Origin of the sequence: Streptomyces hokutonensis, assembly GCF_000376565.1 — a bacterium.
Lineage (GTDB): Bacteria > Actinomycetota > Actinomycetes > Streptomycetales > Streptomycetaceae > Streptomyces > Streptomyces hokutonensis.
Map to the genome: position 1 here is coordinate 56,253 of NZ_BARG01000002.1, position 51,654 is coordinate 107,906.

General features: G+C 71.0%; 44 protein-coding genes and 1 tRNA gene. 24 read left to right on the forward strand and 21 right to left on the reverse strand.

The genetic code is table 11. The features are described 5' to 3' along the window. The first annotated feature begins 109 nt into the window (after positions 1-109). The 14 genes from SSP08S_RS00660 to SSP08S_RS00725 all read left to right on the forward strand — a co-directional run bounded on the left by SSP08S_RS00660 (position 110) and on the right by SSP08S_RS00725 (position 19,366). Positions 110-943, forward strand: a complete 834-nt coding sequence (locus SSP08S_RS00660) for a hypothetical protein (protein ID WP_019065638.1) — start codon at positions 110-112, stop codon at positions 941-943. 189 nt (positions 944-1,132) lie between these two features. Further along, the gene (locus SSP08S_RS00665) at positions 1,133-2,359 is read left to right on the forward strand and encodes an ROK family transcriptional regulator (RefSeq protein WP_019065639.1); all 1,227 of its coding nucleotides are present in this window, start codon (positions 1,133-1,135) and stop codon (positions 2,357-2,359) included. 129 nt (positions 2,360-2,488) lie between these two features. Then, on the forward strand, positions 2,489-3,826 hold the full coding sequence (locus tag SSP08S_RS00670) for an ABC transporter substrate-binding protein (protein ID WP_019065640.1): 1,338 nt from the start codon (positions 2,489-2,491) through the stop codon (positions 3,824-3,826). Positions 3,827-3,833: 7 nt separating this feature from the next. Beyond that, a complete protein-coding gene (locus SSP08S_RS00675; RefSeq protein WP_019065641.1) occupies positions 3,834-4,775 on the forward strand; it encodes a carbohydrate ABC transporter permease in 942 nt (313 codons plus the stop codon). A gap of 2 nt (positions 4,776-4,777) precedes the next feature. Then, positions 4,778-5,671, forward strand: a complete 894-nt coding sequence (locus tag SSP08S_RS00680; RefSeq protein WP_019065642.1) for a carbohydrate ABC transporter permease — start codon at positions 4,778-4,780, stop codon at positions 5,669-5,671. Between the two features lie 6 nt (positions 5,672-5,677). After that, the gene (locus tag SSP08S_RS00685) at positions 5,678-6,943 is read left to right on the forward strand and encodes a 6-phospho-beta-glucosidase (RefSeq protein ID WP_019065643.1); all 1,266 of its coding nucleotides are present in this window, start codon (positions 5,678-5,680) and stop codon (positions 6,941-6,943) included. Further along, complete coding sequence (locus SSP08S_RS00690; protein ID WP_019065644.1) at positions 6,934-7,905, forward strand: N-acetylglucosamine kinase; 972 nt, start codon at positions 6,934-6,936, stop codon at positions 7,903-7,905. The genes SSP08S_RS00685 and SSP08S_RS00690 overlap by 10 nt, the downstream gene beginning before the upstream one ends. 185 nt (positions 7,906-8,090) lie before the next feature. Continuing rightward, positions 8,091-9,536 (forward strand): GlnX family signal transduction membrane protein, encoded by a 1,446-nt coding sequence (locus SSP08S_RS00695; RefSeq protein WP_102133266.1) that lies wholly within the window; start codon positions 8,091-8,093, stop codon positions 9,534-9,536. 14 nt (positions 9,537-9,550) lie between these two features. Then, positions 9,551-10,609 (forward strand): glutamate ABC transporter substrate-binding protein, encoded by a 1,059-nt coding sequence (locus SSP08S_RS00700; protein ID WP_051105832.1) that lies wholly within the window; start codon positions 9,551-9,553, stop codon positions 10,607-10,609. Between the two features lie 69 nt (positions 10,610-10,678). Beyond that, on the forward strand, positions 10,679-12,010 hold the full coding sequence (locus SSP08S_RS00705) for a hypothetical protein (protein ID WP_026178064.1): 1,332 nt from the start codon (positions 10,679-10,681) through the stop codon (positions 12,008-12,010). Positions 12,011-12,036: 26 nt separating this feature from the next. Beyond that, positions 12,037-14,607 (forward strand): serine/threonine-protein kinase, encoded by a 2,571-nt coding sequence (locus tag SSP08S_RS00710; protein ID WP_026178065.1) that lies wholly within the window; start codon positions 12,037-12,039, stop codon positions 14,605-14,607. After that, positions 14,608-15,951, forward strand: a complete 1,344-nt coding sequence (locus SSP08S_RS00715) for a PP2C family protein-serine/threonine phosphatase (protein WP_019065650.1) — start codon at positions 14,608-14,610, stop codon at positions 15,949-15,951. Positions 15,952-16,056: 105 nt separating this feature from the next. Continuing rightward, a complete protein-coding gene (locus tag SSP08S_RS00720; RefSeq protein ID WP_019065651.1) occupies positions 16,057-17,403 on the forward strand; it encodes a vWA domain-containing protein in 1,347 nt (448 codons plus the stop codon). Between the two features lie 61 nt (positions 17,404-17,464). Further along, positions 17,465-19,366 carry an FHA domain-containing protein gene (locus SSP08S_RS00725; RefSeq protein ID WP_019065652.1) on the forward strand — a complete coding sequence of 634 codons (1,902 nt, stop codon included), beginning with the start codon at positions 17,465-17,467 and terminating at the stop codon, positions 19,364-19,366. Between the two features lie 6 nt (positions 19,367-19,372). Here SSP08S_RS00725 and SSP08S_RS00730 read toward each other — a convergent pair whose 3' ends face one another. Further along, positions 19,373-20,338, reverse strand: coding sequence for a methyltransferase domain-containing protein (locus SSP08S_RS00730; RefSeq protein WP_019065653.1), 966 nt, complete (start codon positions 20,336-20,338; stop codon positions 19,373-19,375). 117 nt (positions 20,339-20,455) lie between these two features. Here SSP08S_RS00730 and SSP08S_RS00735 point away from each other — a divergent pair, with 117 nt between their 5' ends. Then, positions 20,456-20,860, forward strand: coding sequence for a globin (locus SSP08S_RS00735; protein WP_019065654.1), 405 nt, complete (start codon positions 20,456-20,458; stop codon positions 20,858-20,860). Between the two features lie 35 nt (positions 20,861-20,895). Here the strand turns inward: SSP08S_RS00735 and SSP08S_RS00740 are convergent, their stop codons facing one another. From SSP08S_RS00740 to SSP08S_RS00770, 7 genes are all read right to left on the reverse strand, one after another. Further along, positions 20,896-21,564: a DUF8185 domain-containing protein gene (locus SSP08S_RS00740; RefSeq protein ID WP_019065655.1), complete on the reverse strand. Its 669-nt coding sequence runs from the start codon at positions 21,562-21,564 to the stop codon at positions 20,896-20,898. Then, a complete protein-coding gene (locus SSP08S_RS00745) occupies positions 21,561-21,974 on the reverse strand; it encodes an acyl-CoA thioesterase (RefSeq protein ID WP_019065656.1) in 414 nt (137 codons plus the stop codon). The genes SSP08S_RS00740 and SSP08S_RS00745 overlap by 4 nt, the downstream gene beginning before the upstream one ends. A gap of 5 nt (positions 21,975-21,979) precedes the next feature. Beyond that, complete coding sequence (ettA, locus tag SSP08S_RS00750; RefSeq protein WP_019065657.1) at positions 21,980-23,644, reverse strand: energy-dependent translational throttle protein EttA; 1,665 nt, start codon at positions 23,642-23,644, stop codon at positions 21,980-21,982. Between the two features lie 130 nt (positions 23,645-23,774). Beyond that, positions 23,775-25,193 (reverse strand): Cys-Gln thioester bond-forming surface protein, encoded by a 1,419-nt coding sequence (locus SSP08S_RS00755; protein WP_245607810.1) that lies wholly within the window; start codon positions 25,191-25,193, stop codon positions 23,775-23,777. A gap of 288 nt (positions 25,194-25,481) precedes the next feature. Continuing rightward, the gene (locus SSP08S_RS00760) at positions 25,482-25,964 is read right to left on the reverse strand and encodes a single-stranded DNA-binding protein (RefSeq protein ID WP_019065659.1); all 483 of its coding nucleotides are present in this window, start codon (positions 25,962-25,964) and stop codon (positions 25,482-25,484) included. Between the two features lie 175 nt (positions 25,965-26,139). After that, on the reverse strand, positions 26,140-28,095 hold the full coding sequence (locus tag SSP08S_RS00765) for a YfjP family GTPase (protein ID WP_019065660.1): 1,956 nt from the start codon (positions 28,093-28,095) through the stop codon (positions 26,140-26,142). Positions 28,096-28,098: 3 nt separating this feature from the next. Next, a complete protein-coding gene (locus SSP08S_RS00770) occupies positions 28,099-29,706 on the reverse strand; it encodes a dynamin family protein (RefSeq protein WP_026178067.1) in 1,608 nt (535 codons plus the stop codon). 323 nt (positions 29,707-30,029) lie between these two features. Between SSP08S_RS00770 and SSP08S_RS00775 the strand changes: the two genes are divergently transcribed. Beyond that, positions 30,030-30,102: transfer RNA gene (locus SSP08S_RS00775), tRNA-Arg, on the forward strand. 527 nt (positions 30,103-30,629) lie between these two features. Here the strand turns inward: SSP08S_RS00775 and SSP08S_RS00785 are convergent. From SSP08S_RS00785 to SSP08S_RS00800, 4 genes are read right to left on the reverse strand one after another with little or no spacing between them, the layout of a single operon-like run. Further along, positions 30,630-33,746 (reverse strand): ATP-binding protein, encoded by a 3,117-nt coding sequence (locus tag SSP08S_RS00785; protein ID WP_019065663.1) that lies wholly within the window; start codon positions 33,744-33,746, stop codon positions 30,630-30,632. Further along, a complete protein-coding gene (locus tag SSP08S_RS00790) occupies positions 33,743-34,354 on the reverse strand; it encodes a hypothetical protein (RefSeq protein ID WP_019065664.1) in 612 nt (203 codons plus the stop codon). Before SSP08S_RS00790 ends, SSP08S_RS00785 begins: the two co-directional genes overlap by 4 nt. Positions 34,355-34,384: 30 nt before the next feature. Continuing rightward, entirely contained in the window at positions 34,385-35,470 is a 1,086-nt protein-coding gene (locus SSP08S_RS00795) for a hypothetical protein (protein WP_019065665.1), read from the reverse strand. Between the two features lie 8 nt (positions 35,471-35,478). Continuing rightward, positions 35,479-35,982, reverse strand: a complete 504-nt coding sequence (locus SSP08S_RS00800; protein WP_019065666.1) for a DUF4365 domain-containing protein — start codon at positions 35,980-35,982, stop codon at positions 35,479-35,481. 784 nt (positions 35,983-36,766) lie between these two features. Here SSP08S_RS00800 and SSP08S_RS64740 point away from each other — a divergent pair. Beyond that, positions 36,767-36,886: a DUF6924 domain-containing protein gene (locus tag SSP08S_RS64740; RefSeq protein ID WP_019065667.1), complete on the forward strand. Its 120-nt coding sequence runs from the start codon at positions 36,767-36,769 to the stop codon at positions 36,884-36,886. A gap of 48 nt (positions 36,887-36,934) precedes the next feature. On the opposite strand, the gene SSP08S_RS00810 is transcribed toward SSP08S_RS64740, so the two are convergent. Continuing rightward, positions 36,935-37,792 (reverse strand): inositol monophosphatase family protein, encoded by an 858-nt coding sequence (locus tag SSP08S_RS00810; protein ID WP_019065668.1) that lies wholly within the window; start codon positions 37,790-37,792, stop codon positions 36,935-36,937. A 233-nt stretch (positions 37,793-38,025) separates the two neighbouring features. Between SSP08S_RS00810 and SSP08S_RS00815 the strand changes: the two genes are divergently transcribed. Further along, a complete protein-coding gene (locus tag SSP08S_RS00815) occupies positions 38,026-39,522 on the forward strand; it encodes an APC family permease (RefSeq protein WP_019065669.1) in 1,497 nt (498 codons plus the stop codon). 9 nt (positions 39,523-39,531) lie between these two features. Then, positions 39,532-40,491 carry a D-2-hydroxyacid dehydrogenase family protein gene (locus SSP08S_RS00820; RefSeq protein WP_019065670.1) on the forward strand — a complete coding sequence of 320 codons (960 nt, stop codon included), beginning with the start codon at positions 39,532-39,534 and terminating at the stop codon, positions 40,489-40,491. A 61-nt stretch (positions 40,492-40,552) separates the two neighbouring features. Here the strand turns inward: SSP08S_RS00820 and SSP08S_RS00825 are convergent, their stop codons facing one another. Beyond that, positions 40,553-41,092: a DUF2087 domain-containing protein gene (locus SSP08S_RS00825; RefSeq protein WP_019065671.1), complete on the reverse strand. Its 540-nt coding sequence runs from the start codon at positions 41,090-41,092 to the stop codon at positions 40,553-40,555. A 198-nt stretch (positions 41,093-41,290) separates the two neighbouring features. On the opposite strand from SSP08S_RS00825, the gene SSP08S_RS00830 reads away from it, so the two are divergent. Further along, entirely contained in the window at positions 41,291-41,593 is a 303-nt protein-coding gene (locus SSP08S_RS00830; RefSeq protein WP_019065672.1) for a chaplin, read from the forward strand. An 81-nt stretch (positions 41,594-41,674) separates the two neighbouring features. On the opposite strand, the gene SSP08S_RS00835 is transcribed toward SSP08S_RS00830, so the two are convergent. From SSP08S_RS00835 to chpG, 7 genes are all read right to left on the reverse strand, one after another. Beyond that, on the reverse strand, positions 41,675-42,541 hold the full coding sequence (locus SSP08S_RS00835) for a tyrosinase family protein (protein ID WP_019065673.1): 867 nt from the start codon (positions 42,539-42,541) through the stop codon (positions 41,675-41,677). Then, positions 42,525-42,968, reverse strand: coding sequence for a tyrosinase family oxidase copper chaperone (locus SSP08S_RS00840; protein ID WP_019065674.1), 444 nt, complete (start codon positions 42,966-42,968; stop codon positions 42,525-42,527). Before SSP08S_RS00840 ends, SSP08S_RS00835 begins: the two co-directional genes overlap by 17 nt. Before the next feature lie 180 nt (positions 42,969-43,148). Then, positions 43,149-43,667 carry a hypothetical protein gene (locus tag SSP08S_RS00845; RefSeq protein WP_019065675.1) on the reverse strand — a complete coding sequence of 173 codons (519 nt, stop codon included), beginning with the start codon at positions 43,665-43,667 and terminating at the stop codon, positions 43,149-43,151. Positions 43,668-43,855: 188 nt separating this feature from the next. Then, entirely contained in the window at positions 43,856-44,353 is a 498-nt protein-coding gene (locus SSP08S_RS00850; protein ID WP_019065676.1) for a DUF5949 family protein, read from the reverse strand. A 126-nt stretch (positions 44,354-44,479) separates the two neighbouring features. Next, a complete protein-coding gene (locus tag SSP08S_RS00855) occupies positions 44,480-44,770 on the reverse strand; it encodes a hypothetical protein (RefSeq protein ID WP_019065677.1) in 291 nt (96 codons plus the stop codon). A 215-nt stretch (positions 44,771-44,985) separates the two neighbouring features. Then, the gene (locus SSP08S_RS63010; RefSeq protein WP_026178069.1) at positions 44,986-45,762 is read right to left on the reverse strand and encodes a hypothetical protein; all 777 of its coding nucleotides are present in this window, start codon (positions 45,760-45,762) and stop codon (positions 44,986-44,988) included. A gap of 271 nt (positions 45,763-46,033) precedes the next feature. Then, positions 46,034-46,273, reverse strand: a complete 240-nt coding sequence (gene chpG / locus SSP08S_RS00865) for a chaplin ChpG (protein WP_019065678.1) — start codon at positions 46,271-46,273, stop codon at positions 46,034-46,036. 254 nt (positions 46,274-46,527) lie between these two features. Here chpG and SSP08S_RS00870 point away from each other — a divergent pair, with 254 nt between their 5' ends. From SSP08S_RS00870 to SSP08S_RS00885, 4 genes are read left to right on the forward strand one after another with little or no spacing between them, the layout of a single operon-like run. Beyond that, complete coding sequence (locus tag SSP08S_RS00870) at positions 46,528-47,607, forward strand: hypothetical protein (protein WP_019065679.1); 1,080 nt, start codon at positions 46,528-46,530, stop codon at positions 47,605-47,607. 54 nt (positions 47,608-47,661) lie between these two features. Continuing rightward, the gene (locus SSP08S_RS00875) at positions 47,662-48,834 is read left to right on the forward strand and encodes a glycosyltransferase (protein ID WP_019065680.1); all 1,173 of its coding nucleotides are present in this window, start codon (positions 47,662-47,664) and stop codon (positions 48,832-48,834) included. After that, positions 48,831-50,252, forward strand: coding sequence for an exopolysaccharide biosynthesis polyprenyl glycosylphosphotransferase (locus SSP08S_RS00880; protein ID WP_019065681.1), 1,422 nt, complete (start codon positions 48,831-48,833; stop codon positions 50,250-50,252). Before SSP08S_RS00875 ends, SSP08S_RS00880 begins: the two co-directional genes overlap by 4 nt. 3 nt (positions 50,253-50,255) lie before the next feature. Further along, positions 50,256-51,614, forward strand: a complete 1,359-nt coding sequence (locus tag SSP08S_RS00885; protein ID WP_019065682.1) for an O-antigen ligase family protein — start codon at positions 50,256-50,258, stop codon at positions 51,612-51,614. The last annotated feature ends 40 nt before the right edge of the window (positions 51,615-51,654 follow it).

The following is a 51,654-nucleotide window of genomic DNA, read 5'->3' on the forward strand; positions in this document are numbered from 1 at the left end:
AGGTTGATCTCATTTCCCTCGCAGGCCCCTCATGCCTAAGGTCGCCCCACGACGGGCCCTTGTTCTGGAGCGCAACGCCCAGGGGTCCGTTTCGAATGTGGGGACAGAAATGAGAAAGCTCGCCATAGGTGTCGCCCTGAGCGGTGCCCTGGCCCTGACCGGTCTGGCCGCGCCGCTCGCGCAGGCCGCGACGCCGGATCTGGTCTTCTCGGGTGTGACGGTCAACAAGGGGAAGGCGATCGTCGTCGGCACCACCGCCGCGGTGAAGGTGCCCGTGACGTACACGCTGACGCGGCCGTCGGACGTGGTCATCGACAGCAAGACGACGTTCGCGGGGATCATGCTCTACCGCGGCCGGCTCGCCGACATGGACAACGACATCGAGAGCACCCTCGCGCCGACCTGCACGACGACGGCGACAACGGACACCACCGTCACCGAGTCCTGCTCCGACACGATCACGATCGACCCGGAGGAGAGCCTGTACGAGGCGGCCGACGCGACCACCTGGAACGTCGGCGGTTTCTACGGCCACATCGACGTCGACGCGGACGACTCCGACGACAAGATCAGCACGTCGACCGACTTCGCGGCCTGGGGCGGCAAGGGCAAGGTCAAGGTGCAGCGGGCGGCGAAGCTCACCGCCAACGCCGCCCCCGAGCCGGTGAAGAAGGGCAGGACCATCACCGTCACCGGCAAGCTGACCCGCGCCGACTGGGAGAACGAGGTCTACACCGGTTACGTGTCCCAGCCCGCCAAGTTGCAGTTCCGGGCGAAGGGTTCGAGCACCTACACCACCGTGAAGACCGTCACCTCCACCACCGGTGGCGCGCTGAAGACGACCGTGAAGGCGACCAAGGACGGTTACTTCCGCTACGTCTTCGCCGGCACCTCCACCACCGGCGCGGCCACCGCCGCCGGTGACTACATCGACGTTCAGTAGGACAAGAAGTAACACCAGCTCCTCTCCCACCGCCCCCGCAGGTAACGAGTCTGTTGCCTCGGGGGCGGTGTCTATTGACGCCCCCTTCGTCCCGGGCTTACGTTCCTCCCACCCAATAGGAAACTTTCCTAACAGTGACCACATGACACGCTGGGTGGTTCGAGAGTTCGAGAGGCAGGTGGCGTCGACATGGCAGGAACCTCCGGTACCCCCGGCACAGGTACCCCGGGCACCCCCCGCGTCCTGCGCGCCATGAACGACCGCGCCGCCCTGGACCTCCTCCTGGAGCACGGCCCGCTCTCCCGCACCCGGATCGGCAAGCTCACCGGACTCTCCAAGCCGACCGCCTCCCAGCTGCTCGCCCGGCTCGAAGCGGCGGGACTCGTGCTCGCCACGGGCACCAGCGAGGGGCGCCCGGGCCCCAACGCCCAGCTGTACGTGGTCAATCCGGGCGCCGCGTACGCCGCCGGGCTCGACGTCACGCCGGAGCGCATCCGCGCCGCCGTCGCCGATGTCACCGGCCGCACGGTGGGCGAGTTCGAGCTCGCCACCCCCGGCCGGCGGCCCGCCCAGCCCGTCGTACGGCAGGTCACCGACGCCCTCGACGGGGCAGTCAAGGCGGCCGGGCTGGCCCGCGGTGACGTGCACCGCCTGGTCATCGGCACCCCCGGCGCCTTCGACCCGAACACCGGCAGGCTGCGTTACGCCTCGCACCTGCCGGGCTGGCACTCCCCGGCCCTGCTCGACGAACTCGCCGCCGCGCTGCCGATGCCGGTGGAGTACGAGAACGACGTCAACCTCGTCGCCATAGCCGAGCAGCGGCTCGGCGCGGCCCGCGGGCACGGCGACTTCGTGCTGCTGTGGAACGAGGGCGGCCTCGGCGCCGCCCTGGTCCTCGGCGGCCGGCTGCACCGCGGCTGGACCGGCGGCGCGGGCGAGGTCGGCTTCCTGCCGGTGCCCGGCGCGCCCCTGGTCCGCCAGGTGACCAAGGCCAACAGCGGTGGTTACCAGGCACTGGCGGGCTCCCAGGCCCTGCCCCAACTCGCCCGCGAACTCGGCATCACCGAGATTCCGACGGGTCCCTACGCCGAGGTCGCCGCCGCCCTCGTCGCCACCGCCGCCGACCACACCACCGGCCCCCGGCGGCGGCTCCTGGAGATCTACGCGACCCACCTCGCGACCGGTCTCGCCTCGCTCGTCTCCGTGCTCGACCCCGAACTCGTCGTCCTCAGCGGTGCGTCGCTCACCGCCGGCGGCGAGCCCCTACGCGCCCTCGTCCAGGCCGAGTTGGAGGAGCTGGCGGCGTCCCGGCCCCGGCTCGTCGTCGGCGACGTCCATGAACAGCCCGTGCTGCGCGGCGCGTTGGAAAGCGCGCTGGCAACGACCCGCGACGAGGTCTTCGACACCTCGCGCTGACCCCACCGGCCGGCTCCGGTTCCCCCAGACCCCCGTCGGCCCACCTCTACCCACCCCCCTCGGCTTCCCCAACCACCTCGCCCCGCCCCGCCCTTGGGAGACCTCGCCATGCCCGGAACACCCCGGAAGATGTCCGTAACATCCCGGAAAGCGGCTGTCGCAGTCGCCGCCTCCGCCTCCATCGCCCTGCTCGCCACCGCCTGTACCGGCCAGTCCTCGTCCGGTGCCTCCGACGACGCGTCGAAGGACGTCACGATCAACTTCTGGCACGCCTGGAGCGCCGCCTCCGAGCTGAGCGCCGTGAAGTCGCTGGTCGCCGGGTTCGAGAAGGCGCACCCCAACATCCATGTGAACGTCGTCGGCAACATGACGGACGACAAGATCAACCAGGCGCTGCGCACCGGCGGCGACAAGTCCCCGGACGTGATCTCGTCGTTCACCACCAACAACGTGGGCAAGTTCTGTTCCTCGGGCGCCCTCGTCGATCTCAACCCCTTCTTCAAGAAGGACGGCATCGACCCGGAGACGACGTTCCCGAAGGCGATGAACGAGTACACCCAGTTCGACGGAAACCGCTGCACCGCACCGCTGCTGGGCGACGCGTACGGGCTGTACTACAACAAGACGGAGTTCAAGAAGGCCGGCATCACCAGCCCGCCCAAGACGTGGTCCGAATTCGAGGCGGACGCCAAGAAGTTGACGATCACCAAGGGCGACACGTACTCGCAGCTCGGGTTCATGCCGGACTACCACGGCTGGGAGACCACGACCGAGCACATCTTCGCGCAGTTCTCGCCGACGTACTTCGACAAGAGCGGCAAGTCGGCGCTCGCCACGGACCCCGCGTTCAAGGCCGGATTCACCCTCCAGAAGAAGCTCGTCGACGAACTCGGCGGCTTCAAGAAGCTGGAGAGCTACCGCTCCACGCTCGGCGACGAGTGGGGCGACAAGCACCCCTTCCACACCGGCCAGGTCGCGATGCAGCTGGACGGCGAGTGGCGGCTGGGGATGGCCACGGCGGCGAATCCCAAGCTGGACATAGGAGTTGCCCCGCTGCCCGTCCCGGACGACCAGGTCGCCCAGTACGGCAAGGGCTACATCACCGGCACGATCGCCGGCATCGCCGCCAACAGCAAGAAGCAGAACGCGGCTTGGGAGTTCGTCAAGTACATCACCACGGACACGGACGCGGTGGTCGGCTTCTCCAACGCCATCCACAACGTGCCCTCCACCCTCGCCGCCCTCAAGTCCCCGAAGCTGAAGTACGACCCGCGCTTCAAGACGTTCCTGGACATCGCGTCGAACCAGTACTCGACGACAAGTCCCGCCTCGATCAACGGCGGTGTGTACCTGACGACGATCCAGAACCTCGGCTACGACTACGAGAGCGGCAAGGTGAAGGATCTCGACTCGGCCCTGAAGAGCACGGCCAAGCAGATCGACACGGACATCGCGCAGGCGAAGTAGCGGCGCGATGAGCACAATCACCCTGGCGTCGAAGCGCCGCAGGTCGGCGCTTCGCACACTCGCCTTCATGTCGCCCTGGCTGATCGGCTTCGCGGTCTTCTTCGCGTATCCGCTGATCTCGACGGTCTATTTCTCGTTCATGCACTACGACGGCTTCAAGCCGCCGACGTGGGTGGGGACGAAGAACTGGACGTACGTCTTCAAGAACTATCCGTACTTCTGGCCCGCGATGCGCAACACCCTGTGGCTCGTCGTGGTGATGGTGAGTCTCCGGGTCGTGTTCGGCCTGGGCGTCGGCCTGTTGATCACCAAGATCAAGACGGCGACGGGCGTCTTCCGGACGCTCTTCTACCTGCCGTACCTCGCCCCGCCGGTCGCGGCCACGATGGCGTTCGCGTTCCTCCTCAACCCCGGTACCGGGCCGGTGAATTCGATCCTGGAGAAGGTCGGCATCCCGGCCCCGGGCTGGTTCAACGACCCCACCTGGTCCAAGCCGGCGCTCACTCTGCTCGCCCTCTGGGGCATCGGCGACCTCATGGTCATCTTCATGGCCGCGCTGCTCGACGTGCCTCAAGAGCAGTACGAGGCGGCCGAGCTGGACGGCGCGTCGGCCTGGCAGCGGTTCCGCTACGTGACCCTCCCGAACATCTCGCCCATCGTCATGTTCGCCGTCGTCACCGGCGTGATCCAGACCATGCAGTACTACACACAGCCACTCATCGCCGGGAAGGTCGCGTCCGGCGTCATCCAGGGCGCCGGCACGCAGTTCGAGCCCGGCTACCCGGAGAAGTCCACGCTCACCCTTCCCCAGCTCGTCTACAACCTCGGCTTCCAGCGCTTCGACTACGGCTCTGCCTGCGTGGTGGCACTCGTCCTGTTCGCCCTGTCGATGGTGTTCACCGCGTTCCTGATGCGGCGCCGGGGCGGCCTCAACCTGGCAGGTGACTGACCATGGCCCAAGTACTGGACAAACCGGTGGAGTTGCGGGCGCCGGTGACCCCCGCCGAGCGCACCGCCCGCCGCAAGGCGCTCATGGAGTGGATCGCGGTCCACTCGCTCGGTGTCGCCGCCGCGCTCTTCTTCACGCTCCCGTTCGTGTTCGTGTTCCTGACCTCGCTGATGAGCGACAGCCAGGCCCTGAGCCGGGATCTGATCCCGCACACCTGGGAGTGGGGCAACTACCGCAAGGTCTTCGACACCCCGGGCTTCCTCACCTGGTGGAAGAACACGCTGATCTACGCCGGTCTCGGCACCGTCCTGACCGTCGTGTCGTCGATCCCGGTGGCGTACGCGCTCGCCAAGTTCCGCTTCCGGGGCCGGAATCTGTCGCTGATGCTGGTCATCTCGATGATGATGCTGCCGCCGCAGGTCGTGATCATCCCGATGTACCTGTTCTGGGCCAAGCAGTTGGACCTGTCGGGCACGCTGTGGCCGCTGATCATCCCGATGGCGTTCGGGGACGCGTTCTCGATCTTCCTTCTCCGCCAGTTCCTGATGACCATCCCGAACGAGTACCTGGACGCGGCGAAGGTCGACGGCTGCGGTGAGTTCAAGACGCTCGTGCGGGTCGTGCTGCCGATGGCCAAGCCGGGTATCGCGGCCGTCGCGCTCTTCCAGTTCTTCTACGCCTGGAACGACTACTTCGGACCGCAGATCTACGCGTCCGAGAACCCCGGTGCCTGGACGCTGAGTTACGGCCTGGAGTCGTTCAAGGGCGCGCACCACACCGACTGGAATCTCACCATGGCCGCGACCGTGCTGGTCATGGCCCCCGTGATCCTCGTGTTCTTCTTCGCGCAGAAGGCGTTCGTCGAGGGTGTCACGCTCACCGGAGTGAAGGGTTAACCACGTATGAAACTCACCGTGGTCGGCGGAGGCTCGACCTACACACCCGAACTCATCGACGGTTTCGCCCGGTTGAGGGACACCCTGCCCGTCGAGGAACTGGTCCTCGTCGACCCGGCGCCCGAACGCCTGGAGCTGGTGGGCGGGTTGGCCCGCCGGATCTTCGCCAAGCAGGGGCATCCGGGGAAGATCGTGACGACGTCCGACCTGGACGCCGGTGTCGAGGGCGCCGACGCGGTGCTGCTCCAGCTCCGCGTCGGCGGCCAGGCGGCCCGCGAGCAGGACGAGACCTGGCCGCTGGAGTGCGGCTGCGTCGGCCAGGAGACGACCGGCGCGGGCGGCCTCGCCAAGGCGCTGCGGACCGTACCGGTGGTGCTCGACATCGCGGAACGGGTCCGCCGTACGAACCCGGACGCCTGGATCATCGACTTCACCAACCCGGTGGGGATCGTGACCCGCGCCCTGCTCCAGGCCGGCCACAAGGCGGTCGGGCTGTGCAACGTGGCGATCGGCTTCCAGCGGAAGTTCGCCGGACTCCTCGGCGTCTCCCCCAGTGATGTGCACCTCGACCATGTGGGCCTCAACCACCTCACCTGGGAGACCGGTGTGCGGCTCGGCGGTCCCGAGGGCGAGAACGTCCTGCCCAAGCTGCTCGGCGAGTTCGGCGACGACATCGCCGCCGACCTGAGCCTGCCCCGGGTGCTGCTCGACCGGCTCGGCGTCGTCCCGTCGTACTACCTGCGGTACTTCTACGCGCACGACGAGGTCGTGCGGGAACTCCGTACGAAGCCGTCGCGGGCCTCCCAAGTGGCCGAGATGGAACGTGAGTTGCTGAAGATGTACGCCGATCCCGCGCTCGACGAGAAGCCCGCGCTGCTCGCCAAGCGCGGCGGGGCCTACTACTCGGAGGCCGCCGTGGATCTGGCCGCCGCGCTGCTCGGCGGGGGCGGGAGTCCCTACCAGGTGGTGAACACGTACAACAAGGGCACGCTGCCGTTCCTGCCGGACGACGCCGTCATCGAGGTGCAGGCGGCCGTCGGCGCGAAGGGCCCGACGCCGCTCGAGGTGGCCGAGGTCGACCCGCTGTACGCGGGGTTGACGGCGAACGTGACCGCGTACGAGGACCTCGCCCTGGAGGCCGCGCTGCGCGGTGGCCGGGACCGGGTGTTCCGGGCGCTGCTCTCGCATCCCCTGATCGGCCAGTACGAGTACGCCGAAGCCCTGACCGACCAGCTGATCGCGCACAACCGGGAGCACCTCGCGTGGGCCTGACCGCAAGTGTCCTCGCCGTCGACGCGGGCAACAGCAAGACCGACGTCGCGGTCGTGGCGGCCGACGGAGAGATCCTCGCCACGGCCCGCGGCGGCGGGTTCCGGCCTCCGGTCGTGGGCATCGGGACGGCCGTGGACAACGTCGCCGAGGCCGTCACCCGCGCCTTCGCGGACGCGGGGGTGAGCGCGGTCCAGCACGTGTCGGCCTGTCTCGCCAACGCCGACTTCCCCGTGGAGGAGGAGCAGTTGGCCGCCGCGCTGCACGCGCGCGGGTGGGGCGCGAGCGTGGAGGTGCGCAACGACACGTTCGCGGTGCTGCGGGCGGGCATCCCCGAGCCGCGCGGGGTCGCCGTCGTGTGCGGGGCGGGCATCAACTGCGTCGGCATGCGGCCCGACGGCCGTACCGCCCGCTTCCCGGCGATCGGCCGTATCTCCGGTGACTGGGGCGGCGGTTGGGGCCTGGCGGAGGAGGCCCTGTGGCACGCGGCCCGCGCCGAGGACGGCCGCGGCGGTCCTACGGCCCTGGCGCGCACCCTCCCGGCGTACTTCGGCCTGGACTCCATGTACGGCCTGATCCAGGCGCTGCATCTCGAACAGGTCACGCACGAGCGGCGGCACGAGTTGACACCGGTGCTGTTCGCGACGGCGGCGGACGGCGACCCGGTGGCCCGTTCGATCGTGGACCGGATGGCGGAGGAGGTGGTGGCGATGGCGACGGTCGCGCTGACCCGCCTGGATCTGCTCGACGAGGAGGCGCCGGTGCTGCTCGGCGGGAGCGTCCTCGCCGCCCGGCATCCCCAACTGGACGACCGTATAAGGGAGTTGCTTGCGGTTCGGGCACCCAAGGCGGTGGCGACGGTGGTCACCGCGCGGCCGGTCCTCGGGTCGGTGCTGCTGGGGCTGGACCACGTGGGTGTTCCGGCCGAGGCGCATGTGCGGGCGCGGGGGTTCTACGAGCACTGACACCCGGGAACCGAACAGATTCCCACGGCGTATTCATGGACAAGGGGGCGGTGGGGGGCGTTGTGTGGTGCCGGAAATCCGGTCATCACGCTGCGATCCGATCAAGATCCAGTGAAGGCCCGTGCGGAATGTCAGTCCTGGCGGCGATACTTGCGGCGACGGGATGACCCTGGGGGAGGTCAGCGGTGACACAACCGCCGAAGAGCAGTACGGCGCCACCGGGCTCCGGTGTGCCCACGATGCCCGCGCTGCCGCCGCAGTCGGGCCGGTCGGGGGCGCCCGCGCCCCGGCGTGCGCCGGACACGGCACCCGCGCGCCGTACGGCCCTCGCCGAGGGCGTCGACCAGTTGCGCGCGGCCGCCACCACCGAGCCGGGGCGGCTGCGGGCCATCGGCGCGCTGCTGGCCCTGCTGGTGGTCGCGTTCGGTGCGGTCACCGCCTGGCAGACCGACAGCCGGGCCTCGGCGGCCGACGACGTGCTGCACCACAGCCAGCCGCTCAGTTCGGACGCGGCGGACATCTACCGCTCGCTCGCGGACGCCAACACGATGGCGGCCACCGGTTATCTGGCGGGTCTGCAGGAGACGCAGGACACCCGCAAGCAGTACGAGGACGACATCAAGACGGCCGCCGCGAAGCTCGTCACGGCCGCCGCCAACACCGACCCGGGCACGTCGTCCGCGGCCATCATCACGGATCTCAACGAACTCCTGCCGCAGTACAAGGGTTTGGTCGAGTCGGCCCGCGCCAACAACCGGCAGGGTTTCCCGGTGGGCGGCGCCTATCTGCGCGCCGCGAACGACACCATGCAGAACCAGATGCTCCCGAAGGCCCAGGACCTCTACAAGAACGAGAACGCGCGGCTGAGCACCGACTACGGGAACGCGAAGCCGTACCCGTGGTTCGCGATCGCCCTCGGGCTCGTCGCGCTCGGCGGTCTCGCCTGGGCCCAGCGGCGCAACTACCAGCGCACCAACCGGGTGCTGAACCACGGCCTGGTCGCCGCCTCGGCCACCACCGCGGTCGTCCTGCTGTGGGTGGTCGTCGGCCACACCGTCGCCCGCGCGGGCCTCGACGACTCCTACGACCACGGGGTCAAGTCGCTCAACGTGCTGCACGACGCCCGCATCGCCTCCCTGAAGGCCCGCAGCGACGAGAACCTGACACTGGTCAGCCGTGGCGCGGAGACCCACGAACTCGCGGACGGCACGGTCATGGACGCCTACGACTGGGGCTACGACCAGCAGATCGCCGCGCTGGGCAAGGGCCTGAAACTGGCCGACTCGCTCGCCGACGACTCCGCGGGCCGCAAGCCCGTCGCGGTCGCCAACAGCTCCATGACGGTGTGGATCTCCCGCCACAAGCAGGTCAGCGAGCACAACAACGCGGGCGACTACCAGGCGGCCCGCGACGGTGTCATCGGCAAGGACGGTGCGACGGCCGAGTGCTTCCAGGCCGTGGACGCCTCGCTGGACACGGCGCTGAAGCACGAGACCAAGGAGTTCCAGCGGTCCGCGGGTGACGGTCTGGACGCCATGACCGGTCTCACCGTCGGCGCCGCGGTGCTCGCCGTGCTCGGTGCGGCCGGCGCCGTGCTGGGCATCGGGCGCAGGCTGTCGGAGTACCGGTGAAAGGGGGCGTGACCATGCGAGCACGCGATGACTTTCTTCGCCGCCTGAGGGCTGTACGACGCCTGCGGATCAGCCTGAAGGGCTGGGGCGGGGTGGGTGCGATGGCGGCCGTCTGCGTCCTCGCGGTCGCCTTCGTCCTGCTGCTGCCGCTCACCCAGTCGCGCGGCGAGGCCGGCGCGGACCTCGGCGGGCAGCGCACCACCCAGGGCGTCCAGGCCAGGGCCCCCAAGTGCGACGAGAGCACCGTCCAGAACCAGAGCCCGGCCCCGTCGGACGCCGGGGGCACCACGATCGACGCCATCAAGGCCCGCGGCGTCCTGAAGGTGGGCGTCGACCAGAACAGCTACCGCTGGGGCTACCGCGACCCGAACAGCGCCAAGGGCGACCTGGCGGGCTTCGACATCGACCTCGTCACGGCCATCGCCAAGAACATCTTCGGCAGCGCGTACACCGACAAGAGCATCCAGTTCCTGGCCATCCCGACCAACGAGCGCATCCCGGCGATCCAGAAGAACCGCGTCGACATGGTCGTCCGCACCATGACGATCACCTGCAAGCGCGCCGGGCAAGTCGCCTTCTCCGCCCCGTACTTCGTCACCGGCCAGCAGGTCCTCGCCCCGAAGGTGTCGTCGATCACGGGCTACAACGACACCCTCGCGAACAAGCGGGTCTGCTCGGCGAAGACCTCCACGGCGAACGACAGTCTGAACGCGGACAAGGGCAAAAAGATCCCCGCCAGCGTCACGATCATGGACCCCGTGCCCAACCAGCTGGACTGTCTGGTGAAGCTCCAACTCGGCGAGGCCGACGCGGTGGTGACCGACGGCGCGCTCGCCGCCAGCCAGGCCGCGCAGGACCCGACGGTGGAGCTGAAGGGCAGCCCCTTCACCACCGAGTACTACGGCGTGGCGATGAACCTGAAGGCCACCGATCTGGTACGCCGGGTCAACCGAATACTGGAGACCTACCGCACCAGCCCCGACGGCTGGCGGGCGTCGTACACGAAATGGCTGCTGCCCACCCTGCGCGCGGACTCGAAGTCGGCCAACCCGCCCGTACCGCAGTACAAGTGACGGACCGTCGACCACCGAACGGCACAGACACGGACCACCGGCAGAACACAACGCAGCGAGAGGTGATCGATGGGCGTCACGGGACCCCCCGGGCCGGTAATGGACCGGGACGAGGTGGACCGTGCGCTGGCGCGGCTCGGCGCGGAGCACGAGGCCATCGAGACCTCGCTCCTCGCCCTGCAGGACCACGCGGGCCGCAGACTCCTCGAAGGCGCCGAGCTCACCGGCACCACCAAGGAGCGCTGGGCGACCACCGAGTCGTCGATCACGCTGCTGTGGGCGTACTTCGACGCGTACACGGACGCGTTCCACGCCGCCCAGAGCATCCGTTCCCGGCGCCGCTGGTCCAGCCGTGAGGACCTGGTCGAGCTGACCGAGCTGCTGCGCGGCGAGTCCGTCACGGTCGCCGGATCCACCACGGCGACGGCCAACGCCCCGACGCTGACGGGCGGTTCGAGCAAGCTGAGCCACCAGTTCTCGCTGAGCGCGCTGGTGGACGAGATGAACGAGCTGTACGCGACCTCTCTCGACATGGTTGTCACGTCCGACGCGGTGTGGTCCGCGCTGCCCGCCCGGATCGATTTACTGGCCGCGGAGCTGCAGCGCACCCGGCAGCTGGCCCACTCGGTCGGCGTCCGCCCGGGAGAGCACCCGGCGGGCGACGACCTGGAGCGCATCACCACCACCCTGACCGAGCTGCGCGAGCGGGTCATCTCCGACCCGCTGGCCTTCTGGGTGCGCGCGCAGGGCAGTTCGGCCCCCGGCGGCGGCCGGCCCGACACCACGGTCTACGACCGGGAGGCGCGCGCGCTGGAGGAGGTGCGCCGGGAGATCGACGCGGTGCTGACCGTCCGGCAGGACGCGGAGGCCCGCCTGGTGAAGCTGCGGGACGTGCTCTCGCGCGCGGACCGCACGCTCGCCGAGGCGCGGACCGCGCGCGGTGAGGTCCTCGCGAAGATCGCCGCGACGGAGGTGCCGGTCGTCAGCGGACCGCCGACCGTGCTCCAGGAGCAGCTGTCGACGGCCGCGGAGTACCGCAGACACGCCCAGTGGCACCGCCTTTCGCCGCTCCTGGAGTCCCTGGAGCAGAAGGCGGAGGACGAACTGCTGCGCGCCCGCGAGTCGTTGACGGCGGTCACCCAGCCGCTGGCGGTCCGCGCGGAGCTGCGCGGCCGCCTCGACGCGTACAAGGCGAAGGTCGCCCGGCACGGCCTCGCGGAGGACCCGTTCCTCATCGAGCGGTACGACGCGGCGCGCCGCATGCTGTGGAGCGCGCCCTGCGACCTGCGCGTCGCGGAACAGGCGGTGCTGCGCTACCAGCACGCCGCCGCCGAGCAGTTGAGCGCTTCCCGGACCCGGCCGCAGGGCGGTCCCGAGGACTCGAGGGGGCCGGGCGCGTGAGTGACGAGGGAGAAGCGGGGTCGGTCATGAGTGAGGCACAGCGGAAGTGTCAGCGGCCCGGCTGCGAGGGGTCGTACGAGGACGTGGGCGGCGGCGAGCTGTACTGCGACACCTGCGGTCTGGCGCCGGTGGTGTCGGCCGACGGGGCGCTCGGTTCACCGCCCACCGGGATGACCGGCGGCGGCAAGGGCTCGCGGGGTTCGGGCAGCAGTTCCCGTTCCAGCAGCCGCAGTTCGCGTACGTCGTCGCAGTCGTCGAAGTCGCGGCGCTCGGTGTCGGGCCGGCTCTCGCGCTCGGTGTCGGGGCAGTCGTCGGGCCGTTCGGTGTCGGTGCGCAGCTCCGGTTCGTCGTCGGCGTCCTCGTCCCGCGGCCGGCTCGGGGTCGGCCTGGTGCAGGTGCCGGACGTGCCGCGGCCCGACCCGCGCGCGATGGTGCTGGAGAACCCGGAGGTGCCCGAGCGCAAGCGGTTCTGCTCGCGCTCCGACTGCGGTGCGCCGGTGGGGCGGGCGCGCGGCGACAGCCCGGGGCGCACGGAGGGGTTCTGCACCAAGTGCGGCAACCCGTACTCGTTCACGCCCAAGCTGACCGGCGGGGACGTCGTGCACGGCCAGTACGAGGTCGTGGGCTGTCTGGCGCACGGCGGCCTGGGCTGGGTCTATCTCGCGGTGGACCGCGCGGTCTCCGACCGCTGGGTGGTGCTCAAGGGTCTCCTCGACACCGGCGACGAGGACGCGATGGCCGCCGCGATCTCCGAGCGGCGCTTCCTCGCCGAGATCGAGCACTCGAACATCGTGCGGATCTACAACTTCGTGGAGCACCTGGACCAGCGGACGGGTTCGCTGGACGGGTACATCGTCATGGAGTACGTCGGCGGCAAGTCCCTGAAGGAGATCGCCAACGACCGCCGTACGGAGACCGGGAAGCGCGATCCGCTGCCGGTGGAGCAGGCCTGCGCGTACGGCATCGAGGCCCTCGAGGCGCTCGGCCATCTGCACAGCCGCAATCTGCTGTACTGCGACTTCAAGGTCGACAACGCGATCCAGACCGAGGACCAGCTCAAGCTGATCGACATGGGCGCGGTGCGCAGAATGGACGACGAGGAGTCGGCCATCTACGGCACGGTCGGCTACCAGGCGCCGGAGGTCGCGGAGGTCGGCCCTTCGGTGGCGTCCGACATCTACACCGTCGGCCGCACCCTCGCCGTCCTGACCTTCGACTTCCAGGGCTACACGAACGTCTTCGTGGACTCGCTGCCCGACCCGGACAACATCGAGGTGTTCCGCCGCTACGAGTCGTTCTACCGGCTCCTGGTGCGCGCCACCGACCCGGACCCGGCCCGCCGGTTCGCCTCCGCGCAGGAGATGGCCGAGCAGCTGACGGGGGTGCTGCGGGAGGTCGTCTCGCTGCAGACCGGCCGCGCCCGTCCGTCCCTGTCCACCCTGTTCGGTCCCGAACTGAAGGTCACGGACACGGAGTTGTTCCCGAAGCTGGACGGGGACGTGTCGCTGCTGGGGGCGCGGGTGGTGCGGCCCCGGAAGAAGGCGGGCACCCGCGTCGACGCCGCGCTGCCCGCCGCCGCACCGCATCCCGCCGTCACCGCCGCGGCCAACGGGGCGGCCAATGGGTCGGCCAACGGCTCGGCGGGTGCCACCCCGGACCTCGTCAAGCAGGTCGACTCCCCCGCCGTGGCGCTCGCCCTGCCCGTGCCGCACGTCGACCCGACCGACCCCAACGCGGGCTTCCTGGCCGGGCTGATGACGACCGCGGCGACCGAACTGCTCGGCGCCCTCGCGTCCGCGCCCTCGCCGTCCGTGGAGACCCGGCTGCGGCAGATCCGGGCCTGGCTGGAGAACGGCGACTCGTACACCGCGCTGGAGGCCCTGGCCAAGCTGGAGGACGAGCGGCCCGACGACTGGCGGGTGGTCTGGTACCGGGGCGTGGCCGCGCTGGCGACCCGCGACTTCGAGGCCGCCGCGCTCTCCTTCGACGCGATCTACGACGCCTTCCCGGGCGAGCCCGCGCCGAAGCTCGCGCTCGGCCTCTGCGCCGAGGTGCTGGGCCAGCTGGACAACGCGGCCGAGTACTACCACCTGGTGTGGTCGACCGACCCGAGCTATGTGAGCGCGGCCTTCGGCCTGGCCCGCGTCCAGCTCGCGACCGGCGACCGCGCCGGTTCCGTACGGACGCTGGAGTCGGTGTCGGAGGCCTCGATCCACTACACGGCCGCGCGCGTGGCCGCCGTACGGGCGCGGCTTCGGCGGCGGACCGCGACGGCGGGCGACACGCCGTTCCTGGACGATCTGACCGCGTCCGCCGGACAGGTGGAGGCGCTGGAGGGATACGGTCTGGACGCGGTGCGGCGCGAGCAGTTGTCGGCCGAGGTCCTCGGCTGCGCCCTCGACTGGATACTCTCCGGAGGCCAGGGTTCCGTCCCGCCGACGCGGCCGGAACTGCTCGGCAACGAGCTGGACGAGCGGGGACTCCGCTTCGGCCTGGAGCGTTCGTACCGCACGCTGGCCCGGCTGGCGCGGGGCGGCGAGGAGAGGATCGACCTGGTGGAACGTGCCAACCGTTACCGCCCCCGGACGTGGGTGTAGTTGATGTCCCAGATGCCCCAGCTGTCCGCCTGCCCGAGCTGCGAGGAGCCGCTCGAATCGGGTGACCGCTTCTGCGGTGCGTGCGGGTACGACCTCTCGGCCGTGCCCGCGCCGCCGGACGACCACCCGACGCTGACCATGAACGGCGCGGGTTCGCTCCCGCCCGAGGAGGCCACGGACGTGAACTGGCCCGTGGTCCCCCAGCCGGAGGGCGCCGAGACCGCGCCGACGGTCCATCTGCCCACCGACCTGCCCGGCACCGACTCGGGCGGCACTCCGCTGCCCTCCAACTCCCCGCTGCCGCCCACCGGTTCACCGGTCTCCCCGGCCACCGGCGTACGGTTCGACCGGCCGCCGGAGCCCGACGAGTACCCGCTCCAGGCGCCGGACCCGCGGGTCGCCGCCGAGCTGCCGACCCCGGCCGAGGGCACCAAGGTGTGCGTGGCCTGCCGGTCCGGACGGGTCGATCCCGACGGCTACTGCGAGAACTGCGGGCACGCCCAGCCCCGCGAACGCGACCACATGGAACAGGAGTCGGGCCCGCTCGCGGCGGTCAGCGACCGCGGGCTGCGCCACCACCGCAACGAGGACGCCTTCGCCGTAGGACAGTGCGCGCTGCCCGACGGGGCGCCCGCGCTCGTGGCCGTCGTGTGCGACGGGGTGTCCTCGGCGACGCGGCCCGACGCGGCCTCGCTGGCCGCTTCGCGGAAGGCCGGCGAGTCGCTGCTGGCCGCGCTGCCGCAGGGCACGCATCCGCAGCAGGCGATGCACGAGGCGATCATCGCGGCCTCGCACGCGGTCAACTCCCTCGCGGAGGAGCCCGCGACGGCCCGCGAGCACGCCCCGCACCAGAACGCGCCTGCCTGCACCCTGGTCGCCTCCGTCGTCACCCCGGCGCTGCTCGTGGTCGGCTGGGTCGGCGACAGCCGCGCCTACTGGATCCCGGTGGACCGCAGTTCACCGCCGGCCCGGCTCACCGAGGACGACTCGTGGGCGGCGCAGATGGTCGCCGCGGGTCTGATGAGCGAGGCGGAGGCCTACGCCGACGAGCGCGCCCACGCGATCACGGGCTGGCTCGGCGCGGACGCGTACGAACTGGAGCCGCACACGGCTTCCTTCAAACCGGACCGGCCGGGTGTAGTGGTGGTGTGCACGGACGGCCTGTGGAACTACGCGGAGTCGGCCGAGGAGATGGCCGAGGTCGTGCCCCCCGATGCCATGGTCCGCCCGCTGCACAGCGCCCAGGTCCTGGTCGGTCACGCGCTGGACGGCGGGGGCCACGACAACGTAACAGTGGCCGTCGTGCCGTTCCCGGCCCCGCCGCAAGGGGCAGTAATCGGCTGAGGCCGCGGAACCGCAAGAAGGATGCGGTCTCGGACCGGAGGGGACCGGTCCGCTCATAGTCATCGCCCCATTCAGGTGGGGTAGTTGAGGGGGATCAGAGTAGGTATGGCCAATTTCTCGAAGTCGAACGTGCCGCAGTTCTCGGTGGACGTGTACCAGAACGAGTACCTGCCCGAGGGCGGCCGGGAGGTCAACGCGATCGTCACCGTGACCTCGACCGGCGGCGGCACCGTGGGGAGCGCGGTCGCGGCACCCCATCTGTACTCGCCGGGGCAGGGCCCGGACGCGGCCGTGGCGATCATGGTCGACTGTTCGGGGTCGATGGACTACCCGCCGACCAAGATGCGCAACGCCCGGGACGCCACCGCCGCCGCCATCGACACCCTGCGCGACGGGGTGCACTTCGCGGTGATCGGCGGCACGCACATCGCCAAGGAGGTGTATCCGGGCGGCGGCGCGCTCGCGGTCGCCGACTCCCGGACCCGCGACCAGGCCAAGCAGGCGCTGCGCAAGCTGAGCGCGGGCGGCGGCACCGCGATCGGCACCTGGCTGCGCCTCGCCGACCGGCTGCTGTCCTCGGCGGACGTCTCCATACGCCACGGCATCGTGCTCACCGACGGCCGCAACGAGCACGAGGCGCCGGAGGATCTGAAGGCCGCCCTCGACTCCTGCGCCGGACGCTTCACCTGTGACGCCCGCGGTGTCGGCACCGACTGGGAAGTGAAAGAAGTCACAGGGATCGCCTCCGCGCTGCTCGGCACGGCCGACATCGTCGCCGACCCGGCGAACCTCGCCGCCGACTTCACGAAGATGATGGAGACGGCGATGGGCAAGGAGGTCGCGGACGTCGCGCTGCGGCTGTGGACGCCGGTGGGCACGGCCATCAAGTTCGTCAAGCAGGTCGCGCCCCGGGTCGAGGAGTTGACCGACCGCCGCACCGAGGCGGGCCCGCGCGCCGGGGACTACCCCACCGGGTCCTGGGGAGACGAGTCCCGTGACTACCACGTCTGCGTCGAGGTCCCGACCGCCAACGTCGGCCAGGAGATGCTCGCCGCCCGGGTCTCGCTGGTCGTTCCGCAGCCCGACGGCAGCACCCAAAACCTGGGCGCCCAGGGACTGGTGAAGGCCGTATGGACCGACGACATGGTGGCCTCCACCTCCATCAACCCCCAGGTCGCGCACTACACCGGCCAGGCCGAACTGGCAGAAGTCATCCAACAAGGTCTCGATCTCCGCAAATCGGGTGATGTCGATGGAGCAACGGCCAAACTGGGACGGGCCGTTCAGCTCGCCAGCGTCTCCGGAAACGCGGATACTGCGAAACTGCTTGCGAAGGTGGTGGACGTGGTCGATGCCGCGGCGGGTACTGTGCGACTGAAGGCGAAGGTCGCGGAGGCCGACGAGATGACTCTCGAGACCCGGTCCACAAAGACTGTTCGTGTAAAGAAGTGACCTAGCCCGTACGACCTGGTTCGACCAAGCCTGACCCTGTGAGAAAGGGGGACGCGCCGACATGCCGACCTGCCCGAACGGACACCAGTCGGGTTCCGACGACTGGTGCGAGGTCTGCGGTCACCGCATGGCCGGTGCCGTACCCCCGCCCCCTCCACCGCCCCCCGGCGGCGGCTACGGCTTCCCGCCGCCCGCACGCCCGAGCGCGGAGGCGGAACTCTGCCCGCAGTGCCGCACGCCCCGTGAGGGCGGCGCGCCCTTCTGCGAGGAGTGCCGGTGGAACTTCCTCACCAACACGGCGACCTCCTACACCCCGGCGGCCCCGCGCCCGTCGAACCCCGGCCCGAGCCCGGCGGCCCGCTTCCAGCAGCCGCCGCCCGGTCCGACGTACGGCGGTGACTCCTTCGACTACCAGGGCTCGCGCCCCTCGCAGATGAACCGCCCGGCGGAGCCGATACCCCCGTTCGGCAGCGAGCCGACCAACCGGTCGGCGAGGCCGGGGGGTGCGGGTGGGCCCGGCGGCGCTGGTGGACCCGGCGGCCCTGGAGGACCTGGGGGACCGAACGGTCCCGGTGGCTTCGGTGGGGAGCAGCAGCAGGGTGGGCCCGGCGGCTCGCAGGGCTTCGGCGGCGAGCGGCAGGGCGGTCCCGGTGGGCCCGGTGCGCCTGGTGGTCCCGGCGGCCAGGGTTCGCAGGGCTTCGGCAATGAGCGGCAGGGTGGGCCCGGCGGCCCCGGCGGCTCCCAAGGTTTCGGTGGCGAGCGGCAGGGTGGCCCCGGCGGTCCGTCGGGCTTCGGCGGGGAACGCCAAGGCGGCCCGGGCGGCTCTTCAGGTTTCGGCGGGGAACGTCAGGGCGGTGGCCCCGGCGGCTCCTCCGGCTTCGGCGGTGAGCGCCAGGGCGGCGGTCCCGCGCCCTTCGGTGGCAACGACCCGTCCGGTCCGCCCCGGCCGTTCGGCAACGAGCCCTCCGGCCCGCCTCCGCCGCCGCCCTTCGGCAACGAGGCGTCCGGTCGGCGGCCGTTCGGCAATGAGCAACCCCCGGGCCCCGGCGGCCAGTTCGGCAACGAGCGCCCCGGCCAGGGCGACTTCGGCGGTGGCCGTCCCGGCGCCTTCGGCGGCGAGCGGCAGGGCGGTGGTCCCGGCGGCCCCGGCGGCGCGCAGGGCTTCGGCGGCGACCCGTCCGGTCCCCCGCGGCCGTTCGGCAACGAGCCCTCGAACCCGCAGGGTCCCCCCAACTTCGGCCCCGACCCCTCGCGGCCGGTCCCGCCGCCGCCCGGACCCACGCCCCCCGCGGGCCCGGGTCAGACGAGCGGCGCCCCGCAGGCGTTCCAGCAGTCCGCCCCGCCGGCCCCGCCCGGGTTCCCGCAGGAGACGAGCCGTCCGCCGCAGGGCGGCCCGTCCTTCGGCGGCGGTGACGACGACTGGGTGATCTCCCCGCCGACCCCCGGCTCCCCGGGCGGTCCCGGCGGTCCCGGACAGGGCGGTGGCGGCTACGGCTACCCGCAGCCCGGTTCCACCCAGGCCCCGCCCCCGCCCCGGCCGGCGTACCAGCAGCAGCCGACGACGTGGCTGGCGACGATCGGCCCGGACCGCGAGTACTTCATGGCGATGATGCAGCGCTCGGGCCCGGAGGCCGCGGGTCTCAACCTGCCCGCGTACTCCCCCGAGCAGCAGCGCCAGCTCACCGGCAACCAGATCACCATCGGCCGCCGCCGGCACTCCACCGGCGAGTCCCCCGACATCGACCTGTCGGTGCCGCCGGAGGACCCGGGCGTCTCGCACCAGCACGCGGTACTGGTCCAGCAGCCCGACGGCAGCTGGGCGGTCGTCGACCAGAACTCGACGAACGGTACGACGGTCAACGGCGGCGAGGAGCCCATCCAGCCCTTCGTCCCGGTGCCGTTGCAGGACGGGGACCGGGTGCACGTCGGCGCGTGGACGACGATCACGGTCCGCAGGGGCTGAGACCGGTCAGCGGAGGGGCCAGCTGTACGGCCCCTCCGGATCGTCCAGCCACGCCCGCACCCGGCCGCCCTCGACCGTGACGCCGTAGCGCTCGCGCCCCGGTCTCCCTTCGCGCTCCCACAACTCGCGGGCCTCCTGCGGGTCGAGGGTGCCGTGGGTGAGGGTGAGCAGGAAGCGGAAGAGCTCGTGGTCGCCGGACCGGTGCGGGATCTCGTCCGCCGGGTCGGGACCGGTGCCGCGCAGGGGCACGAAGTACGCGGCCGTGTCGAGGAAGGTGCCTTCGGCGTGCTCGGCGTCCCGCACGGTGAGCGCGATCAGCCCGGTGGCGAGCGGGGCCAGGATCCGGGCGCCGGGACCGCACTGGGCGAGCCAGGCGGGCGGCACCGACGGCAGGGCGCAGGTCGCGATGATCCGGTCGTAGGGAGCGTGTTCCGGGACTCCCCGGGCGCCATCGCCGGTGACGACGGTCGGGCGGTACCCGGCGGCGGCGAGATGGGCGCGCGCCGACTCGGTGATCTCCGGTTCCAGGTCGACGGTGGTCACCAGGCCGTCGCCGAGCCGGTGGGCGAGCAGCGCCGCGTTGTAGCCGGTGCCCGCGCCGATCTCCAGCACCCGGCTGCCGTCCGTCACCCCCAGCTCGACGAGCATCCTGGCCATCAGCGAGGGCTGGCTGCTGGACGACACCAGTTCCCCGTCGCGCAGCCGGGTGGCCAGCGGGGCGTCGGCGTACACCCCGCGCAGCCAGCGCTCCCGGACGCGCGGGTCGGGGCTGCCGCCCCACAGCCGCTCGTAGCCGCCGGCGGCGCCGACGTAGTAGTACGGCACGAAGAGATGCCGCGGCACCGCCTCGAACACCGCCCGCCACCCCGGGTCCGCGTCCCACGCCCCGCTCAGCCCGATCCGCCGCACCAGCTCCGCCCGCGCGGGGCCGGCCACGGCGTCCAGTTCCCTGCCGAGAGCGTGCGTGCCCATACGTCCACTGTCCTGCGGTACGGCCGGGGAGGCGAGCGGTCCCCCGGACCGAGCGGTCCCCTCGGTCAAGGTCCTAAGTCCGAAGTCCTCCGCCACGGCGTCTGAGACCATGGGAGCGTGAAAGAGATTCGGCGCGGCACGCTTCAGGAGCAGACCTTCTACGAGCAGGTCGGCGGGGAGGAGACCTTCCGTCGGCTCGTTCACCGTTTCTACGAGGGTGTCGCCGGCGACCCGCTGCTGAAGCCCATGTATCCGGAGGAGGACCTGGGCCCGGCCGAGGAGCGCCTGACTCTCTTCCTGATCCAGTACTGGGGCGGCCCCACGACGTACAGCGACAACCGCGGCCACCCGCGCCTGCGCATGCGCCACGCCCCGTTCCAGGTCGACCGGGCCGCGCACGACGCCTGGCTGCAGCACATGCGGGTCGCCGTCGACGAACTCGGCCTGTCCGAGGAACACGAGCACACGCTGTGGAACTACCTGACGTACGCGGCCGCTTCGATGGTGAACACGGAGGGCTGAAGGCCCTTTGGCTCTCAGGGAGTTGAACGGCGCGCTCAGCGCACGCTGACGCCGAGTGCGCCGACTCCCGCCCTGCGTACGGCGATCGAGCCGTACGGCGTGCGCAGCCGCAGCCACGCGCCGGACGAGAAGAGGCCCGGCTCCCCGCCGGGGCGCAGGAATCCGAGCGACTGGGCGGCGTGCACGGCGCGCACCGGCAGCGAGGTGTCCCCCACCGTCCGGGACCAGATCTCCCGCCCTATGCGGTCGAGTTCGCTGCGCGTACGGCCCTCCGGCGCCAACTCCTGCGTACGGGACCGGAATTCGGCGACCCCGGCGGCGATCATCCCGCGCAGCGCCTGCGGTTCCGGCAGCCCGGACTCGGGGGCCCAGCCGCCGCGCGGTGGCAGCACTCCGGCCCACGGCGGGCCGGTCACCGCGGCCGGCACCCGGGCCGTGGCCGCCGACTCGTCGAGGGATTCCAGGAGTTCACCGGCGGAGACGGTCACGTCGAGCGTGGCGTCGAGGCCGTTCTCGTACGGCTTGGCGAGGCGCACCGCGCGGATGGCGAGCACCTCGAAGGACGGCGGACGCCCGAAGACGGCGAGGGCCGTGCCGGCCGCCTGGAGGCGGACGGCGGCGCCGCGGTCGTAGTGGAGCAGCCGGGAGAGGAAGGCCGCGAGATCCGCCGCCTCCCCTTCGTCGGCGAGGTGGAGAACCGTCATGCCGCGACGGCCTCCTCCTCGTCGTCGTCCCGGTATTCCTCCAGGAACTCGCGTTCCTCGGCGGTGATCCGGCGCGGTCGTTGTGCCTCGAAGTCGAACGGCACTATGACCGTGGAGGCACGGACGTAGACCTGGTCGCCGTCCTTCACCTCGTACGTGATGGTGAAGGACGCCGCCCGGATCTCGGTGACCCACAGCTCGATGTCCACGGGCGCGTGCCGGTGGACGAGCTGGCGTTTGTAGTCGATCTCGTGGCGCGCCACGACCGAGCCCTGCTTGAAGTCCTTGTCCGGGCGGAACAGGAAGTCGATACGGGCTTCCTCCAGGTAGCGGAGGAAGACCACGTTGTTGACGTGGCCGTATGCGTCCATGTCCGCCCAGCGCAGCGGGCAGCGGTAGATGTGGCGCAAGAAGATCAGCCCCGGGTCAGCTTCTTGTAGGTGGCGCGGTGCGGACGCGCGGCGTCCGGGCCGAGCCGCTCGACCTTGTTCTTCTCGTACGACTCGAAGTTGCCCTCGAACCAGAACCACTTGGACTCACCCTCGTAGGCGAGGATGTGCGTGGCGACCCGGTCCAGGAACCACCGGTCGTGGGAGACGACCACGGCCGCACCCGGGAACTCCAGCAGCGCGTTCTCCAGCGATCCCAGGGTCTCGACGTCGAGGTCGTTGGTGGGCTCGTCGAGGAGCAGCAGGTTGCCGCCCTGCTTGAGGGTGAGCGCGAGGTTGAGGCGGTTGCGCTCACCGCCGGACAGGACGCCGGCCGGCTTCTGCTGGTCGGGGCCCTTGAAGCCGAACGCGGAGACATAGGCGCGGGAGGGCATCTCGACCTGGCCGACGTTGATGTAGTCCAGCTCGTCCGAGACGACGGCCCACAGCGACTTCTTGGGGTCGATGTTCTCGCGGCTCTGGTCGACGTAGGAGATCTTGACGGTCTCGCCGACCTTGATCGAACCGGAGTCCGGGGTCTCCAGGCCCTGGATCATCTTGAAGAGGGTCGTCTTGCCGGCGCCGTTCGGGCCGATGACGCCCACGATGCCGTTGCGCGGCAGCGTGAAGGAGAGGTCGTCGATGAGGACCTTGTCGCCGAAGGCCTTGGAGAGGTTGCTGACCTCGACGACGATCGAGCCCAGACGCGGGCCCGGCGGGATCTGGATCTCCTCGAAGTCCAGCTTCCGCATCTTGTCCGCCTCGGCGGCCATCTCCTCGTAGCGCGACAGTCGCGCCTTGGACTTGGCCTGCCGCCCCTTGGCGTTCGACCGCACCCAGTCCAGCTCTTCCTTCAGCCGCTTGGCGCGCTTGGCGTCCTTCTGGCCCTCGACCTTGAGGCGGGAGGCCTTCTTGTCGAGGTAGGTGGAGTAGTTGCCCTCGTAGGGGTGGGCGCGGCCGCGGTCGAGCTCGAGGATCCACTCGGCGACGTTGTCCAGGAAGTACCGGTCGTGGGTGACGGCTACGACGGTGCCGGGGTACTTCGCGAGGTGCTGCTCCAGCCACTGGACGGACTCGGCGTCCAGGTGGTTGGTGGGCTCGTCGAGGAGCAGCAGGTCGGGCGCCTCGAGGAGCAGCTTGCAGAGCGCGACGCGGCGGCGCTCACCACCGGAGAGGTTGGTGACGGGCCAGTCGCCGGGCGGGCAGCCCAGGGCGTCCATGGCCTGCTCCAGCTGGGTGTCCAGGTCCCACGCGTTGGCGTGGTCCAGGTCCTCCTGGAGCTTGCCCATCTCGTCGAGCAGGGCGTCGGAGTAGTCGGTCGCCATCAGCTCGGCGACCTCGTTGAAGCGCTTGAGCTTGCCCATGATCTCGGCGGCGCCGTCCTGCACGTTCTCCAGGACCGTCTTCGACTCGTCGAGCGGGGGCTCCTGGAGCAGCATGCCGACGCTGTAGCCCGGCGACAGGAAGGCGTCGCCGTTGGAGGGCTGCTCGAGGCCCGCCATGATCTTGAGAACGGTGGACTTACCGGCACCGTTAGGTCCGACCACACCGATCTTCGCGCCGGGCAGGAAGCTCAGCGTCACATCGTCAAGGATGACCTTGTCGCCGTGCGCCTTGCGCGTCTTGCGCATGGTGTAGATGTACTCAGCCAAGAGAAACCGTCCGGCAGCTTGAAATCTGGAGTGGGCAGATGTAGTCCATCTTGCCTGACCCCTGCCCCTCCGGGGAAACGCGTATGGACACAGGGGCTGTGAGCTGGGGCTCGGCCGTGTGCCGTGCCGCTCAGCCCTGTTGTCCGGGCTTGCGGTCCCGCAGCAGGATCAGGGCCGTGGCTCCGATGCCGACCAGGCCGAGGGCGACGACCGTGATCATCGGGGTGATGGCGGAGCCACCCGTCTCGGCGAGGTTGGTGTCGGCGGCGGTGCCGCCCACCGTGGCGGGGCTGGGCTCGCTGAGCGTCTGGGTCACGACGCCGCCCGCGTCGCTCTGTGTCCGGCAGTCGAGGACTCCGGCGAACCGCTTCTCGTAGCCGTGCGGCGCCGTGATCGTGAAGTCGTACGCCTGGTCCTCCTGGAGCGGGATCGTCACCGTCTGGGAGTCCCCGGCGTCGATGCCGTGCTCGACGCCCATGAGCGCGAAGGTGAACGTCTCGTCGCCCTCGTTGGCGGCCGTGATGTCCACGCCGCCCGCGACGCAGTTCTTCCGCGCCGACAGTGCCGGTATGGCGCCCGTCTTCGCCCAGTCCGCGTCGGCGGCGGCGGAGACCGTCGACTCGCTGGACCCGGCGAGGATCTGTGTCTGGCTCCTGCTCTCGGAGGTGAAGGCCCGGCCGACGGGCACGGTGGTGGAGGCCTGCACGGTCAGCTCGGCCGAGCCGTCCGCCGCGTCCTCGGGGACGTCGAAGAAGACCTGGCTCCCGTCCGCCGCGGACGTGACGGCCTTGCCGTCCTTGTCGACGATCCGCACCCCGGTCGTGGCGGCGTCCGCGGGCGGTGTCAGCGTCACCCCGTTCGCGTTGGTGTGCACGGTGACCGGGCCGAGCCGCTCGCGGGGGTGGCCGGAGACCGCGGGCGGGTCGAGGGTCAGCGAGGCCTGCGGCTCCGCGACGTCACGCGCGCTCTTCTGCAGATAGTCCGCGAGCTTCTCGGCCTGCGGGTCGACCGCGTCGACGTCGGCGCCGTCCGAGTAGCGCCAGATGGCCACCTGGGTGCCGGCCGCCGCGTCGCTCTCGGTCAGGCCCTTGGTGCCGGCCTTCGCGGAGAGCGCCGCGAGGTCGTTCACCTGCGGGTAGGAGTGCTGAAGGATCCAACGGATCCTGCCCGCGCTCTTGTTGGTGCCCAGCGACGTACCGCTCCACGCGGTCTCGTGGTACTTGGCGTCGCGCTGGGTGGGGTTCCGGAGATCGACGCAGTACGTCTGCAGGGTGCCGCCGCCGTCCACGGACATCTCGAACAGGCCCGCGGAGACCTGCACTTCGCTGCCGCCTGCGTCGTGGATCACGGCGTCGCCGTACGTCTTGAGCCCGCCTATCGTGGCCGTCGCCCCGCCCTGGGTCTGCGGTGTCTCGTCGGCGACGGCCGGGCCCGCGCCGGCCAGCACACCGGCGGCGACGAGTCCGCACGCCCAGCTCGCGGCGACGAAGCGCACGGTGCCCCGGCCACGTAGTGACAGCGCGGAGAAGACAGACAACGCAGAAGACACGGAATTCCCCTTCGAGCAGGACCCATGGGCGTGGGGGGCGTGGCGTGGTCCCACCAGCAGAATCTGTAGCGCCGAGAGCTGTGCCCGAGCTATGTCCGGCATCCTAAGGACGCGGGCGCACCACGTTCTCCAGTCGGGTGATCGCATAACCGTTCCGAATCGGAATCGTTATCGCCAAGATCACCTGCGAGCATGGCTTATCGACAAATCCACCGAGCCATTCGGAACGCATTCATCGATAAGCCGTGGAAAAGCCGTAGTTCGATCAGCTCGGGGCATTCACTGACATCACGTCACCGCGACGGGCTCGGCCTGTCGCTGCCGCTCCTGTTGCCCGGTGGCGTCGGCGGAATCCCCGGCCGGGGTCTCCCAGTCGGGCTCGGGCCGGGGCGGAGAGGCCGCCGTGTCCGGCCTGCTGGCCCGCCGGAAGGCCGAGGTGCCGCGCGCCAGGTCGTGGCCGATCGCCACGGCGTCGAGGTCCGTCCAGGACCGGTTCGGCTGCCCCTCACGAGCCTCCTCGCGCACCTTCAACCGGCCCTGGACGACGACCGGGTCACCGACCGTCAGCGACGCCGCCACGTTCGTGGCCAGCTGCCGATTGGCCCACACCGTGAAGAAGTTGGTGTGGCCGTCCGTCCACACGCTCTTCTCGCGGTCCCAGTACCGCGAGGTCACCGCCAGCCGGAACCGCGCCGACGGTCCCGCCGCCAACTCCCGGTACACCGGCGGTGTCGCCACGTTGCCCACCGCGCAGATCATGGTCTCGTTCATCGCGCATCCCTCCCTCACCCGGCCGCGCAGGCCGGGCGGAAACGCGTACGGGCCCGTCCCGTACGGCTGCAGTCAGACTGCCTCCGCCGAGCCGGGCCCGCTGAGCGCTGTGCACCGCCGCCGACCTGTGGAAAACCTCATCACCCGGACGAGGGAACGACGTTCGGACCGAGGTTCACCCGGCCCCGACGCCCGCCCCCGTGACCCGCGCGTACTGCTCCCGCACCTCCCGGTACCGCAGCAGCTCGGCGGCCAGCGGATCGAGCACCCGCGCCCGACCGCAGCCCGCCGCGGCCTCCCGCAATCGCCGCTCGGCGTCGTGGCCGTAGCGCCGGGCGGGGCCGCGGGCCGCCATCCGGCAGCTCCACTCGACGAGCGGGCCGCCGATGATGCCGGCCACCATCAGCAGCACCGGCACCCCCAGGTTCGGCGCCATGAACCCGATGATCTGGCCCAACAGCCAGAGCCCGCCGACGACTTGGAGGATCGTCATGGACGCCTGGGCCAGTACGGCCGCCGGCCACCACCCCGGCCGCGGCGGGCGCCCCACCGGCAGCCCGGCCCGCTCCGCCAGTTCGTCCAGCGCCTCGGGCAGCCCCTGCGCCCCGCGTACGGCCGCCTCCCGCACCGCCTGCGCCCAGGGCGCGGGCAGCCCGCCGGAGGCCCGGTCGGCGACCGTACGGACCGCCTGTTCGACGCGCTGGCGTGCCGTGGCCTCCTCGTCCGCCTGGGCGCGGACGGGCAGCCGTCCTGTGGTCGGTTCGCGCCGGTCGTTGTACCAGCGCCACAGCCGCAGCCAGGGCGTGCCGCAGGCCCGGTTGGCGTTGCGCAGCCAGGCGCGTTCCGCCGCCTCGCCCGCCGCGGTGGCGCCCACCGAGTCCGCGAGCCGCGCGGCGAACTCGTCCCGCGCCTCCTCGCTGAGCCCCGTGCGCCGCCCCGTCGCGTACACGGGCCGCAGCCGCCACGCGGCGGCGTCGACATCGGCTGAAATTCGCCGTGCCGCGGCTCCACGATCCGCCACGAACTGGCCCAGAACCTCACGCAGTTCGGGGATGCCGTCGCCGGTGAGCGCGGACAGGGAGAGCACGGTCGCGCCGGGTTCGCCGTACTCGCCCAGGGCGATCCCGTCCTCGTCGAGCAGCCGCCGCAGATCGTCGAGGACCTGGTCGGCCGCCTCCCCGGGGAGCCGGTCGATCTGGTTGAGGACGACGAACATGACCTCCGCGTGGCCCGCCATCGGCCGCAAGTAGCGCTCATGGAGGATCGCGTCGGCGTACTTCTCCGGGTCGACGACCCAGATGACCGCGTCCACGAGGGCGAGCACCCGGTCGACCTGCTCGCGGTGGGCGACGGCCGCCGAGTCGTGGTCGGGCAGGTCCACCAGGACGAGCCCGCGCAACTGGGCCTCCATCTCGGCGCTCTGCAACGGGCGCCTGCGCAGCCGTCCCGGGATGCCGAGCCGGTCGATGAGGGTGGCCGCGCCGTCGCTCCAGCTGCACGCGATGGGCGCGGCTGTGGTGGGCCGTCGTACGCCGGTCTCCGAAATGGCCACTCCGGCCAGCGCGTTGAAGAGCTGCGACTTGCCGCTGCCGGTGGCGCCCGCGATGGCGACCACGGTGTGCTGCCCGGAGAGCCTGCGCCGCGCGGCGGCCTCGTCGAGCACCCGCCCCGCCTCCGCCAGGGTCCCGCTGTCGAGCCGCGTCCTGGAGAGCCCCACCAGTTCGCGCAACGCGTCGAGACGGGACCGCAGCGGCCCGTCGTAGGCCAGTGGGGCCGGGACCTGGGTGGTGTGGGCCGCCTGCGCCCGGGAGGCCCTGATCTCCACGGCGGCGGCCTGCTGCGCGGCGGTGGCCTCGTTGACCCGCCGCGCGATGAGCCCGTCGTCCCAGGAGCCGGTCGATTCCTCGGGGTCCGTCGAATCCGCGGACGCCTTGGTCTCCGTACGACTGGGAGCGCCGGCCCTCCCGCGCGCGTGGTCGCCGGTGCCCTCCTGGTCGCCGATTTCCTGTGCGGCCTCTACGGGAGGGCGATTTTCAGGGCGCTCGTCCTTGGCGTCCGCGTCGCGGCCGTTGTCGGCACGATCGGCGTGGTCCATCTCGTCCGTGTGGTCCTGGTCAGTGACGGCAGTCACCGGTCACCTCTCCTTCTGCAGTACGGACAGCGCGGCGATGAGTTCGGCCTGGGGTTCGGGGTGTACTTCGAGGGCGTCGAGCGGGGCGAGCCGGCGTTCGCGCTCGGTGTGCACGACCCGGTCCAGGTGGTCGTTGAGGAGCCGTCCGGCCCGGTCGCGCAGGCGCAGCGCCCCGTGGGCGCCGATCCGCTCGGCGAGCCCCTCCCCCGCGGACCGCGCCCTGCGGCCGCCCAGCAGCGCGGTGGCGACGAGGGCGGCGACCACCTCGGGGTCGGGCGCGATGCTCCGGTCGAGGTCGGCGACCTCCTCCTCGGCGTACTCCTCCAGCTCGCGCCGCCACCGCCGTACGGCCATCCCGATGCGGTGCTCGGCGCTCTCCAGCGAGGGGTCGTGGCCGGTGAGTTCGGGGGCGTCCGCGGCCGGTTCGCGGCGCCAGGCGTCGTCGACGCGTTCGTCGGCGGCGGTGACGGCGCACAGCAGCAGGGCGGCGAGGCTTTCGGCGAGGGCGTCGAGGAGTTCGCCGGCGGAGCAGTCGAGCGGGAAGGCGCGCCAGCGCTTCAGCGCGTCCCCGGCGAGCACGGCCCCGCCCTGCAACCGCCCCCGCACGCGCGCGTGCTCGCTGTCGTACGCCCCGTCGACGGCGGCCGTGAGCCGCAGCGCGGCGGCGTACTGGGCGGCGGCGGCACCGGCCAGCTCGGGCATCCGCGACTTCAGCGAGTCGAGGACGCCGTAGGCCGTGCGCGCCATGGACTGGCGCCGTGCCACGGGATCCTGGGCCTGCTGCACGAGCCAACTCCGCAGTGTCGCCACGGCGCTGGCCGGGAGCAGGCCGCCGCCCCAGGCGGACTCGGGGAGTTCGGGCACCGTGAAGCGCGGTACGTCGCCGAGTCCGGCCTTGGCGAGCAGGGCGCCGTACTGCCGGGACACCTCGGACACCACCTGGTGGGGCACCCGGTCGAGGACGGTCACCAGGGTCGCGTCGTGCTCCTTGGCGCTGCGCAGCAGATGCCAGGGCACAGCGTCGGCGTAGCGGGCGGCCGTGGTGACCATCACCCAGATGTCGGCCGCGCAGATCAGTTCGGCGGCCAGCACCCTGTTGTCGGCGACCAGGGAGTCGATGTCGGGCGCGTCCAGGAGGGCGATTCCGCGCGGGAGGGAGTCGGCGGTCTCGACCCGCAGCACGCGCATACCGTCCTCACCAGGGAGGAGCAACTCGTCCCCCGGGTCCTGATGGGGCACCCACACGCGCGTGAGGTCGGGCAGCACGCGCATCCCGCTGAACCAGTGATGGTCCTCCGGATGGCACACCAGCACCGGTGTACGGGTCGTCGGGCGCAGCACGCCGGCCTCGCTGACCCGGCGCCCCACAAGGGAGTTGACGAGCGTCGACTTGCCCGCGCCGGTGGAACCGCCCACCACGGCCAGCAGGGGCGCTTCGGGCTCTTTCAGGCGGGGCACCAGATAGTCGTCGAGCTGGGCGAGCAGTTCGTCGCGGTTGGCACGCGCGCGTGGAGCCCCCGCAAGGGGCAGCGGGAAGCGTGCGGCGGCGACACGGTCGCGCAGGGCGGAGAGTGCGTCGAGCAGCTGAGGCCGTACGTCCAAGGTCACCACATGTGAAGAATGCCCAATTTTGGGGGAATTCTGAAGCATATGAGCATGTCTGCGCGCCGACAGAACACAACGGACGGAAGGGATGACTGGGGCATGGGCACAGTCCAGGCATAACGAGTGCACAACACCCGTGGCGCGGGGCACCAAAAGCGATGCACGATTCGTACCTGCCTGCGATTATCAGGACCGCTTCACCGAACCTCCACATCGAGCCACGGAGGGGAAGCAACAGGGACAAGGACCCGGGAGCCCTATCCTTGTCCCCGGCAACGTCACGGACCGGCCCACACCCGGGCACACCACGACCGAGGCCACCACACCCGGCCCCCGTAGCTCAGTGGATAGAGCAGGCGCCTTCTAAGCGCTTGGCCGCAGGTTCGAGTCCTGCCGGGGGCGCACCGCTACACCCCACGTTTCCGCAGGTCAAGTGGGTCGTACGGCCAACCGGTGCCGAATGCCAGTGCCGCGTCGTTGAGGCTCAACAGAGGGCGCTTCTTCACCAGCCATTCGCCGCGCGCAGCGCCAGCAGCAGGCCACTGCAGATCCGGACCAGCGCCGGGCCGTGCCGTCCGCGTCCGTGACGGGCCAACTGGACGCGAGTTCGACCCCCGCTCGTTCGTCGAGCGGTTCGAGGGGGATGGCCACCACGCCGTCCGCGGCCGGCTCCAGCAGGCCGTTGCGGTTGGTGACCACGAGCAGACCTGTGGCCGGGGCAGACTTCGGCAGCCTGACGGGCGTTGTCGACGACGAGGGTGTCACCTCCGGCGGTGACAGTGTGGAAGAGCGCGGTTCGCTCGCGCAGGTCCGTCTGCCCTCTTGCGGGTCGGCGCAGAGGTGACCGCCGGGATAGGACGGCTCAAGCGCCCTGGCGACAGGCCAGGATCTCGGCACGGGCCAGGACGCGCTCACCGCCTCACGACCGCTCAGGTACCCCGGCGGGCTCGCTCGACGATCTCGTCCTCCGTGAGCGGCACATCGTGGTGACTGAGGCAGATCGGCACCTCGATCTTGCTGAATCCGGTCCCCTCGCTCGCGGCGTTGAACATACCGGCCTTGAGACCGGCGAGGTTGTCGAGGACCGCGTTCCGCGCCCGGGCCATGGTGTTGACGGCCTCGATGTGTGCGGGTTGGGTGAGTCGGCCGATGAACTGGTTCACGGTGTTGCCCAGCGCCTGGTTGTGGATCCCCCTGGGGAGCTGTGAGGCGAGGACTATCCCGAGTCCGTACTTGCGTATCTGGCGGATGAGTTCGACCGTGCTCTCCGTACTCGGATTCGATGCGCCGGAGGGCACGAAGTTCTGCGCCTCGTCCATCACCAGCAGCCCGCCCAGGGCACGGTCGCCGACCGGGTGCGCCCTGAACCAAGAGAACAGGGTCGCCTGGAGGCGGCTGACGAATTGGGCCGGTCCGTCGCCGGACAGGCCGATGAAGCTGATCACCGAGATACGGGCGGCCTTCCCCGGCGACGGGATCAGGAGCATGCCGGGATCGGCGGGTGCGCCGGACTCTCCGAACAGCGGATCGGTCTCCATCGCGGCTTCCAGCGTGTCCGCCATCTGCACCGCGAAGCGGCTGGTCCTGCTGTTCACGATGTCGCTCGGGGGCTCGGCGAGCAGCTCGACGAAGCCGGCCAGGGTCTTGCCCCCGTCGCGCGCGTACCGTTCGAGGGCGCGTTTGAGGACCCCCAGCTGCTGGGTCGCGCGAGCACTGTTGCCGCGTACACCGGCATGTGGCGCGAGTGAGGTCACGGTCGACCTGACCAGACGGGGGAAGTCGTCCTCGTCGTCAAGGACGGGACCGAAATCGGGAAGCGGGTAGAAGGAGATCGGACGTCCCCGGTTCAGACCCGGTGTCCACACCACCACTTCGACATCCGCGAAATAGCGTCGGGCCTCGCGCTCATGGTCGTCCGTCCAACCCTTCGGCGGGCGCGCCCAGGGGTCGCCGAGCCGTGCGAGGTCTTCGTTCGGATCCAACACGATCGCCGAGACGCCGCGCAGAGCGCACTGCTCCACAAGTCGCTTGATCAGGACCGTCTTGCCCGATCCCGCCGCGCCCACCACCGCGGTGTGCATCCGGAGTCGTTCCATGGGTACCGCGAACGAACGGCCGCCCCGGACCGTGGTTCCGACGACGATTTCGGTACGAGGGGGCTCGGCGTCCTCCGGTGTGCCCGCCGCGTCCGCCGCCACCCTGGAGCCGACTTCCGTGGTCGCGATGCCGAGCTGCTGCCGTAGGTCTGCCAACACCGGCGCGAAGACCTCGATGCGGGAAGCGGGGCGCTCCTGTCGCAGCCATTCGTCCAGGCCCGACGTACGGTCGTCGAGCATGGCCCGGAGGGCGGCCAGGGTCCGCAGGTCGGCGGCGCCGATCGGTAACGACACACCGCCCCGCGCCTCGAAGTCGTCCTTGATGCCCTTGGTCTTGGGGCCGCTCGGGTACGGCATGTTCCGCAGCAGGATCAGCCGGCGGCTCGCCAGGCCGGCCGTCAGGCCGGCCTCCACGGCCGCGTTACGGATCCGGTTCTGGGCGGCGATGGCGTTGTTCGCGGCGATCGCCCGGAAGGACCAGTGGAATTCGTTCTCGCTGGCCTCGTCCACGACATAGCGCAACCGGGCGTGCAATGCCGCCTTGCGGCCGAAGTCGGTCTCGATGGAGAACCGCGTCTCGTCGGCACCCACTTCCCTGACCAGACTCCGCAGCCCCGCGCCCAGCAGAGCGGGCATGAACCCGTCCTCGGTCGTGGGGTCGAGCGGCCCGAGGTCGTCCGCATCGGCACGGAGCTTGTCGAAGGACTCCGTCAGGGTGCTCAGGTTGACGGCCCTCGCCGGTGCGGGCGGTGCGGCTGCCGTGGGCTCCGCGCCTGCCAGGGAGGTCAGTTCGGCCACTGTGCCGGTCTGCAGACACGCCTCGATGTGCTTCTGGACCCGGATGAGCAGCCGCCGTGCGGTGTAACGGTGTGGGGCTTCGGCCAGTGCCGCCGAGGTGACCGGCCAGGTGGGATACCGCGGAGTGAACCCCACCGACTCGTAGGAGGTCCGAAAGCGGCTGCTGACGATGGCGGCGGCGGTGACCTCGTCGGGAATCGCGCCGAGCGTCGGCAGAACCTCGAACCGGTCCAGGGCGGACCGGACTGCCGCGCGGGAAATCTGCTCCCAGGTGTCCTCGTGACACGCCACGACCATCAGGGTCCGGCGGGCTTCCTCCCGCAGTTCCATCAGGCCGGTGGCGATCTCACTGCTCAGCCGCTTGGCGGCCCGGCCCTCGCCGGAAGGGGCCGACGTCAGCGACGACGTCTCCGCGGCGGACACCAGGGTGTCGAGCTGGTCGAAGGCGAACACCAGCGGTCCGACCAGGGCGAACAGGCGCGTCAGATCGCGGAGGACGAGTTGGGCCGGTCGCCCGCCCGGCGACATCCCCCAGGCGGCGCGCTTGTCCCCGTCGTCGTCGTTGAGCGCGAAGTAGGCCCTGCCGATCTCCACGGGATCGCCGGTGGAGGCTATGAGCGCCAGTGCGCGGGCCGTGTCCGCGGCCTCGTTGCCCACCTGCCGGTCGATGGTCCGGATTCCCCGAACGAACGCATCGACATGGGCGCGCGTCAACTCGCGCCGGCCAGTGACGGCGGTATGGGTGTCCGGGTCGAGGCGAGCCTGGCGCGAAAGCTTGTCGAGCAGGCGAATCAGTTGCTCCTGGCCGCCCTCGTCCTCCCGGTAGAGACTGTCGACGAGACTGTCGGCGGCGCTCTCCCAGAAGTTCCGGCCGGTGACGAGCTTGACGTAGAAGAAGGAGCCGCCGCGCTGCTGGATCTCGTGGCGGGTCCAGCCGAGCAGATGCGTCTTGCCCGAACCGCTCTCGCCACGCACCACGGCCGCAACCGGCGAGTGGGCACGCTCGACGGCGTTCATCGCCCTCCCCAGCCGCCGGAACACCTCGGGATGAAGGCCGTCGACGTGGTAGGAGGTCACCGGTGTCCAGATCTCTTCCTGGGTCAGCGCGGTGTTGATGTACAGCGTCTCCAGGGCGGCGAGTTCCCCGTTCACGCCGGTCCGATCCGCAGCAGGTGGCGGGGTTCGCCGCCGATGTCGACGGCGGCTGTGCGGTCCTCGTCGCTGAGCGTGCGCTGGTTGAGCTCGCCCATCAGCTGTACGTCGTTCTGCTCGATCATCCGGTCGAGTTCGGCGTCGACGGCCCCTCGCGGCAGGTTCTCGAGCCATGGGCGCAGCGCCGACAGTCTGACCCAGCTGCCGGGTTTCCGGCGGACGGTGAGTTCCGTGTAGACCGCGCGGATCCAGTCCTCGACGTCGGGCTGGAAGAACTCGCCGAACTTGGTGCCGGAGCGGGCCAGGTACTGTCCGACGTTCTCCAGCACCGCGTAGAGCACCCCGGCCGGAAACTTCGCTCCGTCCGGGCGTCCGGCCACCAGAGCGGCCTCGCACCAGGTCCGGCCCGCGGACGTGAGCTGGTGCGTGTTGACCGCACCGTGCTTCCTGGTCACGATCCGCTCGGCATCCTGGTTCACTCGCCGTCGCACCGCAGCGGTGATCTCCAGGCCGGCGAGTTCGCGCAGTTCACGGTTGGTCACCGGCCGTGCGACCACCATCAGGGCGAACAGCGATGCATGATCCCGTACAGTCAACTCCGTCGGCACAGTACCCCTCCTCAATGAGCCGAAATCCGGTCAGATGTCGAACTCCCGCCTGGGCACCAGTTCCACCCGGCCGGTCATACTGGACAACTCGCCCATGACGGTGATCACCTGCCGTTCCCGATGCGCGGTGATCGCACGGTCGTACGAGGCCTGGTCCGGGAGCCGCACCCAGACGGCCCGCCGGACCAGTTCGGCGTGCTCGGTGCGCAACTCACCGCGGACCTTGATCCGCCACCGGTCGTTGCCGGAGGAGTCGTCGTGCAGCCCCTCGACCACACCGGAGACCGTGGCGGCACCGGTGGCGTTGAGGCCGCGAAGCCGCAGGGACGCGGCGCGCAGAAGCGATCCCGAGGTCTCCGGGAACGCGACGACGTGTGACGGCACATCGAGTGGCTGCGAGCGCGCCCACCGGAAGCCGATCTCGAAGGGCTCGCTCCGGTCGTGGCCTGAGAGCTCACTGAGCGCCTTGCACAGATCCGCGGAGACGCCGGCCGTGACGGTCTCGTCGAAGGCGGCGGGCGTGTCCGCCGCCACGGCTGCCTGGGCCGCGCTCACCGCCTCCAGCATCTGGACCAGCACGGCCCGACCGGTGACCTGCTCCCCGCTCGGGGTCCGGACCGTCGCGTCCGCCGCCACCCGGATCTCGACGACGTAGCTCCCGGCACGGGAGGGGCCGAGTTCGGCTGCGCGCAAGAGGTCGCCCACCACGCCCGGTTGCCGGCCGGCGAACGTGAAGTGCGGACCCTGCACGACGGTGCGCGCCGCCGCTGTCAGGAGGTTGCGGACACCCAGCACCGTCTGCGTACCCAGCAGCAGCGAGGTGTAGCCGGGGTCGTGGCCGACGGGAAACGTGCGGAAGGACTGCTTGTCCAGCTGCGGTCTGGCGATCTCCAGGGCGATGTCGCTCGCCGGCCGGTCTTCCAGCGCGCACAGACAGCGCAGGATCTCCCGTAATCGGCGGTCGCTGTCGCCCATGCCGTCGCGAGCGGGTACCAACACCTCGTAGTCGCCCGGGTGTTGCCACACACTCGCTCCGCGCCAGCCTTGTGGATCCCGCTCCCAGCCCGTTTCCGCCAGATAGCTGGCGATGTCGTCGACCTTCAGCGGAATCGTCATCGGTTCCCCTACCAGTCGGACTGCGTCTCGGCGAGCCGGCGCAGTGAGGCGGCGGTGAGCACGTTCGCTGTCGGAACCCTGACCGGACGCTTTCGGTGACGGTCGGGGTCCTTGATCGGCTCCTCGCCGCGAAGCGAGACGAAGTAGCCGAGGTGACGGAGCATCACACCGTCGGTGCTCATGGCCGCGTACGCCTGGTTGTCAGCGGGGACGCAGATGACGAACAGAAAGCGGGGCACGGTGAAGTCGGGACCGGCGAGCCTGTTGAACTGCCACTCATTGAGCCCGCGGTAGTTCAGGTGGCCGGACGACACGGACGGCGTCGACCATGTCTTGATCTGAGCCTCGACCGTGGGTGACAGCGTCCGTCCGTAGCGACCGGTGGCGCGGAACCCGAGATCGACCCCGTCCGCGTCGAGATCGCCTTGCAGGACGATCAGCCCTGCCGCAGAGGCCAGCACACGGACGTAGTCTTCGCCGAACTTGCCCTGATGCTGCTTCGCATCGAGCACGAAAGCCCCCAATGTCCCCCTACTGTGGCACACAGTAGTCAGGACCTTACGGCACGCGCTGACAACTGTCAGGGCCCCAAAATGGACCTTCCGACAGGCCTGCGAAACGATGGTGGCCGGCAGGCAGCTGTTCATCCCTGATGCGATGCAGGGGCGGGCCTCGGCTCCGGCCGGGTACGGACGATGTGTGGTTGCCGCATCTGGCTCGTTCTCCCGTGCCGGGAAGTCAGGGGGCCTTGATGTGCCACCTGTCCGTGCCCGTGGTCACCGCCCACGCTGCATTCGGAGCCACCACCCTCGTCCTGATGCTCCTCGCGGCCATCCGATCCTCGCGCCCGCTCGCTGCGCTCCGGGAGACTTGGTCGTCATCGCGCCGGATGCGGTGCACTGGATGGAGAACGGCGTCGGCATCGAGCCCGTGCGGAGATGTTCGTCGCGCACGGCACGCCAGCCGCTCCCGAAGCGGCGCCTACAACGCCCCACCCAGAAACCGCCGGCCAACCAAGGCTCCCGGACCGGGGAACACCATCAACATCCATCCGCAGACGAACCGCACCTACGTCCTGCGCGGGATGGTGCTGCATGCCTGCAACCGGCACATGTTCGGCAAACACCGCAAAGGCATCACCCACTACTGCTGGTTGTGCTGGCGGCGGGACGGCCACAGTCCCGGAAAGCACCAGCTCACGGCGACCACGCGACCGTACAGATGGTGTCGGTGCCCCGTCGGAGGCGCCATCGAGTCGCTGACCTGCGTGTATCGGTCGAGTATCAGCCTCCACTCGTGGTCCTGGTCGCGGCAGCCGAGTTGTGGAGCATCGAGAACAACCTCTCGGGCGCGAACATGGACTTCGACGAGTTCGCCGACGCCGTCGACGACGACGGCGTGTTCCGGGGTTTCTGAGGCACTGGCCCGCGCCTGCCGGGCGACGCAACGTGCCCGAGGGACAGTTCAGTCAGCGGTCGCAGCAATGTCCAGAAGTTGCCGGTGGAGTCCGGGACGGGCGAACAGCGCGGCTCCGGTGTCGGTGCGGTACTCGCCGGTGAGGTCGCTGAACGTGCCGCCGGCTTCTTGGACGATGGGGATCAGTGGGGCGATGTCCCAGGGGCCGGCTCCCAGGAGGAGGAAGGCATCCAGTTGACCGGTCGCGACCAGGAGGGCGCCGTGGCAGGTGCCGGACCCGGTGGACGGTTTGCGCGGCGCCGGCGCGGTGGGATCCGCCGCGGTCCAGTCGAGCGGCGGTAGGACCTGCGAGACGCCCCGGGCCAGTCTCGCGGCCACGCGGCGTTCCCGCTGGTTCAGCCTGGACGGGGGCGGCCAGATGCCGATGGCCGCGTCCTGGGCACTTCCGCCTGCGGCGAGGGCCAACCGCTGAGCCGGTACGGCCGGGTCGCGGGGACACGGCCCCGTCCAGGACCCCGAGTCCGGCCCGGCCCACCAGCGACGGCCCAGGACAGGGGCGGAGACCATGCCCAGGGTGACGCGGCCGTCCTCCTCGACGGCGATCAGCGTGCTCCACTCCGGTTCACCGGCGAGGAAGCTCGCGGTGCCGTCGATGGCGTCGATGATCCAGCGCCGTCTGCCGTGCCCGTGGGCGCCGAACTCCTCACCGATGAACGCGTCGTCGGGATGCTCCTTGCGGATCAAGGAGCGCAGGACGAGTTCGATCTCCCGGTCGGCGTCGGTGACCGGGCTCCCGTCGCTCTTGGTCCGGGATGCGACGACCGCGGCCGAGAAGTGGCGCCGGGCGATGGCGTCCGCCCGGTCGGCGAGGCGGTGCGCCAGTTCCAGGTCCGCCGGGTCCGTCACGAGGCCCCCTTCCCTCCATGGTCCGCCGGTGCGGCCCCGAGGGTCCCTACCCCGATCACCCCCACGTTTCCCCCCGATTTCCGTTACGCCCCAATGGACACGTAATGGTCAAGACTTGCCCCCGAACGCTTGTGGGGTTTCCCATCGGCGCCGATCATTGGCCGAATCCCGCCCCTCGTCCCCGCAGGAGCCCCCCGGTGGCCGCTGGTCAGACAGCTTTTGAGCCGGCCGACATGCCGGCCGCAGCACAGACGGAGCGGCAGAAGCTGCGCAAGCACTTCGGCCGTTTCGACATCCTCTTCTTCCTTCTCTGCACCATTGTCGGCGTGGACACGATCGGCACGATCGCCCGGAACGGCGCCGAGGCGTTCACCTGGCTCATCGTGCTGGCCGTGGTGTTCTTCATCCCCTCCGCGCTGCTGACCGCCGAGCTCGGCGCCGCATTCCCGGAGGAGGGCGGCCCCTACATCTGGACGAGCCGCGCCTTCGGCCGTCTCGCGGGTGCCGTCAACAACTTCCTGTACTGGATCACCAACCCGGTGTGGCTCGGCGGCACCCTCGCCGTCGCCGCCGTCACCGCGTTCACGACCTTCTTCAACGACGGCAAGGACCTCAGCACCCCCGCCTTCTACGCCTTCGCCCTCGTCTTCATCTGGGTGGGCGTCCTCGCCGCGATCCTCTCCTTCGACGTCGGCAAGTGGATCCCCACCATCGGCGCCTGGAGCCGCTTCGTCCTCCTCGGCGTCTTCACGATCACGGTCGTCGTCTACGGCATCAAGCACGGCCTCCACGGTTTCGGCGCCGGCGACTTCTCCCCGACGTACACCGGGTTCGTACTCCTCGTGCCCGTCCTGATGTTCAACTACGTCGGCTTCGAGCTGCCCAACACCGCGGGCGACGAGATGACCGACGCCCAGAAGGACGTTCCGTACGCGATCTTCCGCAGCGCCGCCCTGTCCGTGCTCCTCTACGCGCTGCCCATCCTCGGCATCCTGCTCGTCCTCCCGGTCAAGGCCATCACCGGCCTCGGCGGCTTCCTCGACGCGATGCGCCAGGTCTTCACCGTCTACGGCGGCAACGTGGCCGCGGACGGCACGGTCACCAGCAGCGGCGCGGGCACGGTGCTCGGGGACATCGCCGCGGTCCTCTTCATCCTCACCGTGCTGTCCTCCGGCGTCACCTGGGTCATGGGCTCCGACCGCGCCCTCGCCGTCTCCGGCTACGACGGCGCCGCGCCCCGCTTCCTCGGCGTGATCTCCAGCCGGTTCGGCACACCGGTCCGGGTCAACATCCTCAGCGGGCTGGTCTCCACGCTCGTCCTGGTACTGGCCCATCAGCTCACCAACGGCAGCGCGGCGAAGCTCTTCGGCGCCGTCCTCGGCCTCGCCATCTCCACCACGCTCATCAGCTACCTGGGCATCTTCCCGGCCCTCGCGGTACTGCGCCGCAAGGCCCCGGACGTCCCCCGCCCCTACAAGGCGCCCTTCCCCCGCACGATCAGCGTGCTCCTCACCGTGCTCATCCTGTTCGCCAGCGTGCAGCTGATCGCCCCGGGAGCCGGTGACCACTGGTTCGGCGCCGACTACCTCCCGGACGGCTGGACCCACGCCGAGCGCTGGAAGTACCTCCTCACGGAGGCCGTGCCGCTCGCCGTGTTCGTCCTCCTCGGCGTCCTGTTCTGGGCCCTGGGCAAGCCGACCCGCACGGCGAACGCGCTGGCCAAGGAGTAGCGTTCCTCCGTGACCTTGCGCTGTGTTGTCCTCGACGACTTTCAGAACGTGGCGACCGAACTCGCCGACTGGTCGCCGGTCCAGGACGCGGTGGAGGTCGTCAGCCTGCGTGAACACCTCGACGGCGAGGGCGAGTTGGCCGCCGCCCTCGCCACCGCCGACATCGTGGTCACCCTGCGCGAACGCGTCCCCTTCCCCGCCTCGCTGCTGGCCCGGCTCCCCCGGCTGAAGCTGCTGATCGCCTCCGGGATGCGCAACACGGTCATCGACTACGCGGCCGCCGAGGCGCACGGCGTCACCGTGTGCGGTACGGCCAGCTCCTCGGCCCCGCCCGTCGAACTGACCTGGGCGCTGCTGCTGGGCCTCGCCCGGGGCATCGTCGAGGAGAGCAACTCCCTTCGCACGGGCGGCCCTTGGCAGCGGACGGTCGGCGCCGACCTGCACGGCCGTACCCTCGGACTGCTCGGACTCGGGAAGATCGGCAGCCGGGTGGCCACGATCGGGCTCGCCTTCGGCATGCGCGTCACCGCGTGGAGCGAGCACCTCACCAAGGAGCGCGCGGACGAGGTGGGCGTACAACTCGCCGCGTCCAAGGAGGAGTTGCTCGCGGACAGCGACTTCGTCTCGGTCCACCTGGCCCTCGGCGACCGCACCCGCGGACTCCTCGGCCCCGCCGAACTCGCCCTCCTCAAGCCGACCGTGTATCTCATCAACACGTCCCGCGCGGCGATCGTCGACCAGGACGCCCTGCTCGCCGCGCTGCACGAGGGCCGTATCGCGGGCGCCGGAATCGACGTCTTCGACATCGAGCCCCTCCCCGCCGACCACCCGATGCGCACGGCACCCCGGCTGCTCGCGACACCCCACCTCGGCTATGTGTCGCACGCCAACTACACGACGTACTACGGCCAGGCCGTCGAGAACATCCGGGCCTACCTGGCGGGTGCGCCCGTACGACAGCTGCCGTAGAGCCGGTCGCCCGCGCGGACGTCGCTGTAAAGCCGGTCACCCGGACGGCAGTTGCCGTAGATCACGCCCCGACGCGCTGGTAGATGCCGTCGCCCCGCCGCAGGTGGTGGAGGTCCACCAGGTAGCGGCGGAGCGTCACATGGTCGACCTCGCCCTCGTCGCACCAGGCGCGCAGCTTCTCGTTGACGGTCCGCTCGGGGTATTCGACGCCGGGGGCGAAGGTCTGCTCGGCGATGTGCTGGAGCACGACCTGCTTGCGGGTCCACTGGGCGGGGAGGCGGATCAGCCGGCCGCCCCGGACGAAGGTCCGCAGGATCATGTCGGTGTGCTCGTCGCCGGTGACCGGACCCTCCTCGGCGGGCTCCTCGGCCTCGCGCGCGAGGTTCCTGAACAGGTCGTAGTCCACGCGGAGTTCGCCGTCGTCCATGGTCTTCAGCACGCCCTGTTCGCGCAGCTTGAGCAGGGCGAGGGCCGTCCCCTTCGGGGTCAGGCCGGCCACCTCGGCGACCTGCTCGGTGGTCTCCGCGCCCAGGGCCACCGCCGCGAAGGCACGTACGCGGTTCTGCTCGGCGAACAGACGGAACAGTTGGTCGGTTGCCATGGCGGGAGGCTAATCGACCCGCGCCCGCCGGGAACACCGAATTTCCTGCCGTCGAACATCCACTCCCGGCGCTCGAAGTCCTGTTCAAAACGGGTGATCTCCCGGTCGGCGCCGTTACCAGGCCTGGGCCGCCGCGTTGAACCCGAAGTGCGACGGCGAGTCCTGCCGCCGCACTCCTCGAAACCAAAGGAGAACGTGATGTCTCGCATCGCGAAGGCGGCCGTGGTCGCTCTCGGCACGGGCGCCGTGGCGCTCGGCGGCGCCGGTCTGGCCATGGCGGACGCGGGTGCGCAGGGTGCGGCCGTCGGTTCGCCCGGCGTCCTGTCGGGCAACGTCGTGCAGGTGCCGGTGCACATCCCGGTCAACGTCTGCGGCAACACCATCAGCGTGATCGGCCTGCTGAACCCGGCCTTCGGCAACACCTGCGCCAACGTGAGCGACCACGGCAAGGGCGGCCACCCCGGCCCGGGCGGCTACGGCGACAACGGCTACGGCCACTGATTCGACCGCACGCGCGGACGGACGTACGCGAAGAGCCCCGGCACCCTCAGGCGCCGGGGCTCTCCCCGTGTCCGCGACCGGTCAGGCGTAGCGATAGATACGGCTGACGTCCTCCAACTGCTCCGGTGTCACGTCCCACGGCGGCATCCGCTGCTGCCGTGCCACGACCCGCCCCTCCTGGTCGTCGCCCGGCCCCGGCGGTTTCGCCGGGAGGTAGCGGGCGCCGCGGTGCCGGTTCTGCCAGCGGGACCACTGGAGGTCGATGAAGGCGTGGTGGAGCCAGAAGACCGGGTCGTTGACGGAGGCGCCGCCGAGCATCACGCCCCCGACCCACTTGTGGACCCGGTTGTGATTGCGCCAGGACGCGCTGCCGGACCCGGTGCCCCACCCTTCGAGCCGGTTGCGGAACCCGGTGCGGCAGGTCGAGTCCCAGGGCGAGACGTCGTAGACCGGGTCGGCGAGCGCCCCGTCCAGGTCGCTCCTGGTCGGCAGCGCGATCGGGGCACCGGCCCGGCCCAGGTCGCGGGTGAGGTACGGCTCGTCGGTGATGTTCTCCGTGATCTTCCACTTGCCCGCCGCGTAGGCGAACGGACCGGTCGTCACCTGGTGGTCGGAGCGCCGCCCGGTGCCGCCGAGCAGGTCCTTCGTCCAGGGCAGGGCGCTCGCGCTGCGGTCCCGCGTCCAGTCCCAGTACGGCACCGTCACCGAGGAGTCGACCCGGCGCAGCGCCCGCTCGAGGTCCAGCAGGAACTGCCGGTGCCAGGGCAGGAAGGAGGGCGCCATGTGCGCGGAGCGCAGCCCGTACTCCCCGTCGGGCACGAAGAACTCGATGTGCGTGCGCACGAATTCGTCGTACTCGCCCCGCCGTTTGATCTCCAGCATCGCCGCCACGAACCGCCGCTTCTCGGCGGCGGTGAGCGTGCTGACGTCCTTACGCGTGTACGCCATGGTCTCCCCCCATGTGCATCTGCCCCATCTGCCCGTCCGCCTCCCGCAGTTCACGGCCGGGGCTGAGTTCGTCGACGGCCGCGCGGGTCGCCTCCAGCGCGGTGGGATACGAGCGGTAGTGGTCGACCATGCTCAGCCAGGTGCCGTCGGCCCGCCGCATGAGATGCAGCGGCCGGCCGTCGACCGTCACCTGCCAACTGCCCTTCAGCACACCGTGGATACGACGTCCCCGGTACGTCTCGTCGAAGGCGGTGTCCCCGGGATCCTCACCGGAGCGGGTGGGCCGGGAGGCGGCGACGACCGGCACCAGCGCCACCGCGAGCACGGCGCCGAACGCCCCGCGCAGCGCCTCCCGCCGCGTCCTGCGCACCGCTCCCGGTCTGACCGGTTCCCGCCCCACCGACACTCCACCGACGCTCACGCTCATGGCCCAACTCCCTCGTCCGTTCCGACCGTTCGAGGGGCTAACCGTCCGAACCCCCGCACGGTCACCGTCCGAATGCACCCATGACATGCGGAAGGGCCCGGGTCGCACCACCCGGGCCCCTGTCCGCTCCAGCCGTACGGCCGCGTTCGCACCGGCTCTACGACCGTCCGCGCTACGGCGCTAGAGGCCCGCCCCCGTGACCAGGTCAGCGCCCGGCACGGTCTGCAGGACCGGGGCCAGGATGCCCGCCTGGGGTGCCTTCAGGTCCGGGAGGCCGAAGTTGTCGGGGTTGGGCGGGGTCAGCGGGGCGTCCAGGGCGAGGCCCGGGGCCAGCGTGCGCAGGTCGGAGGCGGGGGTGCTGACGGCGACGTGGTCGAAGCCGTCGCCGAGGACGTGCGGCAGCGGGGCGCGCAGGCCGATGCCGGGCAGGCCGCCGTGGACCGGGAGCTGGGGCAGCGCGTGCTCCGGGATGAGCCGGCCCTCGACATAGCGCGGGCCATCGGGGGTGCCCGGCATGGGCACCGGGATCTCGCCGCCCAGCTTGGGGAGTTCCATGCCGAGGGCGCTCTCCGCGCCCTCCAGGGGCACGGGCACCGGGACCGTGCCGAGCGCGGCGGCGGGGGTCGCGGCGGCGGCGCCGGTCGCGGCCGCCACGGCCGTGATGACGGCGGCGATGGTTCCTCGGGTGGTCGACTTCATCTCGAGTACGGTCCCTTTCGGAATTCGGAGGCACTGTCTGCTGACCGGGTAACGATCCCGGGCAGGAGACCAGTTCAAGATTCCCCCGAGTGCCGCAGTAGTCAGCTTTTCCCGAATTCCCATCGGCGGGCCGGAACCGGCTTCCCGTCAGCGGGCCGGAACCGGTGTTCCCGCCCGCTGTCCGGTCGTCAGCCGCGCAGGCTGCGGGCGGGCAGGACGACGTGCGCGGCGGCGGTCAGGGTCTCCTCGGCGCCCGCGAACTCGGCCAGCGCCTCGGGGGTGACGGGCTTGCCCGGCTCGGCCTCGGGCCAGGGGCGGGTGGTGAACACCAGGTAGGCGAAGCCGCGTTCGCCTACCGCCGCGAGCCACTCGGGCGGCGGCACGCACTGGGCGTTGAGCTGCGGCATGTTGAGGACGGCCTGCCCGGACTCGACGAGCATGGTGATCGGCAGGCTGGGCCGGGTGGCTCCGTCGACGACGTCGCCGCCGACCGGGAGGCCGTTGTCGGTCAGCAGTCGTTCCACCGCGGCGCTCGCGGCCTCGGGGCCGTCCGCGGCGTCGCCCAGGGTGTAGGCGAGGAGGTAGGGCATGTCCCCGTCGGGGGCCTCGCCGCTCCACGCCAGGACGACGAGGGTGCCGAGGTCGGCGACGCGGAAGGGGCGCGTTTCGCTTGAGGTTGAGGTCACCGCGCGACCTTATCGACGGGCCGGAAGGCCACCGGACGCGTTCTCACCCGTCCGGCCGATGGCACGGTCGACCCGCCACACGAACGAGGGACGCCTCGCGACGCCCCTCGAACACCACCGGCGGGCTCAGCCCTGCAGCGGCAGACCGCCGAGCAGCGGGTTGTGCTGGTTCAGCGCGCCGGCCGCGCCCTTGACGGTGCTGAGCGGGGACTGCTTGTTCTCGGTGTCGAGCGCGTCCGACTGGTGCTGCAGCGGCATCACGTCGACGGGCTGGATCCGGCCACTGGTGAGGGTGTTGACGGCGCCGGTGAGGCTGGTGGGCGTCACGTCGGCGGGGCTGTAGGCGAACGCGGGCGCGGCGGCACCGGCGAGGGCGACGGACCCGGCAACGACAGCGGCAGCCTTCAGGGACTTCATCGTGTTCCTTTCTTCGGCAACTCATGTCACCAGAGGGAATTCTGTCGCCGTGTGTAACGACTTCCGGCCGGGCCGGAAACCCGTGCGCAGAAACTTTCTGCGCACCCACCCGAATGCGGTGTGTGTCTCATCGGCGTTTCTCATCCTCATATGAAAAGGCCGTTGGGCCGGTCCCGGAAAGGAACGGCCCAACGGCTTTTCTACGACTGCTCGTCTCACACTCCCGGAACGGCGGGAACCGCCGGCAGGGCCGGTGCCGCGGGCACCGCGGGGAGCGAGGACGTGGACGGCAGCGCGGGCAGCGCCGGGAGACCGGCCAGGCTCGGCGCGGGCAGTCCGCCGCCCAGCAGCGTGGCCGCGACCACGTTGACCAGGCCCGTCACCACACCGGTGACCGCGGGGACGACCGCGCCGACATCGCCGGAGGTGACGGCGGTGAGCAGGCTGGCGACCGCTTTCTGCAGGGAGGCGAGCGCGTCCCCGGCGAGGTCGGCGGGCGCCTTCCTGCCCTTGGAGTCGTCACCGCTCTTCGGCAGCGCGGGCAGGGCGGGAGTCGCGGGCAGGGCAGGGGTGGCGGGCAGCGCGGGCGTCGCCGGAACGGCCGGGACGGCAGGGACAGCCGGAGCCGCCGGTACGGCCGGGGCCGCGGGAACCGCCGGAGCGGCCGGGGCCGCCGCGGTGATCTTGGCGACGGCCTCGTTGACCGTGTCGACCAGCTTCTGCGCCTGGTCGGCGGAGAGTTGGCCGTTGTCGGCCTTGAGCACCTGGTTGAGCAGGTCGGTGACCGGGGTGAGCACGCTGCCGACATCGCCGAGGCCCTTGACCTGGGCGAGCAGCCCGTCGGCTCCAGGGACCGGCACGCTCGACGCGGCGTGGACGTGCTTCCGCGCCGAGTCGTTGTCGGCGGCGACGGCGGCGGGGCCGGCGATCCCGATCAGGACGGTGGCACAGAGTACGGAGGACGCGATGCGCCGTGCGGGCAGACCACGCATGGGGTGTTCCTTTCGGTGGTGCTTCGGATCTTGAACCCACCGTGAAAGCGCTCACCACCATCTGCAACCGGTCGATCGCGCCGGGTGACCGCCCGTCAGCCGTACGGACGACGTCGTGCCTGGTGAGGGCCATGTCAAGAGCGGACCGCCGGACCGGCGCCGCTACCGCCCATTCGGGGCAACGGCCCGCACGGCCGCCCCAACGCCAACCGGCCGTCTCCCCGTGGAAGGACCACGGGGAGACGGCCGGCCGAAGGGATGCGCGCGGACGTCAGTCGTTGACGCAGGTGTTGCCGAACGCGGGGTTCAGCAGACCGATGACGTTGACGGTGTTGCCGCAGACGTTGACCGGGATGTGAACCGGAACCTGGACGACGTTGCCCGACAGCACGCCCGGGGAGTGGGCGGCGGCGCCGTGCGCGTCGCTGTCGGCGGCGGCGATGCCGGCGGTGCCCGCCATGGCGGCGGCGGCAACGGAGGTCAGGACCAGGCCCTTCGCGATACGCGACATGGAGAGGTGCTCCTTGGGGTTGAAACAAACACCCGGGCGGGGATGCCCGGCGCTGTGTCAACGCGCGGCGCTCACGGGGGTTGTGCCGCCAATGGGGTGATGTCCCACAGAGCCGAACTTCACCATTCCGACACACTTGTCACGTTTCGCCGGATTAATCCGCATAGCTACTAGAGTTGCGCACCTCCCGAAGTACCCCTATAGCCAGCAAATCGCATATAGGGGCCGTACTTCCCGAAAGGGCACCGCCGGTCATGCGCAATTCCCAGGGTCCGCTGCTGCGCCGGGCGTCGACGGTCGCCCTCGCCCTCGCCACGATCTGGGCCCCGGCCGCCTCCGGTGCCTCCGCCCCGCCCGCCGAGACGGAACGCATCCCCCCGGCCCAGCGCTACCAGGCACTCCAGCACGGCGGCTTCGTCCGCGCGGCCAACACCTCCATCAGCTGCCGCACCGCCTCCGCCGCCTGCGCGGCCGTGCGCGAGGGGGAGGCCGCGGTCAACGGCGACTTCGACATGTTCTACGTCGACGTCGACCGCGATCCCAACACCTACAACTCCTCCCGCGCAGAGGTCCGGCTGCCCGAGGGCGCCAAGGCCACGTACGCACGCCTGTACTGGGGCGGCAACCTCCGCGTGGGCGAGCAGAAGCCGCCCAGGGACAACGGGCGGGTGCTGATCGCGGAGCCCGGCGGCGACTACAAGGAAGTGCTCGCGGACACCCTCGTCGGACACCGTGTGGCGGACGGCGCCGACGCGTTCCAGGCCTCGGCGGACGTCACCGAACTGGTCCGGGAGAGTGGTTCGGGCCTCTACACGGTGGCCCAGGTCAACACGGCGATGGGGCGGTCGGCGGCCGGCGCCTGGGGCGGCTGGACGCTCGTCGTGGCGTACGAGAAGCCGCAGGAGCCGCTGCGCCGGCTGGAGCTGTGGGACGGCTTCGACGCGCTGAACTCCCGGACCGGCGCGGAGATCCGGTTGCGCGGCCTGCGCACGCCCGCGCACGCCGGGGGACGCGCGGGCGTGGTGGCGTACAACGGGGATCGCGGCCGGACCGGGGATTCGCTCACGCTCTCGACCGGTCGTACGAACGCCACCGCGCTCGGTGACGGCGCCAATCCCCGTGACGACGTGCTGAATTCCACGATCAGCGACCCGGGGGCGGCGCCTTCGGAGCGTGCGCCCGCGTATGCGAACACGCTCGGCTACGACTCCGATGTGTTCGATCTCGGGAAGGCGTTGCGCCCGGGCGGTGACCAGCTTGCCTTCCGGCTCGTTTCCCAGCGGGACGCGGCGTGGTTCGGGGCGCTCTTCGTCGCCGTCGACGCCCAGCAGTGAGGCGCGTTCCCGCCCGCAGTCCCGAGCGCCACCCGTGAGCGAGGAAACCGCGCAATGCACCAGCCAGCAACCGACCCTCGGCCACGGGTCCTGCACCTCGCCCAGCCCGTGGACGGCGGGGTCGCCCGTGTCGTCACGGATCTGACGCGGGCTCAGCTCGCGGCCGGCCTGCACGTCACGGTCGCCTGCCCCGAGAGCGTCCTCGCGGACGGCCTGCGGACGCTCGGCGCCGACGTACGGCAGTGGGAGGCCACCCGCTCGCCGGGTCCGGCGCTCGTCTCCGAGGTACGGCGGCTCACCCGGGTGGTCGAGGACGTGCGGCCCGATCTGGTGCACGCGCACAGCGCCAAGGCCGGTCTTGCCGGACGCCTTGCCGTGCGGGGGCGGATCCCGACCGTGTTCCAGCCGCACGCCTGGTCGTTCGAGGCGGTCGGCGGGGTCACCGCCGCGCTCGCCGTCGGCTGGGAGCGGTGGGGCGCAAGGTGGGCCACCCGGACGGTGTGCGTGAGCGAGGCGGAGCGCACGACCGGGCTGCGGGCCGGGGTCCGGAGCCGCTGGAGCGTGATCCCCAACGGCATCGACGCCGAGCGTTTCCACCCGGCCGCCGTGGACACCGTACGGGCCGGGATCGAGCAGCTCGCCGGGATCGATCCGTCGGCGCCTCTGGTGGTGTGCGTGGGGCGGCTGTGCCGGCAGAAGGGCCAGGACGTCCTGCTGAGGGCGTGGGACGCGGTGCTGCGGCGGGTGCCGAAGGCGCGGCTGGTGCTCGTCGGCGACGGGCCCGACCGGGACGCGCTGCGTCAACTGGCCCCGGATTCCGTGCTGTTCGCGGGTGCCGTCGCCGACGCGGTGCCCTGGTACCAGGCGGCCGACCTGGTGGTGCTGCCCTCGCGCTGGGAGGGCATGGCGCTGGCCCCGCTGGAGGCGATGGCCTGCGGGCGGCCCGTCGTCCTCACGGATGTGGCGGGCGCCCGCGAGAGCCTGCCCCCCGGCCTCGCGCCCCGCTGCCTCGTCCCGGCCGACAACCCGGCGGTGCTGTCCGGGGCCGTCGCCGAGCTGCTGCTCGACCCGCTGCTGCGCGAGTCCCTCGGCCACCAGGGACTCCGGTACGTCCAGTCCACGCACGACGTGCGGCACACCGCCGAAGCGGTCGCGGGGGTCTATCGCGACCTGCTCGGCGGCAAACCCGTCGTGCCCACCGAGTGCAGGGAGTCCATCCACTCGTGACTGCGGAAAGCACCGTCCCCTCCCCCGGCGGACAGCCACGGGACCACGGATCCTCGAACGTCTCGGTCATCCCCCGGCGCACCGACGGCGGTTTCCGGTTCCCGGTCCGCCGCCCGCCCGCGCGCCCGGCCTCACCGCTGCCGCTGCTCGGCGCGGACCTCGCCGCCGCCCTGCTGGGCGCCCTCGCGCTGACCGGCGGCCGGCGCCGGCCGCTGCTGGTGGCGCTGCTGATCGCCGGTTCGATACTGCTGCGCCCGCACCTCCCCCGGGCCGTACCGCGCGTCCTGGACGAACTGCCCGCCGTCTGCGGCCGGATCGCCGTCGCCTGGCTCGCGCTCGGCACCCTCACCGCGGCCTACGACCCCGACCGCGCCCTGTCCGCACGCACCCTGCTGCTGGGCCTCGCCCTCCAGACGGCGACGGCCTGCGTGGCCCGCGGCGCGGTCCACCACCGCCGCCGCAAGGCCCTCCTGAACCACCCCCGCACGGCCCTGGTCATCGGCCCGGCGACGACCGCGCAGCGCGTCGCGGCGGCGGTGCTGCGGCACCCGGGGTGCGGGATCGAGCCGATCGGCATCGTCGCCGACCACCCGGACGGCACCGACGGCCTGCCCGTGCTGACCACCGGCGAGGAGGTCGAACGCGCCCTCATCCAGAACGGCGTCCGCGCCGTCCTCACCGTGCACCCCTCCGTACGGTCCGAACGCGGGCCGCTGCTGCGGGCGTTGGCGGAATCGGGCTGCACGGTCTGGGAGGTCGACGCCGACTCGCCCTCGTACGAGATGCGCGACCAGCTCGCCGGATTCGCCTGCCGGCGGCTGGAGTTGGGCTCCCGCAGGCGCGGCAGCCTCGGCAAGCGGGCACTGGACGTCCTGGTGTCGGGGATCCTGCTCCTCCTGGTCAGCCCCCTCCTGCTGGTGTGCGCGACGGTCCTCCGCCTCACCGACGGACCCGGCGTCGTCTTCCGCCAGGAACGCATCGGCAAGGACGGGCGCCCCTTCGTCCTGCTGAAGTTCCGCACCCACCGCCCGGTCGACGAGCACGAGGCGGCGACCCGCTGGAGTGTCGCGGGCGAACACGAGATGAGCCGCTTCTGCCGCTTCCTGCGCCAGACCTCGCTGGACGAGCTGCTCCAGCTCTGGAACGTCTTCCGGGGCGACATGAGCCTGGTCGGCCCGCGCCCCGAACGCCCGTACTTCGTAGCGCAGTTCAGCCAGACCTACCCCGGCTACGCGGCCCGCCACCGGATGCAGACCGGCATCACCGGCCTCGCCCAGATCCACGGGCTGCGCGGCGACACCTCGATCGAGGACCGTTGCCGGTTCGACAACGCGTACATCGACAACTGGTCGCTGTGGCAGGACATCTGCATCCTCGCCCGCACCGCGACCGCGCTCGTACGTCCGACGGGGAGCTGAGCCGTGAACCACCGCCTGCGCACGTTCGCCCCGGTCCTGCCGGTCGTCGCCGTGATCGCCCTGCTCGGCCTGCCGCTCGCCCCGGGCGCGGGCGGCGCGGGTCCCGCCGACGCGGTCTCCGGGCTGGTGGTGCTGTACTGCGGGATCCGGCTGCTCCGGGAGCGCAGGCGCCCTCTGACCCCGACTGCCGTGGCGGTCATGGGACTTCCGGTCCTGGGCCTGTCCATCGCGGCGATGGGCGCGTCCTCACCGGGGGCGGGTCTGAGTGGCCTGGGCCGCTACCTCCAGATCTTCGTCCTCGTCCCGGCGGCGGTCGTGCTGCTGGTCCGCGACCGACGCGACTTCCGCGTGCTGGCCTGGTCGTTCGTCTCGCTCGCCCTGTGGCAGGGGGCGATCGGCGTCAAGCAGTACGTCACCGCGACCGGCGCGTCCTACCAGGGCGAGGACATCCGCGCGGTGGGCACCTTCGGACCGACCGACGTGATGGGCATGGCGACGGTGGTGTCCTTCGGGCTGATCTGCGCGCTGGCCCTGGCACTGGGCCTGGGCTCGGGCTCGGGCTCGGGCCGAAAGGACCTACGACAGAGGGCAGTTGCCGCGGGTTGCGCGTTCGCCCTGTTGCTGCCGCTGGCCCTGTCCTTCAGCCGCGGCGCGTGGATCGCGACCGCCGCGACCTGCGCGCTGCAACTGGCGCTGGCCGGACTGCGGCGCGCACTGAAGGTGGCGGCTGCCGTGACGGCGGCGGGCGTGGTGCTGGTCGGCGGCTTCGGGGTCGGTTCGGCGATGCTCCAGGAGCGGATCAGCAGCATCACCCAAGTCACCGACGCCCCCGACCAGTCGGTGACCGACCGCTACACCATGTGGGCGGCGGCGACCGCGATGTGGCGCGAACACCCGCTGACCGGCGTCGGGTTGAAGGGCTTCCCCGAACACCGCGACGGCAACGCCTCGTTGGCCCTGTCCTCGGGCAGCGACACGGACGGCGCGGGCGCCGGGTACCTCAAGCAGCCCCTCCTCTCCCCCCACAACATGTACCTCCTGGTCCTCAGCGAACAGGGCCTGATCGGCCTCCTCACCCTGGCCGGCAGCTGGCTCGCCCTCCTGGTCTGCGCCCTCCGCGGCCTCTACCGCACCCACCGCACCGGGCTCCCGGGCCTGGACTGCGCGCTGGTCTCCTCCGGCCTCCTGATCTGGCAGCTGATCGACTTCATGTACGCGGACATCGGCGGCCCGTCGACGGTCCTGACGGCGGTGGTGTTCGGGGTGGCGGCGTGGTGGTCGCTGGTGGGGGCGAACGCGGAGGAGCGACCTACGGCGGCAACTCCGGTGCGAGCAACCGCCGAAGGGGCCATGGCCCAATGACGGTGACGCCTCCGACACAGGCCGGCAGCAGCCCACCTCA

Coding starts and splice junctions, on each gene's coding strand:
- SSP08S_RS00660 (WP_019065638.1), top strand. CDS start 110: ATGAGAAAGCTCGCCATAGGTGTCGCCCTGAGCGGTGCCCTGGCCCTG.
- SSP08S_RS00665 (WP_019065639.1), top strand. CDS start 1,133: ATGGCAGGAACCTCCGGTACCCCCGGCACAGGTACCCCGGGCACCCCC.
- SSP08S_RS00670 (WP_019065640.1), top strand. CDS start 2,489: ATGTCCGTAACATCCCGGAAAGCGGCTGTCGCAGTCGCCGCCTCCGCC.
- SSP08S_RS00675 (WP_019065641.1), top strand. CDS start 3,834: ATGAGCACAATCACCCTGGCGTCGAAGCGCCGCAGGTCGGCGCTTCGC.
- SSP08S_RS00680 (WP_019065642.1), top strand. CDS start 4,778: ATGGCCCAAGTACTGGACAAACCGGTGGAGTTGCGGGCGCCGGTGACC.
- SSP08S_RS00685 (WP_019065643.1), top strand. CDS start 5,678: ATGAAACTCACCGTGGTCGGCGGAGGCTCGACCTACACACCCGAACTC.
- SSP08S_RS00700 (WP_051105832.1), top strand. CDS start 9,551: ATGCGAGCACGCGATGACTTTCTTCGCCGCCTGAGGGCTGTACGACGC.
- SSP08S_RS00705 (WP_026178064.1), top strand. CDS start 10,679: ATGGGCGTCACGGGACCCCCCGGGCCGGTAATGGACCGGGACGAGGTG.
- SSP08S_RS00710 (WP_026178065.1), top strand. CDS start 12,037: ATGAGTGAGGCACAGCGGAAGTGTCAGCGGCCCGGCTGCGAGGGGTCG.
- SSP08S_RS00720 (WP_019065651.1), top strand. CDS start 16,057: ATGGCCAATTTCTCGAAGTCGAACGTGCCGCAGTTCTCGGTGGACGTG.
- SSP08S_RS00725 (WP_019065652.1), top strand. CDS start 17,465: ATGCCGACCTGCCCGAACGGACACCAGTCGGGTTCCGACGACTGGTGC.
- SSP08S_RS00730 (WP_019065653.1), bottom strand. CDS start 20,338: ATGGGCACGCACGCTCTCGGCAGGGAACTGGACGCCGTGGCCGGCCCC.
- SSP08S_RS00740 (WP_019065655.1), bottom strand. CDS start 21,564: ATGACGGTTCTCCACCTCGCCGACGAAGGGGAGGCGGCGGATCTCGCG.
- SSP08S_RS00760 (WP_019065659.1), bottom strand. CDS start 25,964: ATGAACGAGACCATGATCTGCGCGGTGGGCAACGTGGCGACACCGCCG.
- SSP08S_RS00795 (WP_019065665.1), bottom strand. CDS start 35,470: ATGACGATTCCGCTGAAGGTCGACGACATCGCCAGCTATCTGGCGGAA.
- SSP08S_RS00815 (WP_019065669.1), top strand. CDS start 38,026: ATGCCGGCCGCAGCACAGACGGAGCGGCAGAAGCTGCGCAAGCACTTC.
- SSP08S_RS00825 (WP_019065671.1), bottom strand. CDS start 41,092: ATGGCAACCGACCAACTGTTCCGTCTGTTCGCCGAGCAGAACCGCGTA.
- SSP08S_RS00830 (WP_019065672.1), top strand. CDS start 41,291: ATGTCTCGCATCGCGAAGGCGGCCGTGGTCGCTCTCGGCACGGGCGCC.
- SSP08S_RS00835 (WP_019065673.1), bottom strand. CDS start 42,541: ATGGCGTACACGCGTAAGGACGTCAGCACGCTCACCGCCGCCGAGAAG.
- SSP08S_RS00840 (WP_019065674.1), bottom strand. CDS start 42,968: ATGAGCGTGAGCGTCGGTGGAGTGTCGGTGGGGCGGGAACCGGTCAGA.
- SSP08S_RS00845 (WP_019065675.1), bottom strand. CDS start 43,667: ATGAAGTCGACCACCCGAGGAACCATCGCCGCCGTCATCACGGCCGTG.
- SSP08S_RS00855 (WP_019065677.1), bottom strand. CDS start 44,770: ATGAAGTCCCTGAAGGCTGCCGCTGTCGTTGCCGGGTCCGTCGCCCTC.
- SSP08S_RS63010 (WP_026178069.1), bottom strand. CDS start 45,762: ATGCGTGGTCTGCCCGCACGGCGCATCGCGTCCTCCGTACTCTGTGCC.
- chpG (WP_019065678.1), bottom strand. CDS start 46,273: ATGTCGCGTATCGCGAAGGGCCTGGTCCTGACCTCCGTTGCCGCCGCC.
- SSP08S_RS00870 (WP_019065679.1), top strand. CDS start 46,528: ATGCGCAATTCCCAGGGTCCGCTGCTGCGCCGGGCGTCGACGGTCGCC.
- SSP08S_RS00875 (WP_019065680.1), top strand. CDS start 47,662: ATGCACCAGCCAGCAACCGACCCTCGGCCACGGGTCCTGCACCTCGCC.